The sequence below is a fragment of the Sphingobacterium allocomposti genome (assembly GCF_008124885.1).
Classification (GTDB): Bacteria; Bacteroidota; Bacteroidia; order Sphingobacteriales; family Sphingobacteriaceae; genus Sphingobacterium; species Sphingobacterium allocomposti.
Map to the genome: position 1 here is coordinate 57,672 of NZ_VNHX01000008.1, position 57,671 is coordinate 115,342.

Sequence of the window (57,671 nt, forward strand, 5' to 3'; positions counted from 1 at the left end):
TACGGAATCAAGGTATTCGCGGTTTATGGTTGGCTTACCTCCATCTTTCTTCAAAATGTCGATGATGCCCATGAGCGAGTTGATGGGAGCGCGTACCTCATGGCTGACGCTCGCCAGCACGCTGGTTTTTTCTTCAGCAACTCTTGCCGCATATTCTTTTTCGGCCTGCAGCTTCCGCTCGTATTTGGCTGCGTTGTACTGGTAGAACAGAATGAAAACGATCATCAGCAGCATAATACAAAGCGCTGCGATCAGTTGACGCTCCAACCGTCCGGCATTCTCCTTATGAACGGCTAAATCCTGCTCCTGAGCATTGCGTACGACCGATTGCTCGCGCTCCTTCAGATTGTCTATCCCGTTTTTTAGGTCGTTCAACAGCCGGTAATTAGCTTGGATAAGCTGGCGTTCTTTCTGGTGGAGAGAGAGAAATTTCCCGCGTAGATGGTGTAAATTACGCTGGAAAATTTTTTCATTCTGCGTGACGACGTGCTCAACGTTTCGGTATACCGCGTCCATCTGCTTTACATTCAGTTGCTCGGCGGTAGAGCGAGAGACGAGCGTATCGTTCTTCGCATTAAATATCCGCTTGAAAAGACCTTGCTTTTTCCGGATGATAGTATCTGCGCGGTTGTAATTGAGCGAGGTGTCGCTAAGGATTCTGCTTAACACGGAGTCGGCCCCCAGATAACGGGGGGCGGGGATGGTTGTATTCTTTCTTGTAACGAGAGCGGGGAGAGAATCCTGCGCTATAAAAAGACCAGATCATCAATGTTCTTTTTTAAGTGTGCAAATTCGTCTGCAAGAAGATCTTTCTCCCGAATTGCATCCGTGCCCTGGAGCAGAGGGTTGTTTTCGATGGGCAGCGCCGACAGAGAATCTATTACATGTTTAATGGTGTCTAACTTACTTTTATATTGCATGTAGGTGGGCTGGTCGAAGTCGATCGTATAGAGACGGAAAAGGTTATCCGCCTCACCGAATGTGGAGAACAGCCGGTACAGCGTGGCCGATTGATTCTGACTCGATGCATAAGCTGCATTCAACTGCCCCTTGACCTTCTGGTAAGTTACGTATTGATAAAAAAAGAGCGCACTCAGATAGCAGAAAAGCGCTATTGCAGCTCCAATCAAAACCTTTCGTAACAAAAACGTTTTCTTTCCTCTCTTTGACACAGTTAACAAATTTGAAACAAAAATACTTAATTACTATGTAATTGTTTTCCTGCTTCTTAACGAATGTCCATTTTGTCTGAACCTCTTCTCCCGAGGAGGTCGCTGTGCCTATCGTCCGGCCGGCTTGGTGTATCAGCGCTGAAGGCGGGTGGGTGGGATCGTATAGGTCGCCGAGCATTTTGCCGTTTCCTCCACTTTGCAGGAAATCAACCGCACAGGATAGTCTTTCAACTGATCTGGACCAATGTGCTCAACCAAGTAGCGTGCAATCTGTTCTGCCGTGGGGTTGAACGGGACAATCACTAAGCTATCGCCGGCAACTTCCTGCAACTGAAGAAGCAGCTCGTCGTTCTCCCAGATCAGGAATTTGTGATCAAAGTTGTCCTCCAGCCATTGACAAAGCGTTGTCTTTATAACGGAAAAATCCACAACGCGTCCAATTTCGTCCAGCTCATCTGCTGCTAAAGTGAAGTGTATCCGGTAATTGTGTCCGTGCAGAAAACGGCACTTTCCTTCATGCCCCACGACCCGGTGGCCGCAGGAAATATCATGGTAGCGTTCAGCAACAATCATGACACAAAGATAGGAATAGATTTTGAGTACGGCCGCCGAAAAAAATAGGAAAGCGCCGTCTACCTTTTCAAGAGGTAGACGGAACCTCTGCCGGCCTTTCGCGGCGGCCCATGCAGCCCGGGCCTGCTACCGCTTTAACAGACGTCCCGGAAATTCGCTGACATTTTCCAGCGCGAGCTGTTGCATGACCTGGTAGAGCTGCGCTTTGAACATGTTAATCGTATGCTCAGCCCCTTCGTCGCCTAAAGCGCCGACGCCATACATAAAGGGCCTTCCCATAAAATTAAAATCGGATCCCACAGCGTGCGCACGGCCCAGATCAACACCGGACCGGATGCCTCCGTCAAGCATGATTTTAACCTTCGCTTTGTAAGCAGGGTTGGCAGCTAGGTGTATGAGCGAGTTGATAGAGGATTCTCCTGCGTCTATTTGTCGACCGCCATGGTTCGAAACGATTACACCGTCCACGCCGATATCGATAGCCGCCTGCATGTCCTCGTCTGTCGTTATTCCCTTGAGGACCAAAGGGCCTTTCCAGATGTTGCGTATCGCCTTAACTTTTTCGACATTTACCTTTCCTGTGAACGTACGGTTCATAAACTGCCCGAGCTGTGTCAGATCCAGCCCTTTTTCCATGTAAGGTCTCAAGGTGGCAAACGAAGGGATGCCATGTTGTAGCGTTTTAATCCCCCATATGGGGCGCATAAGCGCCTGTACAATGTTGGAAACGTTCATCTTAGGAGGCATCGACAGCCCGCTCTTTATTTCCCGATATCGGAGACCGAATGAAGGAACGTCAACCAGCACCACCAGCACAGGACACTCTACGTCTTTAAGGCGGCGGAGTATGTCATCCCGTAAGAGGTCCTCTGTAGGATGATACAACTGAAACCAAGCCTTTCCATCCGACACTTCGGCAATACGCTCTATACTACTCGTGGATACGGTGCTGAGTGTATAAGGAATGTCGTGTTTCGCGGCGGCTTTAGCCAGTATCTCCGGAGCATTGGGCCACATGAGCCCCTGTAAACCGATCGGAGAAATACCAAAAGGAGCGCTATATCTACGTCCGAATAGCTCCACCGACATGTCGATGTCTCCCGCGACATGCAGATATTGCGGTTTCAGAAAAATATCGTCGAAGTCGCTTTCATTTTTTGCCAGATTGAATTCTTCGTTTGCTCCACCCTCTAAATAATCAAAAGCGAATTTAGGGATCCTCGATTTCGCTTTTGTCTTTAGATCGGCCACAGACGGATACTTCGGATTATATCGATATAAGATTTTATTACTCATGAGAATTACGGCTTAAAATACAGACGCCGAAGATACATACTATTGACGAAAATACCATCCTGTACAGGAGGGTGCGGCGGCAGGCAAAAATAATTTTGGCAGTTACAATAGTTATCCTTATCTTAGCGACGCTTATAGAGAAAGGCAGAGGGAATAGACCCGCTGAAGCCTTAGCAACCTGTCACTGGACAAGGTGCTACATTCTACTCCATAGCGAAGCGCGGAGAAAGATAAGCTGAGATCACTAGTCCTAGTGTCCTTCTCTCCAAGCAGCAGTTTTAAGGAAAGAAAATTTAACAAGTACACATTTATGTTATTAACAAACAATTTAGGTTACCCACGTGTGGGGGCTTTCCGCGAATTGAAAAAAGCTAATGAGGCATATTGGGCTAAAAAAATCAGCGCGGAAGAATTATTGCAGGCTGGGCTAAAAATCCGTGAAGGCAACTGGAAGACACAACAGGAAGCAGGCATCGACCTTATTCCTTCCAATGACTTCTCGTTTTACGACCAAGTCTTGGACTTATCGTTAACAGTGGGTGCTATTCCTGCTCGTTATAACTCATTGCTGGATAAAATCGACCGGCAGTATAACCTGGACCTATATTTTGCAATGGCCCGCGGTTTCCAGGAAGAGGGAGTTGACGTAACGGCCATGGAAATGACAAAATGGTTTGATACAAACTACCATTATATCGTTCCGGAGTTTACGAAAGACCAAACGTTTAAGCTGACATCCGAGAAATTTTTAACAGAATATAAGGAAGCAAAGGCACTGGGGATCGAAACTAAGCCGGTGTTCATTGGTCCGATCACATACTTGTTATTAGGGAAGGAAAAAGAAGCTGGATTTAACCGCATCGAGCTGATTGATAGCTTGTTGCCCGTTTACGAGGAAATCCTGGCTAAGCTGGCTGAAGCGGGAGCACAATACGTGCAGATCGATGAGCCCTTCCTGGCATTAGACATCGACGACTCGACGCGTGCGTTATATGGAAAGGTGTTTGAGAAATTGGCCGCTGCAGCCAAACATATCAAATTAATCGCTACGACATATTTCGAGGCCCTTCGCGATAACGAAGAGACGGCGCTCAATCTGCCTGTTCACGCACTTCATCTAGACCTCGTCCGTGGAGAAAACCAGTTAGACACTGTTTTAAGTAAAGTTCCGGCATCACTCACACTTTCCTTAGGCGTTGTAGAAGGCAGAAATATCTGGAAAAACGATTACGAAAAGTCGTTGGCCAAAATTAACCAGGCTGTGAATGCGTTAGGTGCAGACCGTGTTTGGGTGGCGCCGTCTTCGTCTTTACTACACGTTCCTTTTGATTTGGATAATGAGGATAACGAAGAATCCCTTCCGGCAGAAGTAAAAAACTGGTTGGCGTTTGCTAAACAGAAGCTGGCGGAAGTTAAAGACCTCGCCATCTTAGCGCATGGCGAAGTAGATGCAAAGACTGCCGAGCGGTTTGAAGCGAATAAAGCCGCTGCAGAAAGCCGTCGGACCTCCCCGTTAATCCACAGACCTGAAGTAAAAGAGCGTGTTAACAATATCACTGATGATGATGCGAAGCGTACTTCTCCTTTCGCGGCTCGTAAGGCGGCCCAGCAGGCGAAATTCAACTTGCCTCCTTTCGCGACAACCACAATAGGATCTTTCCCACAAACAAAGGATGTACGTAAATGGAGAGCCGACCTTAAAAAGGGACTCATCTCTCAAGAAGAATACGATAAAGAAATCGCAGAGGAAACAGAAAGAACAATTCGCTTACAAGAAGAGCTTGATATTGACGTCTTAGTACACGGCGAATTTGAGCGCAATGACATGGTGGAATATTTCGGCGAGCAATTAGCCGGTTACGCTTTCACGAAGAACGGCTGGGTACAATCGTATGGATCACGCTGTGTGAAGCCTCCTGTGATCTATGGAGACGTTTACCGTCCCGCTGATATGACAGTCCGTTGGTCCGCCTACGCCCAGTCGTTGACGAACCGTCCTGTAAAAGGTATGCTAACCGGTCCGGTAACCATATTGCAATGGTCTTTTGTGCGTAACGATCAGCCTCGCTCTACAACGACCTATCAGATTGCGCTGGCAATCTTAGACGAAGTTCAGGCGTTAGAAAAGGCAGGAATCAAAATTATCCAGATTGATGAACCCGCTATCCGCGAAGGTCTTCCGTTGCGTAAGGCTGACCAGCAAGACTACCTGAACTGGGCTGTACGTGCCTTCCGGGTGTCATCTTCTAATGTAGACGACGATACGCAGATCCATACGCATATGTGCTACTCCGAGTTTAATGACATTATCCAGGATATCGCCGCGATGGACGCCGATGTAATTACGATCGAGACTTCCCGTTCTCAGATGGAACTGTTAGACGCTTTTGCCGGCGACTTCAAGTATCCGAACGATATCGGCCCCGGGGTCTACGACATCCACTCACCCCGCGTTCCGAGCACCGAAGAGATGGTCGATCTATTGCGTAAAGCAAAAGCGGTTGTCCCAGCTGAACAGCTTTGGGTGAATCCTGACTGCGGATTGAAAACACGTGCATGGCCAGAAACCAAAGCGGCGCTGGAGTCGATGGTAGAGGCTGCGAAAATCCTGCGTGCAGAGACCAACTAAACGTTAAGATTAGTATTATAAAATAAGGTGAACGGCCCGGCAGTATTCTGCTGGGCTGTTTACATTTTTGCCGTTTCGTGGCGAGCGAACCAACGCCCCCGATTCCTACTAGGCTAGCAGGTGGCCCGTGCAAGCAACCCGTCTCCCCCGACGCTGCATAAAAATGAGCCGCAGCCTCAACATTTTTTATATTCTGTTGTTCTCTATAAAGGAAGAGCTGGTAAATACACGTGTTCGTAGCGACGGCGTTTGAGACGGAAATTTACAGACGGAATTAATAGGCATAAAGTGCTATGGTTTCTGAAAAATAAAACGATGTTGAGCTCACCCAATCAATGGAATATGCACTTATAAAAACGGTTATATTATGAAAAGATTCTCTCATGTTATGTTGTTTGTCTTCGCTGTGATGACATTAACAAGTTGTGAAGTTATTGGCGGCATATTTAAAGCGGGCGTATGGTCCGGCGTTATCCTTGTCGTCCTTGTCATTGCACTTATCATCTGGATCATCGCCCGCATGGCCGGGGGTAGAAGACGCTAACAGCAGGCGCGCCAATTTTTCGTCAGGTATGCACAAAGCTTCTTTAAAATCCTATTTTTAAGTCAAAAAACAGATGTATCGTATCACTTGTCTGGCTTTGATCATTTTGTGTCTTGGTTTTCATGGAGCAATGGGCCAGCAGGGGTATCCAAAGCCAAAAGCTAAAAGCCTGCTGTTCTACATCCAACATAACCGGGGACATAATACGTACCTTTATCAACTTAATGTTGCCAGCAAGGGCGGGCTTGATCAGGAAAAACCTATCAAGGTCTCTAGACAGCTGTTCGACAAAAACGGGGAAATACGCCCACTTACCGATATACAGCGGCGCTTTGCCTATGGTGTGAAAACACGGCGGCTCGATGACCAAAGTTTCTCCTTCGTCCTGGCAGCGTATCCGGAGCAGGAGTTTTTGCTTAAAATTATTTCCCCGGGACAAGGCGCCGTTTATACTGTTGTGAACGGGACAAAGATGAAGCTGGACAGGTTGTTTTTGGTGCAGAAAGACGGGACCTCCGGTCTAGGAACCAAGCTGGACTACATCCTGTTTCAGGGCGTGCGGGCCGATGGAAAACCCGTGACGGAAAAGTTCGTTCCCCAATAACAACTGTCCAGGGTAACAGCTTTTTGACAACTTCTCTTACTATTTAACATGTTTTTTACAAATCCACATTGATTCCGTAACTTTCCCTTAGTAGCTTTGTCCCGCATGCTACTTAAACTGGTTCATTATTTTGTCCTGCTGAGTTATATAAACATCATCGCCTACGAAGGCGGAGAGGGCAATGCCGTGCATAGCGACGACTCGCTACTGAACGGAGAATCGTTGTTGGAGTTTGTTTTAGACGATGTGCTCGACCTTCCTGTCGACGAGGATGCGAAAGATGTGGAGATCCGCTATGACGAGTACAGGGCGCTCTCTTATCAATATTTTGTTTTACCTGTATTTGTTCTGTTTCTAGGTACACTATTTAGTCTTAGACAGGTAGAAGAACGCATCAAACACCCGGTATACGATGGGAAGAAACGTCAGATCGTACCGGGCTACTACACCTTTCTCTATAGATTAAAACCCTTTTAATCTTTTTACTTCCTATCATCCCTATTTCCAGGGTAACCCTTGCTGACATAGCTCCTGTCGACAGAAGCTGTGTTTGATACGTTGTTTTTTATCAATTCATTTAAACAGTTTTATAGTACATGAAGATAGTTTCATTGGCGCTCCCTATTGTGGGGCTGACGCTAGTTGCAAATAGTTGCACCGTTAAAAGTACCGAAAGCAAAGCCGAGTTGGCCAAGCAAGTCCCTGTCGTGAACCTCACCATAATGGATACGACGATTTATAAAGAATATATCGCCGATATTCAGGCCAAAAGGAATGTCGAGCTGCGCTCTCGCCTAAGCGGCTTTTTAGAAAAAATTTATGTAGACGAGGGGTCCATGGTAAGGCAGGGGCAGGTGCTCTTTAAGATGAACGATGAGGAGTATAAAGCGGATTATGCGAAAGCTGAAGCTGCCCTGAATATTGCGATCGCCGAAGCAAAAAAGGTAGAACTGGAAAAAGAACGCACAAAAAAGCTAGTCGATAAAAATATCGTATCCAAAACCGAGCAGGAACTGATCGCGGTGCAGCATAACGCCGCTTTATCGAAGGTTGAGGAAGCGAGGGCCGTACTTAATCAAGCCAGAACCAAACTCTCGCAAACATTAATAAGAGCACCCTTTAATGGCCGTATCGACCGGATTGCCCTGAAAGCGGGGTCGTTACTCGAAGAGGGATCTTTGCTCACCACCATTTCTGATCTAAGCGAGCTCAACGTATACTTTGACATAACCGAATCGGAGTACCTGAACCTAGCCAGCGATTCGGGGTTCAATAGCGCCAATTTCAAAAGGGAGGTTAAACTATTTTTGGCTAACGGACAGGAGTATCCGTTTAAAGGTATTGCGCAGATCGTCGAGAGCGAATTTGAGCCGAACACCGGTTCGATTTCTTTACGGGCAAAGTTCCCCAACACGGGGGTGCTCCTAAAACATGGAGCGTCCGGTAAAATAGGTGTTCCCATTTCGACGGGGAGCACCCGGTTTGTCCATCAGAAATCGGTTTTTGAGATTCAGGACAAAACTTATGTGTATGTACTGAATGCTGACGGAACAGTCAAGATGCAGCCCTTCCGCGCCGGGCAGCGCGTCGGCCACTATTATATTGTGGAAGATGGGCTGAAAGATGACCAGCGCATCGTCTTTGAAGGCGTGCAAGGCCTTCGCGATGGAATGAAAGTGCAAGCCATAGACAGAAAGTAGTAAAGCGATTAACAAACCGAATTTAGCAGACAATTTCATGTTCGAAACATATATCAGACGACCGGTCTTATCCCTGGTAATATCTTTATTTATCACCTTACTCGGGGTGCTGGCACTATTTACTTTACCGATTACGCAGTTTCCGGATATTGTGCCGCCGTCGGTCGTCGTGACGGCGAATTACACCGGTGCCAATGCGGAAGTAAGCACGAACGCTGTTGCGATACCGCTGGAGAAAGCAATAAACGGGGTGGCGGGGATGACATCCATGAATACCGTCACAACAAATAACGGAACAACACTCATTCAGATAGCATTCAAGGTTGGCGTAGACCCCGATATCGCTGCGGTAAACGTTCAAAACCGTGTGACGACAGTATTGGATGAGCTTCCTGAAGAAGTTATCCGCGCGGGTGTGACAACGGAGAAGGAAGTGAACAGTATGTTGATGTATCTTAATATTTATACTTCAGACGAAACTGCCGACGAACGCTTCATCTATAACTTCACAGACATCAATATACTCAAGGAACTAAAACGTATCGAAGGGGTGGGGTTCGCCCAGATTATGGGCATGAGAGACTATGCCATGCGCGTGTGGCTGAAGCCCGACCGTCTAGCTGCCTACGAAATCTCTACAGATGAAATTATCGAGTCGCTCCGCCGTCAAAATATAGAGGCAGCACCGGGGCAAACAGGCATTAGCTCCGACAAAACAGTAAATATGCAACAGTATGTGTTGCGTTATCCCGGCAAGTTTACCGAGCCTGAAGAGTACGCCAATATTCCCATCCGCGCCAACGCCGACGGCTCCATCATTCGGGTACGCGATATCGCAGATGTCGAATTCGGTTCCTTGGACTATGAAATGGTGTCAAAGACCGACGGAAGACCGTCGGCCTCGATTATGCTGAAACAGCTGCCGGGATCTAATGCCCAGGATGTCATCCAACGTGTTAAGGACCGGATGGAAGAGTTAAAAAGTGAAACGTTTCCTCCCGGCATGACCTATACCATGGGGTACGACGTCTCCCGCTTTCTGGATGCGTCCATATCCAGTGTCGTGAAAACACTTATCGAAGCCTTCATTTTGGTATTTCTGGTTGTCTTTATCTTCTTGCAGGACTTCCGTGCAACGATTATTCCAATCCTCGCGGTCCCTGTCAGTTTGGTTGGAGCGCTATTCTTTATGCAGCTAATGGGTTTTTCCATAAACCTATTGACATTATTTGCACTGGTACTGGCCATCGGTATCGTGGTCGATAACGGTATTGTCGTTGTCGAGGCTGTCTTTGCGAAGATGGAGGAGGAACATCTACCCCCAATGGAAGCAACATTAGCAGCAATCAAAGAAGTAGGCGCCGCCGTAATCGCGATAACGCTCGTCATGTCGGCGGTGTTTGTGCCGGTGGCATTTTTATCCGGCCCCGTTGGTATATTTTATAGGCAGTTCTCCTTAACATTGGCATCCGCGATCGTTATTTCCGGAATTAATGCCTTGACGTTGACCCCCGCGCTATGTGCGCTTATCTTACGTTCGCCACACGATAAGAAAGAATCGAACAGTTGGCTCGCGACCTTCTTCCGGAAGTTCAATGCTTCCTACGACCGGACCGCAGGCAGATACAAGACGCTGTTGTCCAAAATTGCCGGAAGGCGTGTGATCACAATGGCGTTGTTGGCCGTGTTCTTTGTGAGCACGTGGGGAGTAAGCACCATATTACCTTCTGGATTTATCCCGACTGAAGATCAGGGTATGATTTACGTGAGTGTGACGACACCGCCGGGAGCTACGGTCGACCGCACAGAACGGGTGCTTGACGAGATAGACGAAATATCACGTAGCTTAGAGCCCGTGGAGACCGTGTCTACGCTCGCCGGCTACAGCATTCTGACCGAGGTTTCGGGAGCTTCCTATGGAATGGGAATGATCAACCTCAAGAGCTGGAGCGATCGGTCGCAGACAATCGACGATGTCATGGCCGAGCTCCGCGAAAAGACGGCCCACATTGCTGATGCCGAAATAGAGTTCTTCCCGCCGCCAACGGTACCGGGATTTGGTAATGCTTCGGGCTTCGAAATGCGTCTGCTCGACCGGAGCGGTAATGAAGATCTGGGGCAGACCGCCCAGGTGCTGCAGCAGTTTTTGTCCGATCTGACCGCCTCAGAAGCTATTGAAAGTGCTTCCTCCAGCTTTGATGTAAGCTTTCCACAATATATGCTGGAGATTGATTACGATATGGCAGCAAAGAAGGGGATATCGGTAGAAAATGCAATGAACACATTGCAAACGTTAATGGGAAGCTTTTATGCGACAAACTTTATCCGTTTTGGCCAAATGTATAAGGTGATGGTACAGGCCGATCCACATTATCGTCAACGTCCGGAAGACGTATTAAATCTGTTTGTGAAAACCAACAGCGGAGAGATGATTCCGTATTCTTCGTTTATATCCATGAAACGCATCTACGGACCCGAGCAGATCACACGGTATAACATGTTTACGTCCGCAATGATTAACGGACAGCCGGCCCCTGGATACAGTACCGGTCAGGCTATCGAAACGGTGCAGAAACTGGCCGAACAGCTGCCCAAAGGATACAGTATAGAATGGTCGGGAATGACGCGTGAGCAGGTGATCTCCGGAAACCAGGCTATTTATATTTTCGCTTTATGTCTGGTGTTTGTTTACTTATTGTTGGCAGCGCAGTATGAAAGCTTCTTGTTGCCTCTTCCAGTGATTTTGTGTCTGCCGGCGGGGGTATTTGGCTCCTTCCTTTTCCTGAAATTGTTTGGTCTGGAAAACAATATCTATGCCCAGGTGGCACTGGTCATGTTGATCGGACTACTCGGAAAAAATGCTATTCTCATAGTCGAGTATGCTGTGTTAAAGCAGAAGCAGGGGATGGGTATTATACAGGCCGCTATTGAAGGAGCTTATGCCCGTCTTCGACCGATTTTGATGACTTCCTTTGCTTTTGTGGCAGGATTGATTCCCCTTATGCTCGCTTCCGGCGCCGGCGCCATTGGCAATAGGACTATAGGTACGGCTTCGGTGGGCGGAATGGTTATCGGTACCATCCTGGGTGTCATCGTTATTCCGGGACTGTTCGTGCTGTTTTCCAAAAAGCGGAAGCAGAAAAGAGGAAAAGCAGCTTCTGTTGTTACCCTACTGATTGCCGTAACGCTCGCAACCTCTTGTAACCTTCCTAAGGATGTAAGCCGTGAAGCACATACGGCGATGCCGGAATCCTTTCCGAAAAGTAGCGTTGAAGGCGATACAGGGACCGTTGCCCGCGAGTCCTGGCGCAACGTGTTTATTGACCCACATCTGCGTACACTTATTGACTCGGCACTGCTTTATAACTATGACCTCCAGCAGGCAATAAAAAGGATCGAGATTGCGCAGGCAAGTTTTAGGCAGCGTAAGGCGGCCCTGCTGCCCAGCTTGGACCTTGCCGCTGAAGCGGGCCTGAGAAAATATGGGTTCTATACGGAGGCGGGAATCGGAAACTACGACTCCAACTTCTCCAATAACCTGAAGCCAGACGAAAAAATTCCTGAGCCGGCCGTTCCGGACTACTTCGTCGGTGTGCGCGCCTCCTGGGAGCTCGACCTTTGGGGAAAAATAAGAAACCAGAAAAATGCCGCGTTCAATAGTCTGCTGGCCGAAAATGAAGCTCGTAGATTGGTCGAAACCGAAATTGTCACCAATATCGCATCGGCGTACTTCGAATTGATGAGCCTCGACGCCAAAATCCGCGTGTTTGATAATAACATAGCGTTGAATGAACGGGCGCTGGAAATCACAGAGTTCCAGAAGGAAGCCGGCCGGTCGTCGCAACTCGGCGTGCAGCAGTTTAAAGCATTTTTAGCTAGCTCGAAGGCTGAACGGGAGAAAGTCAAGCAGGAAATTACGGTTTTAGAACATCATATCAATTACCTTACCGGGCGTTTCAATACAACGGTCGAGCGTTCAGAAAGCTCATGGGGTAAACAGCGGCTATTCCATAAACTGGAAGTCGGAACACCTTTCCAGATGTTGGCTTTGCGTCCGGATATCCGTGAAGCAGCATTCCTGCTGCAAAGCGCGGAGCACGACGTAAACGCTGCTAAAGCGGCGTTCTTGCCCACAGTGGTGCTGTCGCCATATGTTGGTTTGCAAACCTTTAGTTTTAATAAGCTCGTGGATTTTGATAAGTCGTTGGCGTACGGCGTGTTGGGGGGGCTTACAGCACCGGTTTTTAACAGGAGGCAGCTCCAGACACAGTATGAAACTTATCGGGCGACTTACGGACTGAGCTTTTTGGAATACGAAAAGCGGGTGCTAAACGCTTATAACGAAGTTTCCAACGCTGTAAAAACGCAAGAGCATATACAGAAACGCGAAGCACATATCCAAGAGCAGGTGGATGCACTCAAAGGTGCCGTGGACGCAGCGAACGAGCTGTTTGTGGCGGGCCGGGTCTCCTACCTGGATATTATAACAGCGCAAAAGGATGCTATCGCTGCCGAGCTGGACGAGGTGGAAATCAAAAAAGAAGAACTTCTTAACGAAATAGTGATTTACAAAGCGCTGGGAGGTGGATGGCAATAGCTCCCCTCTTAAAAAGTCTGCCCCCGTGGAAATAGACACTTCCGCGGGGGCAGATTAAAAATGCGAGCTTACAACCTCAGTTTAGCTAACCAATAACTTATAACCTTTGCCGTGTACGTTGACAATCTCGACATTTGGGTCTTCTTTGAGGTATTTACGTAATTTGCTCAAGAAGACGTCCATACTCCTGCCGGTAAAGTAGTTGTCGTCATGCCAGATTTTTACGAGAGCCTCTTCCCGGGTAAGGACATCGTTTTTGTTCAGACACAACAGGCGTAGTAGCTCGGCTTCTTTAGTCGACAGCTTCTGCTGTTGTCCCTTGTACGAAATAATCTGGCTCGTATAATCGAAAAAATAATCGCCAATTTCAAATTTGTCAGCAATCTCCTCCTCTTTGTCCTTCGATACGCGTTTTAACAACGCGTTGATCCGGAGGAGCAGTTCCTCCACCCGGAATGGTTTCGTAATATAATCATCACCGCCAAGTTCGAAAGCCTGGGTTTTATCTTCCATCATCCCCTTCGCCGTGGCATAAATAATAGGAACCTCTTTATCCATCTTCCGTATATCCTTGCCCAACGAGAACCCATCTTTCTTTGGCATCATGACGTCGAAGATACATAGATCAAACTTGTCCTTCCGGAAAGCTACTAACGCCTCGTCGCCGTCCTGACATAAGGTAACGTCAAATTTTCCTTTTAATTCCAAGTAGTCTTTTAGAAGCTCGCCCAGGTTGGGGTCATCTTCCGCTAATAATATTTTTTGCATATGAACAATCAATTTTTGTACTGATCAAGATCGGCTCCTCTCAATGGGAAAGTTAACTCAAAGATTGTGCCTTTGTCTTTTTCACTCTTTACCTGTATTTTTCCGTTAAGGCGCTTGACGATATCGTGGACGTAACTTAAACCCAGTCCAAAACCTTTAACGTTGTGTACGTTGCCCGTCGGGATACGATAAAATTGGTCGAAAATCTTTTCTTTCTGATCCTTGGTCATTCCCATCCCTTTGTCGGCTATCGTGATCACGATGTTGCTCTTGATATTGAATGTTTTAACCGTAATATCAGGGGCACCTTTGCTGTACTTTATCGCGTTATCCACTAAGTTAAAGAAAACGTTAGAGAGATGCAATTCGTCGCCAACCACAAGGTCCTGTGTAGCCGAGATGTCCGTGTGCAAAATGCTGTTCGCCTTTTGCAACTGCAGATTCATGCTGTCCAAAACGCCCAGTACCACCGCGTTGATATGAACGTCAACTTTTTCTATTTTGAGATTTTCTTTCTCCAGACGGGCGATATTTAAAACGCGCTCGATATGGTTGCCGAGCCTTACATTTTCATCGTATATAATGTTCGCTAACCGGTTGACACGCTTTTCGTCGGATGCGATTTCAGGATCCCGCAGAGACTCGCTGGCAATCATGATTGTTGCCACGGGCGTTTTAAACTCATGGGTCATGTTGTTCATAAAATCGGTCTTCATCTCCGAAATCTTCTTCTGTTTGAAAATAATGCTGAGCGTATAGGAAAAAGCACCGATAAGCAGTGCTAATAATGCCACCATCGGGAGGAGCATATAGCTCATGGTATTTTGGATGATGGACGACTTATTCGGGAAATATACGGAAAGTAGCCCCGGAGAACTGCCGAGGTCGTTCTCGAAAAGCTTGGTAGTATACTTGGCAAACTTCTTCTTGCTTGTTGGATCCGTGCTTTGCAGTGTTTCATAGATGACCAAGCTGCGGTCGTCGCGGATTTCCATGTTAAAGGGCACGTAAATTTCTCTCTTCGCCAGCTCGGCATCAAGTTCTGCCTTGATGAACTTCGTGTTCAGACGCTCCCTAAAAGGTTTTTTGGACAACTGTATGCTGGACTCTACGTCTTTTAGAATGTCCCGGCTTTTTCCACCGATTACAGCAAGCGTGTCAAATAAGCTCGTCGCAGTCTCCAGCTTCCGAAGATTGAGCTGGTCAAGCTGCCGCTCTAAAGTGTGCAGCTCTGACGCGATCTCCGCGTTCGTCCGGGGAATGAGCGTGGCTGTCTGAATGGCTTCAACAGCGCCGTTCCGGAAGTAGGGGATAACAAATCGGGTACTATCGTCCTTCGCCGGTACCATCGGAATTTTCCGCTTCGCAGTGAGCTGGATATCGGTGTCAAAATAGCCTTCTCCGACATACTTGTTAATGACGTTGAAGTCAATGAGCTCCTGGTAGCGCTTTCTCTTGACATATGTCTCGTAAAAAGCGTTATTGACATAAATAGCATTTGGGAATAAGGCCATGAGGTTCTCTTCCGACTCCCGGTATCGTTGTTGATACGCGAACTGCTGGGCCTGCAGTTTTTTTATGCGTTCCTGGATACGTAACTGCTCCGCCAAGACATTTTCCTTATGCTGACGGATAGCTTGGTCTGCCTTATATTTCTCCTGGTTTAAGCGCTCCTGCTCCTTTGCGAAATCAAATATCTCCCTTTTTTCAATCTTCGCTGCAACAGATGCCAAAGCCGCGGTCACCGCCTCGTCGAAAAGCTGCGATTTTTGCCGATACGATTCCCGCACAAAATAGTACTGCATAGCCATTACTCCTATCAGGACTATTGACATTAACCAGATAATCAGAGTAATACTGCGTTTCTTCATTCTTCGTTACAAAAATAGGGACGAATGCCGCTAACAGGGCGCCGTTTAACACAATTTAACAACGCTTCTTTTAAATAGCAAACTAAATCGTTACATTTATAAGGCGGATTATTTGTGCTATCCATATAATCATCGGGCGTCACCGTCCGTAAGGCGCGGTAAATGAAATATGTTTTAACTTAAAGATCTATGAAACGTATATCAGCTGTAATGTTCTGTTTGTCGGTAGCGCTGGCAAGTTATGCGCAGGAGGGCGGAAAGGATACAATCGAAGGGCGTGCTGGGGATAATTCGGTCCCGGCTGCCGTTCCGAACGAGCCTCTTCTGTCCAACCGTGTGGTACCCATCGATTCTGTATTTAGCCCACGTACGCCGGCCGTGCCTATTCCCACCGTAAAGCCTGATCCCGCGCTTTCCTATAAAATGCCGGTAAAGAAGTTGACCGGAGAAAACCTTGCGCCAATGCCGGGAACTGAGCCTCTAGATTTACTTGATAAAAAACGTATCACTCCGCCGGATTCCGCGCGGTCGGACTCCCTGAAGACACTAAAACAACTTATACATCCGGCGAGGTAAATAGCAATGCTGACAGGAAAAAAGGACGCACACCGACGCGTCGGCATCGGTGTGCGGGCGCTCCCTACATCTTTAGTCCTATTTCCCGCAGCCGTTCGTCTAAATATTGCCCGGCGGTATAATCGTCGTACATCTTGGGGTGCTCTTCTGATATACAGGAGTCCAGGCAGGCTAAACTCATGGACGACTTTGGATGAAGGAAAAAAGGAACGGAATATCGCGAGGTCTTCATGAGCTCTCTGGGCGGGTTGACAACCCGGTGGGTGGTCGATTTCAACTTGTTGTTTGTTAAACGCTGCAGCATGTCGCCTACGTTTACAACGATATCTTCGCCCTTCGCTCTGATGGGGAACCACGAACCATCTTTTGTGAGTACCTCCAGTCCATCGGCGCTGGCTCCGATTAATAGCGTGATCAGGTTAATATCTTCGTGGGCTCCAGCACGTACGGCATCATCGGGGATGGCATCAGGGTTCTCAATTGGAAAGTAATGTATGGCACGGAGAATCGAATTGCCATTCACAACGAACGGTTCGAAATAGTCTTCCTCCAGTTGTAGATAGGCGGCAATAGCTTTCAACAGGTCCCGCCCCGTATTCTCCAGCTTCTTATACACCTCGGCTGTGACCTCATTGAAGCGGGGAAGTTCCTCTACGATAATATTATCCGGAAAGTCAGCTTGGGAATAGTCTTCTCCGACGACCGTCTGGCCCCTTTGCCAAAACTCCTTAAGGTCAGGTGTGTTCGCATCCTTCGCCTTTTCTTTTCCTCTGGAGGTGTAGCCGCGTTGGCCCGCAAGATCTGGAAATTCGTACTTTCTTTTTACGGCCTCGGGGAGGTCGAAAAACGCCTTTACCACAGCGTAAAGCTCGTCAATCAGCTCTGGCGACAAACCGTGATTAGCAACGGTTACAAATCCGGTTTCATTAAAAGCTTTTCCGATGTCCTGGATGAACTGCGTACGCTGCGCGCTGTCGCCTTGTGTGTACTGCAGTAAATCTAGCCTAGGTATATTTACTATTGCCATATGTTGTAGAATTTAGTCGTAAAGTTAACGTATTAATCCTCGCTTATAGCGTTTCCCTGTGCATAAGAGAAGGAGTTTTTGTTTTAAATATAAGAAAATCAGGAGAGAAAAGTTTTCCACATTGCAATATTAAAAAGCGGAAATACGAAAAGCCGCCCCGTGGACCCCGAAACGTCATAACTGGACGTGCTGCCTACCCTACGAAAGACGTCTGGTTATAGGGTTTACACTGTGCTGACGAAAATACGCGGGAATAAATTGGTTTTGTCGATTCATTCTGTTAAATTTGTTATGCAAGCATAGCAAATGCGTATCAGATTATGAGCCAAGGAAATACCATAGATTACTTTTTAAAGACGAGTTGGCAGACGGTTGCCAATAAGTATAATCTTATTGCGTCGCAATACGGTTTTACGCAGGCAGCGGGGTATATATTAATTAATATACATAGGGAAGGAACCTCCGTGTCGCAGATCGCCAATTCAACGGGAGTAAAAACAACATCGCTGTCCCGCGTGTTGAACAATCTGGAGGCATTGGGCTTCATATACAGAGAGGTGAATGCTTCGGACAAACGCTCGGTAAAGGTCTATCTGACAGAGCTGGGCCGGGAAAAGCGGAAGATTGCAAAAGATGTCGTCCGACAGTTTAACGAGTTTTTAGAACAGCAGATTCCGGAGAGCGAACGCACTCAACTGATACAATCGTTGCAGAAGATCAATGAACTGGCGGCAAGCTATACGCCGCACATAGAAATGGATGTTTAGAATAGACTTATAAACTGAAAAATAGCTAGACATGAACAGAAATATAAAAAAAGTAGCTGTCCTGGGTTCCGGTGTGATGGGCTCACGGATTGCATGTCACTTCGCCAATATCGGTGTCGAAGTGTTGTTACTGGATATTGTCCCGCGGGAACTGTTGCCTGCCGAAGAGGCCAAGGGGCTGACGCTGCAAAGCGGCGTCGTCAGAAATAGGATTGTAAACAGCTCGCTCGAAACGGCGTTAAAAAGCAACCCTTCGCCGATATTTAGCAAAAGCTACGTCTCCCGGATTAAAACAGGCAACTTCGAGGACAACATGAAAGATATTGGAGCGTGTGATTGGATTATCGAGGTCGTGGTTGAACGGCTGGACATAAAAAAGGCCGTGTTCGACCAGGTGGAGGAACACCGTAAACCCGGATCATTGATAACCTCAAATACGTCGGGGATTCCGATTCATTTGATGGCTGCCGGACGCACAGACGATTTTAAAGCTCACTTTTGCGGAACGCACTTTTTCAATCCACCAAGGTATCTGGAGCTTCTCGAGATCATTCCTACGGCCGATACGCGCACGGATGTCGTCGATTTTCTGACGTATTTTGGAGATAAAATGCTTGGCAAAACCGTGGTGCTGTGTAAAGATACACCTGCGTTTATTGGGAATCGTATCGGCGTCTATTCCATGTTGGCTATCACCCATCTTGTGGAAGGAATGGAGCTGTCGATTGAAGAGGTCGACAAATATACCGGTCCGGCGATGGGACACCCGAAGTCAGCAACATTCAGGACTGCCGACGTCGTTGGTCTCGACACCCTGGTAAATGTCGCAAACGGATTAATGCAAAACGCGCCCGACGATGAAGCGAAGGATGTGTTCCAGTTGCCGGCCTACATAACGAAAATGGCCGAAAATAAATGGCTGGGTGAAAAGACAAAACAGGGGTTCTATAAAAAAGACAAAGACGACAAGGGCAATACAGTCATCCTTTCGTTGGATCTGAAAACATTGACCTACCGCGAGCAAAGTAAGGTCAAATCGTCCACGTTAGAGGTTACCAAGCAGGAAGAAGACATACGCAAGCGGATGAAGGCTTACGAGCAAGGTACGGATAAGGCCGCGGCGTTGTTCAGGGCCATGCATTATCCGCTCTTCGAATACGTCTCCCGACGGGTACCCGAAATAACCGACGACTTTTACCGTATAGACGATGCTATGCGGGCGGGTTTCGGCTGGGAACTGGGGCCCTTTGAAGTGTGGGACGCCTTAGGAGTGCGCGCAACATTGAAAAAAATAAAAGCGGAAGAAAAGCGGTTGCCGGGCCAGACCGGAGAAGTTGCTTCCTGGGTTCATGATATGCTGGATGCTGGCTGTGAATCTTTTTATCACATCATTGAGGGGGTTAAACACTATTACGATCTTGCAACGAAATCGTACAAACCTCTTCCAGGGGCTTCTGATCTGATCGTTCTCGATCATATCAGGGACACAAAAACTATCTGGAAGAATAGCGGCGTTACCATTTTAGACCTGGGAGACGGTATTATCAATTGTGAATTCCATACCAAGATGAACACCATCGGCGGTGATGTTATCCAGGGAATAAACAAAGCGATCGACCTGGCGGAAAAAGACTTCCGCGGTTTGGTCATCACCAACGATGGAAAGAACTTCTCCGCCGGAGCTAATATCGGGATGATATTTATGATGGCCGTAGAACAGGATTTTGACGAGTTAAACATGGCTGTGCGTATGTTCCAAAATACGGCTATGCGTATCCGGTATTCCGCCATCCCTGTTGTTGTTGCTCCATTCCAGCTCACGTTGGGCGGCGGCTGTGAGTTTGCGATGCATGCCGACTTCGTACAGTTGCACGCGGAGACCTACATGGGACTTGTGGAGTTCGGCGTAGGCGTTATTCCCGGGGGCGGTGGTTCGAAGGAATTTGCATTGCGCGCGTCGGACGAGTATAGACCTGACCAGATCGTGCAAAACACGTTACGCGAACGCTTCCTGACCATAGGGCAGGCGAAGGTGTCGACATCAGCTGTTGAGGCCGCAGAATTGGGCTATCTTCAAAAAGGGAAATACGCAATAACCATGAACCGAAAGCGTCTGTTGGCAGATGCGAAAGCGAAAGCAGTAGAACTGGCCGACGCAGGATATATACAGCCTGCGCCACGGAACGACATCAAAGTGCTGGGGAATCAAGGGCTGGGAATCGTATACGTCGGAGCTTCTTCTATGCGTGCAGGAAACTATATTTCCGACCATGACAAGAAGATTTCGGAAAAACTAGGATGGGTGATGTGCGGAGGAAATCTGTCTGCACCAACGGAGGTTTCAGAACAATACCTGCTCGACCTCGAACGCAAAGCGTTTTTGGAACTCTGCAGCGAGCGGAAAACGCTGGAGCGCATACAGCACATGCTAACTAAAGGAAAGCCCTTGAGAAATTAGTTGCTAGCCATGAGTAGTGCGTAATGAGTATGGAGTACAAAAGCTTTGGAAATGCATAGGTTTCAAGAACTGAAAGTTTGGCAAAAGGCCATGGATCTGGCGGTCGATGTCTATACTAGTACGGAGAATTTACCATCGACAGAGAAGTTTGGACTGTTAGTGCAGGTGAGAAGGTGCAGTGTTTCTATATGTTCGAATATAGCTGAGGGGGCTGGAAGAAACTCTGTCGGAGAATTTATTCAGTTTCTTGGCGTTGCCAATGGTTGCCTATGAACTTCAAACTCAAATCGAGCTGCTTAGTAGACTCGGGTATATAGAGGAAAGTACGAAAGCGGACTTAATTGAACTGGTTAGTGAAATACAGAAAATGTTGTTTAATCTTATAAAGTCTTTAAAGGATAATACGAGGTGAATTGTCTTTATACGGGATACTCACTTCTCAATACTAAATAAAAATGGAAGCATACATCATAGCAGGATACCGCACGGCGGTCGGGAAAGCACCAAGGGGCGTCTTCCGGTTTATGCGGGCCGACGATCTGGCCGCGGAAGTAATTAAGCATATGGTAGCTACGGTTCCCAATCTGGACGTTGAGCAGATCGACGACGTGATTGTCGGAAACGCCATGCCGGAAGCCGAGCAAGGCTTAAATATGGGACGTTTGATATCGTTGATGGGATTAAGTACCGATAAGGTACCGGGGGTTACCGTAAATCGCTATTGCGCGTCCGGTCTCGAAACCATTGCAACGGCAGTCGCTAAAATCAAGGCGGGTATGGCCGACTGCATCATCGCAGGGGGCGTCGAGGTCATGTCGGGCATGCCGTTTGGAGGGTGGAAAATTGTTCCTAATCCGGTAGTTGCAAAAGAGCACCCCGACTGGTATTGGGGAATGGGACTTACTGCCGAAGCGGTAGCCAAAGAGTTTAATGTTTCCCGCGAAGATCAGGATGCTTTTGCGCTGCGTTCGCATCAGAAAGCTATCGAAGCAATAAAAAATGGTCACCTTAAGGAAGGGGTTGTTCCTATAAAGGTCACGGAAAACTACGTCAAAGACAACAAAATTACTACGCGGGAATATGTTGTTGACACCGACGAAGGACCACGGGCCGACTCCACCGCGGAAGCGCTGGCAAAACTTAAGCCTGTATTCGCTGCTGACGGCTGCGTAACGGCGGGAAACTCGTCGCAAACGTCCGACGGAGCTGCGTTCGTGCTTGTGGTATCTGAACGACGGCTGAAGGAGCTTCAGGTCGATCCGATAGCTAGAATGGTCGGTTATGCCGTAGCGGGAGTGCCGCCCCGCATAATGGGAATAGGTCCGCTTGTTGCCATTCCAAAAGCATTGCAGATGGCCAACCTGACAAAAGAAGACATCAACCTGATCGAACTAAATGAGGCCTTTGCCTCCCAGTCGCTCGCGGTTATACGTGAACTGGGGTTAGACGAGTCCCGCATTAACATCAACGGAGGCGCAATCGCTTTGGGACACCCGCTAGGGTGTACAGGGGCAAAGCTGACTGTACAGATCTTGCACGATCTGAAACGTAGAAACGAGAAGTACGGCATGGTGACCATGTGCGTAGGAACAGGACAAGGGGGCGCGGGGATATTTGAGATGTGCACGTAACGACAATGGAAAACCAAGCACAAATAATCATTGCACAAAGCTGGGGCTAACTAAATACGCAATACGAATATGAAAACAGAAACGATAAAAGGCGGCGAGTTTGTAATCCGGGAGACGCCTTATGAGGCAATTTTTATCCCTGAAGAGTTTGATGAAGAGGCTAAAATGATCCGTCAGACATGTATAGACTTTCTCGAGTCAGAAGTATTAAATAAGCTGGATAGAATCGATGCGCAGGAGGAAGGGCTAATGGAAAGCCTGCTCGACAAGGCCGGCGAGCTTGGGATGCTGGGGGTGTCTATTCCCGAACAATACGGCGGGTTCGGTAAAAACTTTAACACGTCGATGCTGGTTGCAGATGCCGTTGGCGGAGGCTATTCTTTTGCGGTTGCTTTGTCGGCACATACCGGTATTGGTACCCTGCCTATACTATACTATGGAAATGACAGGCAAAAGACTAAGTATATTCCCAAGCTGGCTTCCGGGGAGTGGAAAGCATCGTACTGCCTAACGGAGCCCAATGCCGGTTCTGACGCTAACTCAGGACGAACGTCGGCAACGCTCAATGCGGAAGGAACACATTACCTGCTTAATGGACAAAAAATGTGGATCACCAATGCCGGGTTTGCGGATATCTTCATTGTCTTTGCAAAAATAGAAGACGACAAGAATCTTTCCGCATTTATTGTCGAGAAGGAATTCGGCGGGATTACAATGAACCCCGAAGAACATAAGCTCGGCATAAAAGGATCTTCCACACGGCAGGTTTTCTTCAACGACTGTCCGGTTTCGGTGGAGAATATGCTTTCCGAACGCGGAAATGGCTTTAAGATAGCCGTCAATATCCTGAACATAGGTCGGATCAAGCTCGGTGCGGCCACTATTGGCTCCTCGCGATCGGTCATTACACAGGCTGTCCGCTACGCCAACGAGCGTGTACAATTCAACCTCCCTATATCGAAGTTTGGCGCCATCCGTCATAAGCTTGCCGAGATGGCTACACGCCTGTACGCCGCAGAGTCAGCCACCTACCGCGCAGGACAGAATATCGACGATGCTTACGAAGCCTTGATCGCTTCCGGAATGGACGAGGCCAAGGCCAAGCTGAAGTCCGTCGAGCAATTCGCCGTAGAGTGCGCAATCATTAAAGTTTGGTGTTCAGAAATGCTCGACTATGTTGTCGACGAAGGGGTGCAGATTTACGGAGGCATGGGGTATTCTGCCGAAGCACCAATGGAGCGCGCCTATCGCGATTCGCGCATCAACCGCATATTCGAGGGTACCAACGAAGTCAACAGGCTGTTGATAGTCGATATGCTATTAAAAAGGGCAATGAAGGGAGAACTGGATTTAATGGGACCCGCTACAGCTGTGGCTAACGAACTTATGGCTATTCCCGACTTCGATGAGCAGCAGGATACGCCGTTTGCAGCCGAGAAAAAGATTATCGCTAACCTGAAAAAAGCAGGACTGCTCATAGCAGGAGCGGCTGTGCAGAAGTTTATGATGTCGCTTGCTAAAGAGGAAGAAGTCTTAATGAATATCGCTGATATTATTGGTTACGTGTACATCGCAGAATCCGTGCTACTACGAGCAGAGAAGATCTGGCATACGCAAGGGGAATCAGCCGCTCAGCTGCCGATAGATATGGCTAGAGTTTACCTATATAGTGCCATAGACAAAGTTCACGTGGCCGGAAAAGAGGCGCTGTACGCGTTTGGTGAGGGGGACGAACTGAAGATGATGCTGGTCGGTTTACGACGTTTCACCAAAGCCGAGCCGTTTAACATGAAGGATGCGAGACAACGGATAGCCAAAAAACTAATTGAAGAAAACAGGTATTGCTTTTGAGCCGGTTATCGAATGATCGGTCTATAAATCCGCTGTAGCCATACAGCGGATTTTTTTTGTTAAAATAAGTTTTATAAAAAAAATCTACTAAAACAGTAGTCTTTTTTATAAATGTTTCTATATTTGCATTGTCTGTTTCAATTGGCGTTGGCAACGACAGTATAAAAACATTAAACAACACATGAAAACTATCAACCAATCTCCGCTTTCTTCCCGCTTCACGACACGTGATCTTGTGACGTTTCACTGCCTGTCATCTCGAATGCGAATGTGCTACTAACTTTCCCTTTATATAAAAGCAAAAGGGGAAGTTGACGCTTCCCCTTTTCTTCCGTTCGATAATAAAAGCAAGTTCAATTGGCGTTGGCACTTGTCAGTATTCACTATCAAACATTCAAAACTATGAAATATTGTAGAGTATTCCGATACTCGCTTTCTATTTTTTTAACGGCGGTGCTCTTTACGTCGGCCTGGGCACAGGAAGCAAAACCAATTATTAACGCTTCGCTCGTCGGTACGGTTGTCGATGCGACAACAAAAAGCCCTATAGAAGGGGCGACTGTGCAATTGGAAGCGGTGACCCATAGTGTGAAAACCGACCGAAACGGCAGGTTTTCCTTTGTTACCGGGCAGAAATTGCCCTTCCGGCTTATCATCACATCAGTAGGCTACGAAACCCAAAACCTTGTTGTCGAAAAATCGCCTGCGGTTGTCGAATTGAGACGATCCACAGAAGACCTGGACGAAGTGGTGGTCGTCGGATATACGACGATAGCCCGGAAGAACCTCATCGGTGCAGTAGACCGTGTATCCCAGCAGGATGTTCGGGATATTCCAACAGGCAGCTTCGACGCGCAGCTTCAAGGCAAAGTGGCCGGTATGCAGGTCGCAGCGAGTACGGGAGTGCCGGGCGAGGCGTTACACGTGCGCCTCCGCGGGGCTACCTCTATCAACGCAGACAACAATCCGCTGTACGTAATCGACGGCGTCTTCCTAAATTCCGAAAGCCTCCAAACTATTAACACAGGAGGAAAGGCAACGTCGCCCATTGCCGACCTGAATCCATCCGATATTGAGTTCGTCGAAGTGTTGAAAGATGCTGAAGCTACAGCATTATATGGGTCGCGGGGAGCGAATGGCGTGATTTTAATTACCACCAGACGTGGGAAAAATGCCCAGTCGGCAAAGATCGATGTTAATCTCTATTCCGGCAGAGGCAAGGCCTCTAAACTATGGGAACTAACAACGGGGCCTGAGCACGCGGAGCTAGTTAATGAATATTTCAGAAATATCGGTCAGACGCAGCCGTTCCGGCCCGTCGCTGAAGGAGGAAGGGGGACGCCTTCTGAACAACAGACCTATGATCGCCTATCAGAAGCATTTCGTACAGCCGGTGTATATAATGCGGATCTGTCTGTGTACGGAGGCAGCGATAACACCGCCTACTATTTAAGCGCTGGGCATAACAAGCAGGAATCGATACTCCGGCCCATTTCCTTCGACCGGGCGAGTTTCCGGTTTAATTTAGACCAAAAAATAAACAACCGTCTAAAAGTGGGCTCAAGCAATGCTATTTCACGGACGGGCCGGAATCAAGGCAGGGCGGGCGACGGCCCTCAGGGAGGAATACTGCAGGCTGCACTGCATACACCAACTTATCTGTCGCCGTACAATGAAGCGGGTGTCCCCGTCGGCCGGGCCGGATTTGATAACCTAACCTTGCTGCTGGATAACTATGATGTGGGATCCACCAGCCTTCGTTACATCGGCAACGTCTACGGCGAATATCAGATCACACCAGCCTTACGGTTCCGTTCGACATTTAGCGTGGATCACAATAATTATAACGAGCATGAATACTGGAACAACCTGCTAATTGCAGGCAGTCCGAACGGACTGGCAACCTCCGCAATTTCCCAGTCCACCACGTGGATTAATGAACAGACGTTGACATACCGAAAAAGATTGGGACCACGGCACGCCATTGGAGTATTGCTGGGCAACACCCTGCAAGGAAGCTACTTTTCGTTAACTTCGGCAGAAGGGAGGGGGTTCGCCACAAACGACTTTACCCTGATCAGCGCGGCAGCGACAACCACCAGCAACCAAGATTGGGATCAGTATAAACTGGCTTCATTTTTCGGACGAGTGGATTATGCGTTCGATGATAAATATTTGCTGGACTTTTCGCTTCGGGCAGACGGATCTTCAAAGTTCAATGAAGGATACCAATGGGGCCATTTCCCAGCTATCGGTCTTGCGTGGCGTTTAAGCAAAGAAAGCTTCCTCGAGGATGTTGCTCTACTGAACGACCTAAAACTGAAAACAAGCTACGGCTTGACCGGTAACCAGAACGGCATAAATTCTTTCGCCTCCAGACAGCTGTGGTCCGGTGTGGGATCGTCATACCGTGGAATTGCCGGAATTGTGCCGGCACAACTGGCAAACCGCGAGCTGAGCTGGGAGACGACCTCCCAGTTTAACGTGGGGCTGGATGCGGCCCTTTTACGTAACAGGCTGACGACATCATTCAACTATTATTATAAATATACCAAAGACGGATTATTGACGGAGATACTACCTGGAACCACTGGATTCAGCAGTTTTACCGATAACGCGGTAGAGATCAGTAATAGAGGGCTTGAGCTGAGCATTAGCTCCGTAAATATCAATAATGACGCTTTCTCCTGGAACACGTCTTTCAACATTTCCCGTAATATCAACAAGATCGAAAAGCTGGCGACACCGCAAAGTTACGGAAGCAGAAACCTTATCCAGTTTAAAGAGGGGCATCCGATGTATTCTTTCTGGGTATATAACCAGCTGTATGTAGATCCGCAGACCGGTGATGCCGTATATGAAGACATAGATGGCAATGGCCGTATAACGACCGACGACAGGAAAATTATGGGAAGCATATGGCCGGACTATTTCGGAGGCTTAAGCAACGACTTTTCGTATAAAAACTTCGATTTAAGCGCATTCCTCACGTTTTCTGTCGGCAACAAGATATATAATCACAATCGCTTTTTCGGAGAAGGAGGGGGAGCACGGGACGCCGCGCGCATCATTTTTAGATCGAATCTGGACCGATGGCAACAGCCCGGCGACATCACGGACGTACCGCGTGCAGATGGTGTCAATAACAATAATTATAAAGACGGTGGAGGTAGATGGCTGGAAGATGGTTCTTATTTGAGGCTCCGGACGCTAAGCTTAGGCTATAGTTTTCCGGCAACGCATCTAGGGCGGTGGTCTTTAGCCAAACTTCGAATATACGCGCAGGCAACGAATTTATTTACGCTTACGAGATATACAGGACTTGATCCGGAGTCCGCGGCGAGCAGCGCCGCAAATCAGCAGGGGATCGACCTCGGGACGCCGCCGCAACCGAGAAGTTTTCAGCTAGGTGTCAATCTAACATTATAAGAAAACCATGAAAAAATATCTGTTTTTATCCTACATCATTCTGTTTGCAAGCTGTTCTTCGTTCTTGGAAGTAGAGCCTAAAACATCCATATCCGGAGAAGGTGTAATCCATGACGAAACTTCGGCAAACGCCGCTATCAATGGGGTATATGATGCACTCCGAAGCTATTATAGCGTGGATTATCAATCCATCGCCTATCTCTCGGGTGATAATGTCCAATGGACAGGATCACAATCGCAGGTCCAAGAGTTTATCAACAATAGGGTAAACCCGGAGAACGCGACAATAGCATCTACATGGAACGGAATCTATAGAACGATAAATAGGACCAATAATGTCATCGCGGCGCTAGTCGGCTACGGCGGAGATGGAATTGCCCCTGCCGTTAGAGACAACGTTTTAGGACAGGCATATGCGATCCGCGGATTAGCCTATTTTGATTTGGTACGTGTGTGGGGCGGTGTTCCCCTGATCACGGAACCAACGACGCAGGTTGGAGATAATATGGGCGTAGCACGGAGTACAGCCGAAGAAGTATATAGGCAGGTGATCAACGATCTGAACCGGGCCGAAGAGCTCCTGCCTGCAACAACCGATCGTTTCGTTTTTACCAAAAAGACGGTATGGGCATTGAAGGCAAGGTATCACTTATATCGGAAGAGCTGGGACGAAGCAAGGACATACGCTCAGTTGTTGATTGACGACCGCGCCAATTATGAGTTGTTGGCACCTTATTATTCCTTTTTTAAGAATAATGTGACGGGAACAAGAGAGTCCGTGTTCGAACTGTTTTATAGCGCCAATGAACCAAACCCTCATCGGGCACAATGGCAGCCTCAAACCAACGGCGGTACCAGACAATGGGCCCCAAGCGATGAACTGGTCGCTTTGTTGACAAACCCGGAGACAGCAGGGGCACGCAGTCAGCTAATCGCCCGAGATAACCAAAATCGCTGGTACGGCGATTTATATTACAGAAGTACAGGTGCCGATCCGACCTATGTCATTCGGTTGGCCGAGCTTTACCTTATCCGCGCGGAGGCTTATGCCGAACTTGGAACGTACAATTTAGCCGTCGACGATCTTAACAAAGTCCGCGAGCGTGCGTTGCTGGCTAATAAGCCCTACCACGCAGGCAAAGCCGACATTTTGCTGTGGATCGAGAACGAACGCCGTTTGGAATTTGCCTTCGAAGCGCACCGCTGGTTTGATCTCGTAAGGACTGGCCGCGCCCAGCAGGTGTTGGGAATAACAGAAGCGTTCCGGCTTTTACTACCGATTCCGTATAGCCAGATATTGGCGGACCCCGCCCTTAAACAAAATCCGGATTATTCATCATAGCATTTAAATCAGATGACTCCATATCTTCAGGACCATATTTGGAAGAAGTATCTGCTCCGGGCGAGCATACTTTTTATCTTGTTGCTTAGCCTGCCATTGCAACCAGACTTCTATCACGCGTTGTTTACAATCAGTTGGCAATATTTTATAGCTGATATTTTCCATTTAGTAACCTTTCTGCCTCATTATTTTGGAGTGCAGAGTACTATATATGATTGGCTGCTGCTCCTTGTCTTGGCCTTGGTGGGGGCCGCGATCTGGCTAAAAAAGGAAAAGACGCAACGGCGCGATCGCGAACAGACCTACTATTACTATCTGCGGATATTCGTACGCTTTAAACTCGCTGCTATATTGTTTGTGGCCGGCCTTACCAAGCTATTTCCGGTGTTCGTGCCGGAGCTGTCCCTGAGCCACCTAAATACAGCATACGGTTATTTTGCGGACTGGAAACACTTACTTCTAAGCTTATCCGCTGCGCCGGCGTATTTGGTATTTCTAGGTGTCGTCGAACTTGCTGCCGCAGTACTGCTGCTCTTTCGAAAAACAGCATTTCTGGCGGTTATTTTTGTCATTCCATTTTACGGAAACGCGTTTTTGGCTGATCTAGCTTATCAAGGCCCGACCTATTTTGTGTCCGTATACATCGTTCTATTGACCCTCCCGATCTTTATGTATGATGTACAGCGCTTGGGATCATTGATTGTCAGTTTAAAAGAGACGCCGCCAGCAAGCTGGAAATTCGATTGGCAGACGAAAAGATGGGGCCGGTGGCGGTTGCCGGCGAAAGTCGCTTTTGCATTTGTTTTTATCGTGTTGGTAGGAGCCAGATCGTATTCCGTTTATCGGTATCCGAACCAGTCGTTACATTATCCGACCCAGACGGGAATCCCAGGTGCCGCCGGAAAATACATCGTGGATACATTTGTGCTGAACGGCGACACGCTGACATTTTCTCCGACAGATAGTATAAGGTGGAAAGACGTCGTGTTCGAAAAGTGGAATACGATGAGCGTGCGCAAAGTAAATACCGTTTTTAAGGATGTACCGCCCACCGCCTTTTTTCAGAGGGAAGACGACCGCAGAGAATTCGAATATACCCAGGTCGGCGACCGCCTGTACTATCGCTATAGCATTTCGGCCGATAGCATCATACTCCGAAACCCTAATAGAAATTACGGTGACGACACCTATCTGTTTAAAATACGGCGCCCCGACAGCATCCATATAAACCTGACAGGTGTTAACGCACAAGGAGACACTCTGCACGTGGGGCTGAGTAAAGTCGACAAAAAATATCTGTTGCAGGAGGTTAAAAAGGTCGGGCGTCGCGGATTGGGGTACAAGTTATAATCACTAAATCACATGAAAATGTCAGTTAACAATATATTGCAAGACAAACGTCGGTGGACTACCTTTCAGCTTATCGCCTTCCGCATCAGCTTTGTGTTCTTTATCATCATTTCGATACCGAATAACCCGCTATGGTATAAACATGTCTTTGCCATAGATTGGTTGAACCTCGACTACCGGGACCTTTATGATATTTGCCGGTTTGGCTCGGGCGTAAATTGGTTTGGACGGACCACATTTGGCCATCATCTGCAAGGGTACAGTATCTGGGTGAATACCCTATTTTTTTCTGTTGCAGCAGGAGTTCTCTGGACAGCATTTCTAAAACTACGCAAAAGAGAACGGTACGAATATGATAAACTGTTTTATTGGCTCAATGTGATCGTGCGGTATAGAGCCGGGCTGGGAATTATCGGGTTCGGCTTTACGAAACTCTTTCCGGTGCAGATGCCCTATCCTTCTTTAGGGATTCTCGATACCGACTATGGCGATCTAACAGCCCAGAAGATCTTTTGGCTTTCGTTTGGAATCGTACCCTGGTATCAGGTATTTGCCGGAATTCTCGAGGTGGGAGCAGGAACTCTGTTGTTTTTTAGAAAGACAGTGCCTATAGGCGCTGCCCTGCTTGTTGGCGCTTTGGGAGCAATTGTCGTGGTGAATTTTGCATACGATGGCGGGGTACACGTCTACAGCTCCTACTTTGTTCTGTTGAGTCTGTTTTTATTGATCCCGTACTACAGGCCGTTCTACGATCTGTTTGTCAGAGAAATACCGGCGAAGGTGTCGTTGTATCTGCCTGAGTTCAACCCTGCATTTCACTACTTCAGCGTTGGTCTCAAAGCAGCCGCTTTGTTCATCTTTGTCGGGGTATTCTCGTACTTACAATACATCGATTTCAGATACGACCCCTACAAACAGCCCTCTTCTGCGGGGGTTCAGGAGCTACGGGGGCAGTATAATGTGACGGAATTTAAATTAAATGGAGAGACAAGACCCTTTAATCCGTATGATACCATCCGCTGGCAATCCGCGACTTTTGAAAAATGGTCTACATTGACCTTCCGTATCAATAAACCGCTGCGGTTAGACCTGTCGAACGGCGGAGGCGATCCTAAACGCGATGTCAACCGTACGTTCGAGCTTTCTGGTGTTGCTGGAGGGCAACGGGCCTTCCACTATTATGCAGATACGGACAATCAGATGCTTTATCTGGAAGATAAATATAAGCTGTTTCCTGATCCGCGGAATGTCACCGCGGGCGAAGGCGGCGACCGTGGCGTGCGGAACTATTTGGCAGATAGGAGGCTGAACGACGAATCGCCCGCGATATCGCTCGAAGAATGGATGCCTGATTCCGTCAGACATAAGTTCGCCGATGAGGTGAACGACGTACATCCCAAAGCGAGGACGACCCGCCGGATCAGGGAGTTCGCCAAAGCAGATGAGTTGGCAAAAAAGGAAACAAGAAAGCGTTTCGTGGTCAACTATGCGGTATACGATAATGGCAATAAAGTCATATTGAGAGGCGTAGACGAAAATCGCGATTCGCTTTATGTGGTATTGGACAGGGTTGTCAAAGACTATAAGCTCGCTCCAGGTAAATTGGTCGCCGGACAATATGATTAGAACCCGAATAGCATATCTCCTGATAGGATGTGCGACGGCATCGCTAACCCGGTGCAGTCCCGTCGATCGCGTGCCCGCGACCGTTCACGTACAGCAAGAGCACACCGATTGGTCAACAGGCCTTATAGCCTACGAGGCTACCTGGCCGGATAAGTTCGGTATAGGAAGGCCGGCAGATAAAAAATTTATTGATAGGTGGGATATCGACGTCCGGCCAGATGGAAAAGGACTGCCAAAAGGGCGGGGGCTGGCGAAAAACGGAGCTGCAGTATACCGAAAAAAATGTGCAAGCTGTCACGGTGCCAACGGGTACGAAGGGCCTGAGGATAAGCTTGTCACCGATCCGACGGGAGGGAATACCATCGGTAATTATTGGCCTTACGCGACGACAATTTTTGACTATGTCCGCCGGGCGATGCCGTTCGATGCGCCGGGCTCATTGACAGATCAGGAGGTCTATGATATCACCGCCTATCTGCTGTATCTGAATGGTATCATAGAAGAAGGACATGTGATAACAGAAGAAAGCCTGCCGCGCGTAGAAATGCCGGCAAAAAAAAGATATGTTTTAGACGACCGACGTGGAGGTCCTGAGATAAGATAAATACAATGTCAGTAGAACGTGATTACTTCTTGCAAATACGCGGGCTTGTCCGCTGGTTAACAGCAACTGTTGCCATTTTTCTAGCGCTGGTTGCCGGACTCGTTTGGTACCAGCACACATCCCGAGGGGTTAAGGAACCATCCTTTGACTCAAAAATCGTTGTCGATCCGGGAAAGGTGCAGGGTGCGCCGTCGTCCGAAGTGGGTTACCGGTCTAAATACGATAACCCCAAGCGCATCGCAACCTATGCAACGGCCTCGCGGACTCCGCTGGAGGAGCTGCAGGGCACAATTACGCCGTCCGACCTCCATTTTGAACGGCACCACGCGGGGATACCTGATATTGATCCTGAACAGCACGAGCTGCTTATCCACGGTCTGGTGGATAGGCCTATACGCCTTAAGCTTTCAGATCTTAAAAAATACCCTTCTGTATCACGGATCTGCTTTATTGAATGTTCAGGCAATTTTCGGTACGGAAAGCGGGAGATGACGCCGGGAGAGGTCTGCGGTCTAACCAGCCAAAGCGAATGGACAGGTGTTCTGCTGTCTACGGTACTGCGGGACCTTGGAGTTAGGCCCGAGGCCAAATGGTTGCTCGCCGAAGGGGCAGACGGAGCGTTGATGGCCCGCAGCGTTCCTTTGCAGGAAGCCCTGACAGAAGCCATTATTGCTTACGGTCAAAACGGTGAAGCTATCCGGCCCCAGCAGGGGTATCCCATGCGGCTGGTTATTCCGGGGTTTGAAGGCAACACACAAATCAAATGGCTGCGACGGATTGAGCTGACGGACCAGCCGGTGATGACCAGAGAAGAGACATCCAAGTATACAGAGAAAGTAAAAAACGGAAAAATCAGGATGTTCAGCCTTGTTATGGACGCCCGGTCCATCATAACTTATCCTGCCTATCCAAAGCGGATCGAAAAAGGATGGCAGGAGCTACGGGGGATAGCATGGAGTGGCAGAGGCAAGGTGACGAAGGTATTGGTGAGTGTAGATAACGGAAAATCGTGGCAGGAGGCGCATCTCCAAGGGCCCGTGCTGGAAAAGGCACACACCGCTTTTAAATTGATGTGGCATTGGGACGGAAAGCCTACTCGTGTGTTGAGTAGAGCGATCGATGAGACCGGATATGAGCAGCCCACGTATAAGCAGCTTGTGAAGGCAAGAGAAGCAAGAGGAGGCTATCATTTTAATCCAATTGTAGGATGGGATATAGAAAAAACGGGAGAGGCCTACCTGGCCGACGTCGAGGATATTTAAACGACTATCCCGACGGAAGAACAAAAGGGAACGCCTGCCGTTTTTTAGGTTAGTTTAAAGTGAGTATCTTAGTAAAAGACCATGGGAAAATTTGATGTTATTGTAATAGGTTCGGGTCCAAACGGACTTGCTGCCGCAGTCACCCTGCAGCAGCAAGGACTTTCCACACTGATCGTGGAAGGATCCCCGACGATAGGTGGCGGCATGCGGACAAAAGAGCTGACGCTACCGGGTTTCAGACATGACGTCTGTTCGGCAATACATCCTATGGCCATGGCCTCGCCTTTTATGCGTTCGTTGCCGTTAAAAGACTATGGGCTCGAATTTATCGAGGCCGACTATGCTGCGGCTCACCCTTTAGATAATGGCGATGTGGCACTACTACACCGTAGTCTGGAAAGGACGGCGCATGACTTGGGAATAGATGGCTCAACTTACAAAAGGCTGATTTCGCCGGTAGTGAGCCGTTGGGGGAGCCTCGCCGTCGATACAATGGGGCCATTGCGCTTCCCCCGTCATCCGCTGGACTTGGTACGCTTCGGACTGGATGCACTGAAACCTGCCACATGGACCGCTGCTACCTTTAAAACCCAAAAAGCGAAAGCCCTGTGGGCGGGCGTGGCGGCGCACGGAATACAACCGTTGTCCAACTGGGCAACATCGGCCATCGGATTGGTGTTAACAGCCGTCGGCCATCGTTACGGATGGCCCATACCACGGGGAGGTTCACAGGCTATAGCCGACGCGCTTGCGGCGTACTACCTTTCACTGGGCGGACAGGTACAAACCGGCCAGTGGGTAAAAGATGTGCGGGAGCTGCCCGATCACAAGATTGTAATTCTCGATCTAACGCCCAAGCAGATGCTAAACATAAATGGCCTGGCGTTCGATGACCGTTACAGGAAGCAGCTACACAAGTACCGCTACGGTATGGGCGTCTTCAAAATTGACTGGGCACTGTCGGAGCCGACACCTTTCAAAGATGGACAAAGCCAACGCGCAGCTACAGTACACCTCGGCAACACAGCTGAGGAGATCGTCAGAAATGAGGCCGCTTCCCATGCGGGGCGGGCGGTGGAGAAACCGTTTGTGCTATTTACCCAGCCAAGCCAATTTGATAAAAGCCGTGCCCCCCAGGGCAAGCATACAGCCTGGGCTTATTGTCATGTCCCGCATGGATCGGAAACGGATTTCACGGCAGCTATCGAAGGACAGATAGAGCGCTTCGCTCCCGGATTTAAGGAGACCATTCTAGCGCGCCATACTTTTAACCCGAAGCAACTAGAGACATACAATCCCAATTACATAGGCGGCGACATCAATGGAGGAATCATGGATATTGCACAGCTTTACACCAGGCCTACGCTCTCCCTGACCCCTTACCGTACCTCGAATAGGTCCGTTTATCTCTGTTCTTCATCTACGCCTCCAGGAGGGGGCGTACACGGCATGTGCGGATATCAGGCTGCGAGAATCGTCCTGAAAGACCATTTTAATATCGAGGTGAAGTTATGAGAAAAATAGTATTGGCGGGCGGATCGGGCCATCTCGGGACACTATTGGCAGAAGCATTTCTGGATCTGGGGTGGGACGTCACTGTTCTCTCCCGGCAAAGGGATAAGAGGGACGGCCCGGTAGACTACATTTTTTGGAACGGAGAACACCTTGGACCATGGACCAACGTCTTGGAAGGCGCAGACACGGTCATCAACCTAAGTGGCAAGAATATACAATGCCGGTTTACGCCCAGAAACAAAGCGCTTCTCGACCACTCCCGTATTTTACCGACCAACGCCTTGGGAAGAGCAATTGCGCAATGTTATAAACCGCCTAGACTTTGGATAAACTTTTCCGGTCTGTCCATTTTCTCCGGACTGAACGAGATGCAGGACGAAACAAGCATTGCCGTTGGATCCGGTTATCTCGCACAGCTGACCCGCCGGTGGGAGGCTGCCGCTTCGGCTTTCGAGCTTTCAGATACGGTGCGGGTGATACTGCGTGTCAGCCCTGTATTAACTAGGCAGCAGGGAATGTTCGCGGAGCTACTCCGACTGACAAGGTGGAGGCTCGGGGGGAAGGTTGCAGAAGGAAAGCAGCTCGTTAGTTGGATTCACGAGCACGATTTTGTGCAACTGGTGCAATGGGTCATAGAACAGAGCAACCCACGTCGCATTTATCACGCATGCAGCCCCAATCCCATCACGCAAGCCGCCTTGATGAAGACGATCAGGGAAAGTACCGGCATTTCTTTTGGATTACCGCTTCCCCGTCCGTTGGTACATATCGGCGCGCTTGTTAAGGGTATCGATCCAAGCGTACTGCTAGACAGTGTTCCTGCAACTACCCGCTACACCGTGGAAGATGGGTTTGCTTTCACGTACGGAAAGCCCCGGGACGCGATCGTCAACCTGGTAACCGGTGCTTAGCAAATTTTCGGAAAGGTCAATAGCACTTCTATAATTATACTTATATTGTCGTCATCATTATTTATCTATTACAAAACAGTTCAACATGACATCTTCTAAATCAGGTTTAGCGATCAACGAAGACTGGGTCGTTGTGATACTCGGACTTGCTATTATTTTTTTTGCTCTATTTGGTGTTATCGTGCCTAAACCGTCTTTTTCGTGGGACAGCACATCGGCTCTGTACGAGAACGTATTGGCCGCCGATAACCTTACAAAGCTAAGTATTCAGTTTCTTCTCGTTTATAGCGTAGCGATTGTAGGAGGCCTGCTGTTAGGACGGCCGCTAAAACCCCTGCTCGTGGTTTTTCCATCCGTCTTTGTCATCACCGTGTTAGCGTTGGTACTTGCGGGAAACGAAGCTGTCAAGGAGTATAACCTGGAGGCCGTTATCTTTAGCTTGGGGTTCGGCCTGTTAATCGGTAACTGTTTTAGGCTGCCTGTGTGGTTTAGAGAAGCACTATCCACGGAACTTTATGTAAAAATCGGATTGGTGCTGCTAGGTACGTCGGTCATCTTCGGCGATATACTCAAAGCAGGGGCCCTTGGTCTGATACAGGCTTCGGTGGTCGTTCTTTCTGTTTGGTATTTTGCCTTTTGGCTGTGTAAAAAGATGAAGATCGATCAGGAAATGTCTATGATGCTTTCAAGCGCCGTGTCGATATGCGGAGTCTCGGCTGCCATCGCTACTTCTGGCGCTATCAAAGGCGATCCTAAGAAGCTTTCTTATATCATCTCATTGGTGCTCATTACAGCCATCCCAATGATGATCTTTATGCCTTATCTGGCGCATTGGATGGGGCTTTCGCAGGAAGTAACGGGTGCTTGGCTCGGAGGCAGTATAGATACTACCGGCGCCGTGGTCGCCTCTGGGTCGCTTGTCGGAGAAGAGGCCTTGAAAATCAGTACTATCGTCAAGTTTTCCCAGAACGTGTTGTTGGGAATTGCCGCTTTTGCCATTAGCATCTACTGGACTTATTCCAATTCCAAGAGCGCAGAAAACGCAGAAAAGCCAACGCTGAACGTAATCTGGGAGCGGTTCCCGAAGTTTGTTCTCGGTTTTGTGTTTGCGTCGGTGCTGTTCTCTTTCTTCGTTCCACCGGCGACAGTCGAAGCGGTGAAAGACAGCCTGAAGAGCTTGCAAGGACTTTGGTTTGCGCTTGCCTTCACCTCCATTGGTCTGGAAACTAACTTTAAAGACCTCTTTGTGCATAATAACAGAAAGCCATTATACGCTTTTTTAATCGCGCAGTTCTTTAATATTATTGTCACGTTATTGATCGCCTTGATGTTATTTAAATAAGACAGGGCCGTTAACAAGTCTAAGGTTCTGGCGCAGTGAAGGGATTCTTGTCATTGCCTATGGCGTGCCGTTGAACGACAGGGCATCCGTCCGATTTGCGGCGAAGTACGGTAAAGCGACATCGCTGACAACGTGTTAAAGATATAGGGTCACCCCAACGATTTATGACTGTTCGCCATAAAACTTATGGATTTTAGCCGTATATTTCATCTTATAAAAGAGACGTCATCCGATGAACGAAAAGGAGTTGCTAACATACTATCGACGCACGGGCGATATTGCTGCACTGGGCAGACTCTATGCACCGTATATGCCACTGCTATACGGGGTATGTTTCAAGTACCTTCAGGATCAGGACGCCAGTCAGGACGCCGTCATGCAGATCTTTGAGCAGCTGATTGATAAGCTGAAGGTTCATGAGGTGGACAGCTTCAAGAGTTGGTTGTATGTGTTCGCCCGTAATTTTTGTCTTATGGAATTACGGAACGCAAAGCGAAAGACATTTGTAGACATAGAAGAACACCTGTTCGAGACTGAAGGAAAGATGGAGGCAGCTGAAGAGAAGCGCTGGAAGGAAAGCGATTTCGAAAAGATGGAGGCTTGTTTGGCTAGCTTACAGGATCAGCAGGCGAAAAGCATAAGACTCTTCTATCTGGAACAAAAATGTTATAAAGAAATTGCAGAAGAGATGAATGTCGATCTTAACAAGGTGAAGAGCTATATACAAAATGGCAAGCGCAATCTTAAAATTTGTATGGAAAAGCGGAACAATGGAAAATAACTATCAGCTATCACGGATACATAATTATATAAACGGTTTAATGAGCCGGGAAGAAATGCACGCCTTGGAACGGGAGGCCCTGGACGATCCTTTTTTACAAGATGCTATCGACGGGTATAGGTTGCAGCATGGTGTAGACGCCAAGTCATTAAGTCTGCTACAACAGCGCCTCGAACGAAGGGTCGAGGAGCACGCGCAGCAAAAGCATAGGCACTATTTTGGCTGGCAGCGTTTAGCAATTGGGCTTACGGCAGCTGTCCTGTTTATTGCCATATGTACATTGCTGCTTATCCGCTATCTGCCAAATACAGGCAAGCAGAATGTGACCGAGGTGGAGCTTATGGACGAAGCCTTAACTGCTATAAAAGTCCAATCGATCGCGGGGGGCGATGCGCAACCGATGGAGGGGTGGAACAGTTTCTCGCAGTATTTGAAAAAGCACTACTCAGGGCGCAATACAGAAAGGCACTTGGAAGTGTCGTTTAAGGTCGACAAAAACGGTGCAGTATACGCTGTCCGTGTGGTCGGTGGACAAAGCCCGGAGATGAACCAAGAAATTGCCCGCTTGTTGCAACGCGGCCCTAAATGGACGGGAAGCGAAGGACGCATCCGTATCACGTTTCCGGAATAGGGAAAGATACGCTTGTTCGTGTAGAAATGGGTAGACGTTAGGCTGCGGTGGACAATGCAGGTTTTAGAAGTAGGTGGAAGCTACAACGCCGCAAGTTAAAAGTAAACGGCCTCTGGACAAAGTCGCAAAGGCCGTTTTTAGTGGAAACCTAGAAAGGCAAATCATCATCGTCAGCTCCAGAAGACGAGATGTCAACAGGAGGCATGTCCGCATATCCGGGTGCCGAAGCAGAAGGAGCAGTATTTGCCAGCTTCGTCACGCGCCATGCCACCAATGAATTGAAGTAGGTGGTTACGCCATCCTTGTTTGTCCAAGGGCGTCCGCGAAGATTGAAAGAAACCTCAATCTCATCGCCTACAGCTAAATTATCAAATATGTTGACACGATCCTGTGTCGCTTCAAAACGAATATACTCTACAAATTGCGGGTTTTCAGCATACGCAACGATAAGATCTCTTTTCTTAAAAGATTCCGTTACCTGTTGCGTAGCTCCTATCTCATGAACTTTTCCTCTTATTTCCATATCAAACTTATTAAACTGTAAAATTAAGCATTTTTTGCTAAGCAGAATAAGTAACTTTGCAAAAATATGATGGAAGTTTTCAACAGCCCCGGTAAAGTTATCATTACCTGCAATCGGCGTTTGTCGCCATATTTGGCTCAAGAGGTCAGTGCGTTAGGCTTTGATATCGTACGTTCCTTTAACACAGGCGTCGAAGTGAAAGCCACTGTAAACGAGTGTATACGGTTGAACTTAAACCTACGCGTAGCCAGCCAGGTTTTATACGAGATTAAATCGTTCCGTGCATTTGACGCGGAAGAGCTATATAAGAATTTAGTCGTTATTCCCTGGGAAGAGCTGCTGCCTTTTGATGGCTATTTTTCGGTCACTTCCCATGTACATAACGAGACAATAACCACGCCGCTTTTCGCTAACGTGAAGGTCAAGGATGCTATCGTCGATAGGATTAAGGACAAAAAAGGATTACGCCCGAATAGTGGCCCCGAACTAAGCAAAGCGGTTATCCACCTGCATTGGATGGACGACCGCGCCGAGATTTTTCTGGACACATCCGGAGAAACATTGGCAAAGCATGGATACCGGAAGCACCCGGGGAAGGCGCCCATGTTGGAAGCACTGGCAGCTTCAACTATTATGGCAACGAATTGGGATGGCAAGTCTCCATTTATAAACCCCATGTGCGGATCGGGCACGCTCGCTATCGAAGCAGCGCTCTTTGCCCAAAAGCGGATGCCGGGATTGCAAAGGATGAACTATTCCTTTATGCACGTCCTGGGCTATAACGAGGACGCCTTTTTCGAAGAACGCCGTCTTCTCAAAGAAAAAACCGATAAGACTAACCTTCCGTTCATTGTCGCGTCCGACATTTCTGACGAAGCAATTGAGATCGCCCGACAGAATGCAAGGACCGCCGGTGTCGAACACCTTATTCAGTTTGAAGTTTGCGACTTTGCTAAAACAACCGTACCTGCCGAACAGGGCGTGATCATGTTTAATCCTGAGTATGGTGAACGTCTCGGCATACACAGCAGATTGGAGGCGACTTACAAACGCATAGGCGACTTCCTCAAGCAGGAGTGCAAAGGGTACAGAGGCTACATCTTTACCGGAAATCCCGATTTGGCCAAGAAGATCGGCCTACGGGCATCGCGCAGGTTCGAGTTCTTCAACGGCAAACTAGACTGTCGTTTATTGCAGTATGAACTTTACGAAGGGACCAGAGAAAAATAAGGCATGCAGGATATCATCGAAAAAACCGTTGTCTTCGTGCAGGACCGGCTGAAAAATGCGGAGGCAGGACATGACTGGTGGCATATACAGCGCGTATGGAACAATACGAAGCTCATTCTGGAAACGGAACAGGCTGATCGACTGGTCTGCGAATTGACGGCCCTATTACACGATATTGCAGACAGCAAATTTCATGACGGCGACGAAAGCATCGGCCCCCGCATAGCGGGCGAGTTTCTGGAAGGTGTCGGCGTTGAGCCAGCAACTGTTGAACACGTACAGAAAATTATCCTCAACATGTCGTTCAAAGCGTCATTGGGCGAGGTGCATTTCCATTCTAAGGAGCTTGAAGTGGTTCAGGATGCCGACCGCTTAGATGCTATCGGAGCCATAGGAATAGCGCGGGCTTTTAACTACGGAGGTTTTAAAAACAGGGAAATATATAACCCGGATATCCCGGTAGAAACTAACCTGTCTAAGGAAATGTATAAAAACACACAGGCGCCAACCATCAATCATTTTTATGAAAAGCTCCTCTTGCTACGGGATAAAATGAATACAGATACCGGAAAAAAAATTGCAGCCGACCGCCACAGATTCATGGAAGTTTTTCTGCAACAATTTTATGGCGAATGGAACGGCGAGCGATGATTTAATATTTTGTTAACCTGAATTCGGTATATTCGTCATGTAAATCAACCAAAGATGCATAACAAACGAATATACGTCCTTATCGTTTCTTTTCTCTTTATAACCTCGGCATCCTTTGCGCAATCGCTGGATTCTATAGCCGTAGCTTCCAAGCAATGGAACACGAAGGAAATCGCTAAAGGGCTGCTTTGGAAGCAAGCGCATTTCGACACCTTGTTTGACAGCGAGCAAGAGATCAACTTTTTAGAGATAGACCTTAAAAAATATAGAAAGCGACTTCGGCTCGCTGCAGAACCCCGGCAACTGAAAAAGACCTCCGAAATGGCGCTCGCGCACCAAGCTCTTGTTGCCGTTAACGGCGGCTTCTTCGATACGAAAAATGGCGGTGCCGTCGATTTTATTCAGGTAGATGGGAAAGTAGTAAATACTTCCAAACGGAAGATCGACAGGACCAATGCACTTTTTTTATTTTCGCGGAAAAAGATAGCCATAGCGTTATCCACGGATACCACCTATGAGCGGGAGCGCTACCCAAACGTCATGCTTGCTGGTCCGTTATTATTGCAGGACCACCGTCCTTACCCACTTACGAAAAACGCTTTTAACGAAAACCGGCACCCTCGCACAGCCATCGGAGTGACAGCGGACAAAAAGCTTCTCGTGCTGGTCGTCGACGGACGCCATCGCATGGCGCATGGCATGAGCTTATATGAACTTACGGACGTCTTAAGGTGGTTGGGAGCCAAAGACGCCATGAATTTAGATGGAGGCGGCAGTAGCTCACTCTACGTCAGGGGGGCGACAGCTACGGGCATCGTCAATCACCCCTCGGACAACAAGCAGTTCGACCATGAAGGGGAACGCGCTGTCGCAAATATTATTTACATTAAGTAGAGACAGAGACGGAACAGACACGTTTCCCAGTGCGTCGGCGCAGCTCATCCTGCCATAAAACGTAGCCCGTGCAAGCTTCATGGCTGTTAAAGAACGGGCCGGGTGTAACGAGTTCATCTATACAAATGAGATTTAACGCTTATAGATAATTATTCCAATGAAAAAAACGCTAGTAGTATTGACGCTTTTATCGGCCATTCACTTTGCCTCATTTGCGCAAACGCAGATCATTGCTCACCGCGGAGCATGGAAAAACACGAAAGTCCCACAAAATTCTTTGGCCTCACTCAACAAAGCCGTTGAGCAGAAGGCTTGGGGAAGCGAGTTTGACGTTCACCTAACCAAAGACGATGTGCTTGTCGTCAACCATGATCAAGACTTTTATGGGATGGACATTGCCACGTCGACCTATCAGGAATTGCTGTCAAAAAAACACCCGAACGGAGAATCCATCCCGACAGCGGAAGCGTACCTGCGGGAGGGACTGAAGCAGAAAGGAACGAAACTGATTTATGAACTGAAAACAAATAAGCTTGGAACAGAGCGTACACTCAAGTCGGCCGAGATGACCATTGCGTTGGTAAAGAAGCTTAAAGCAGAAAAACAGGTAGAATATATAGCCTTCAGTTATGATGCCTGTTTAAAACTGAGAGAACTTGATAAAAAAGCCAAAGTGCATTATTTAACCGGCGACAAGGCTCCCGAAGAACTTAAGCGCGCCAATTTGAGTGGTCTGGACTATCACTTATCGGTCTATAAAAAGAACCCTTCGTGGATTAATGAAGCCAAAAAATTGAAGTTGGAAACAAATGTCTGGACCGTGAACAACGAGGAAGATATGCGTTATTTTATAGAACAAAATATCGACTATATCACGACGGATGAGCCAGAGCTATTAAATACGATTTTGAAAAAGTAACGGTCTGACCGTGATGATAACGATTCACCGATAACTTCTTTGTCACAAGAGGGGTTTAGAATCAGAAACTTATATATATGAAGAGCGTAATTTTATTCATACTGTTTGCGATTTCTGCCTGTTGCCTTTATGCGCAGGATATGACCGTTGCGTCTTTTAATATCCGTCTAAAGACGACCTCGGATACGGGCAACCTATGGGACGACAGGAAACATGCGTTGACCAGCTTGATCAAGTTCCATGAGTTCGACATCTTTGGGATTCAGGAAGGCTTTTTCGAGCAGGTGCAGGATATGAAAGAGCAACTGCCTGGCTTTGCTTATATCGGTGTGGGGCGTGATGATGGCGCACAAAAAGGGGAACATTCTGCTATATTTTATAACACCTCCCGTTTCAGACTGCTAAAAGAGGGTACATTTTGGCTTTCTCCTACGGACACCGAGCGCCCGAATAAGGGCTGGGATGCCGCATTGCCACGAATCTGCACGTGGGGCGTATTTGAGGACAGGGAGAGCAAAAAGCGCTTTATCTTTATGAACACGCATTTTGACCATGTCGGTGTGGAGGCCCGACGCGAAAGTGCAAAGCTTATTCTGGCTAAAGCAAAGGAACTGGCAAAAGATCTTCCTCTTATTCTTACCGGAGATTTTAATATTGATGAACAGAATGAAGCGTATTTCACGCTGGCCAAAAGTGGCGTTGTCAAAGATGCTTACGGGCTTGCTAAGATTGTTTACGAGCCGAATTCTTCATTTAACGGTTGGGGAAACGGCTTAAAACCAAAGGGTCGTATAGATCATATCTTCATTACGAAGCCATTTACCGTACACAAATATGGCATCTTGACGGATACCTATCTTGGGAAGTTCCCGTCGGATCATTTTCCTGTTGTCAGCGTCTTACACTGGTAAATCATCCGGATGAAGGACACGCTAAAATATATTTTTAGTAGGTTTGTTCCGGTAAACAAGGATATACAAGCATGAGAAAAAGTTTAATGGCGGTCTGTACCGTGGGAGCCTTTTTTGCGGCAACCGCAGGTGCAGAGGCGCAGATCGGGTCAAAGCTAAAAGGACTGCTGGGACAGGTAGCAACGAACACAGCTGACACTTCGAAGGTAAACAGTACGGCGGCTGCCCCAACAGGCAGCCAGGGAGAAATCACTACGGCAGAAGCGAACAACGCCATCAAGCAGGCGTTGGGAAACGGACTGCAGGCGAGTATTGCACTATTGTCCGCGAAAGATGGTTTCCTCGGTGATGCGGCCGTGAAGATCCTGATGCCGCAAGAGGCGCAAAAGGTAGAAAAAGCATTGCGTGCCGTTGGCATGGGGTCACTATGCGACCAGTTTATCCTCAGTATGAACCGTGCCGCTGAAACCGCCGTAAGCGAGGCTGGACAGGTTTTCGTGAACTCGCTTTCCAGGATGTCTATAAACGACGCCTATAACATCTTATTGAGCGGACAGTCCGACGCCGCAACTTCTTATTTTAAGACCAACACCACATCCGAATTGATACAGCGGTTTAGTCCGGTGATAGAATCGGCTATGGGGAAGAATAATGTCGCCGATTATTGGACACAACTAACGTCGGCATATAACAAGCTTCCATTGTCCAGCAAAGTCGAAACAAACCTCACAGCCTACGTGACCCAGAAAGCCATAGACGGGCTATTTGTGAAAGTGGCTGATCAGGAGCTGAAGATCAGAAGCAACCTTGGCGGTACACGTTCGACAGATCTGCTGTCCAAGGTGTTTGGCTGGGCAGACAAGCAGAAGTAGAGAAAACTTGTTACCTTTGGGAAATCATATAGCTATTGAATGAGTAACTTTGATATAAATACAATAAGCGATTTTCAGGTGGCAGAACGCTTCATGCGTTATGTGCAGATAGATACAACGTCCGATCCTAACGCAACCTCGTTTCCTTCGACGGAAAAGCAAAAGGATCTAAGCAGGCTTCTGGTAGCCGAACTACAGCAGATTGGGCTCGCAGACGCCCATCTGGATGAGTACGGTTATGTATATGCAACGATTCCTTCAAACTCCGATAAGCAGGTGCCGGTCATCTGCTTCTGTTCCCATGTAGATACATCTCCGGATTGCTCTGGTGCGGGGGTCAAGCCCATAGTACACGTCAACTACCAAGGTCAGGATCTTGTCCTTCCGGACGATCCTTCGGTCGTTATCCGCTTGGAAGAACATCCCGATCTGCGGAACCAGATCGGACATGATATCATTACTGCCAGTGGCACAACGTTGCTGGGCGCTGACGACAAAGCCGGTGTCGCCGAGATAATGGATGCTGCGCGCCTGTTGATTGCGCATCCCGACATTAAACATGGCGAAATTAAAATCCTTTTCACGCCAGATGAAGAAGTGGGGCGTGGCGTGAACCACGTTGATCTAGCTAAATTGGGAGCCGACTTTGCGTATACGCTGGATGGCGAAAAGGCGGGTACCATCGAGGACGAAACCTTTTCTGCAGATGGCGTTCGGATTGTTATCAATGGCATATCAGTGCATCCGGGCTTTGCCAAAGGAAAGATGCAGAGTGCCCTGAAAGTGGCTGCGGAAATAATCTCAGAACTACCTAAGGACCGCCTGTCGCCCGAAACGACAAGCGGTAAAGAAGGTTTTGTACATCCCAATCATATACAGGGCGGCGTCGACCGCGCAGAGATAGATTTCATCATCCGCGATCATAAAACAACCAACTTGGCCAGACACGAAGCCGAACTGCGTCAGCTCGTGGAAGACGTGGTGGCCCGATTCCCCGGCGTGACGTACGACTTTGCAGTGAGTGAGCAGTATCGTAATATGAAAGAGGTTCTGGACCAACATCCGAAGGTGATGGATATCGGACTCGAGGCTATCCGGCGCGTGGGGCTAACGCCCGAACGGCGAAGTATAAGAGGAGGAACAGATGGCTCGCGTCTCTCGTTCATGGGCCTACCTTGCCCCAACGTGTTCGCGGGCGGGCATGCGTTTCATGGAAAGATGGAGTGGGTCAGCAGACAGGATATGGAGAAGGCCGTGCTGACTATCCTTCATATCGCCACTCTCTGGGAGGAGCAAGCGTAGCCCCATACACCGACACGGAGCTCCAGACTTTAGACACTATAAGAAACATTTAAAAGAAAGAACATGTCAAATGAAGTTTTAAAGGCCATCCAGTATCGACGGACGGTTAATCAGAATAGTTTTACCGATCAGGATATCTCCAAAGAGGATATCGTAACAATTTTGGAAGCTGCCAACGCAGCCCCTACCCATAAACGTACACAGCCATGGCGCTTTGTGGTGTTTCAAAAGGAAGGCCTTAACAGGCTCGGGGCGGAGCTGGCAAGGATTTATAAAACCACTACCCCTGCAGAGAAGTATACGGAGGTAGCTGAACAAAATATGGCCAAAAAAGCGACCATGTCAAAAGTGGCTATTGCTATCATCGTTAACTATACGGGCGACGTTCCAGAATGGGAAGAGCTTGCTGCAACGGCCTGTGCGGTTCAAAATATGTGGTTGGCCGCCCACTCGCTGGGAATTGGAGGGTATTGGGCCACCCCTGGTCTCATCAACCATTTAGGTCCATTTTTAGACCTTGCGGGAAACCAGAAGTGTGTGGGCCTGTTTTACCTTGGACACCATGAAAGCGAAGCGCGGGAGCCTGTACGCTCACCTATCGAAGAGAAAGTCCGTTGGGAAGATTAGCGTAATAACAGGTGGATAACGAGATGTGCAGATCAACAGTTCGTGAATATTGGCAGAAAATTTGCGGCAAAAAATAAAAAAGAAAATATGAACAATCTGATCCCCGTGGCTATATTCTGTCTAGGAATGGCCGCATGTACACAGCCAAAGACGACAGATAAGACTGTCGGAGACACTACGGTAGCTTTCCATGGAACGGATATAATCGACACGATCCACACTTCGCAAAGTGCGCTGGACTGGGCTGGTACCTACGAAGGCACTATCCCCTGCGCAGACTGTCCTGGAATTAAGACGGTGATTGTCCTTAACGACGACGAAACATTTCAGATAACAAGCGAGTATCTCGACCGTGACCTGAAGGTAGAAGATAGCGGAAAATTCATGTGGCACGACAATGGTTCCGTGGTTCATCTGAAAGGAAAAGAAACGGATATAAAATTAAAGGTGGGAGAAAATCAGCTTTTCCATTTGGATCAAGAAGGCAACGTCATTACGGGACAGCTGGCAGAAAATTACATTTATAAAAAGCGCATGTAATTTCGTTCCCCACGACCCGTGATCAGCGGTACGTCCGCTGATCACGGATCTTCCCATCTACCACCGGCGGTTTAAATGTATCCACCTCCCGAAATAGCCGGCGGTCGTTGTCAGCTCGCGGTTTCACAAATTTTAGCATTTCGCAGCACACAAATAATTATTTCCCTATAAAAAAAATAAGTAAATTGCAGAATGGGATTTGCGACAAAGAAACCGAAACGTTGGGAACTTCAGCAACTGACATGGACGTTCATTTCCATCGTGATGTTCGTGCCCCTACCTGTGCACCTGTTCCCTTTTGTCATGCTTTCTCAGGCGAAGAAAAGTAAGATACGGTCCTGGTATATCACGGGGCTTGTTTTGTTGCTGGCGGAACTTGCGCTTTTTGGCTCTTTTATTTATTTTTTTGGAACGATTTCCCAGGGGATGCTCCTGACATTGGGCGGATACGTTACTTCGTATGTTGTCGGAAACGGGCTGTTGCTTAACCGGGCGAAGACCCATCTTCAGCGACTTGAGCTGGCAGAGATCCGCCCGCTGACGTGGATAACAACAGCTTCCTCGGCTAACAGGGTTAAAGAGCTGCCGCAAGCCTCGCTCGATACGCCGCAGCTGTTTATTGAGGGACTGCTTCATTGGAGGAAAGTCATTGACAACAGGTCCATTCACCAAAATATAGACCGTATTATCCACCTCTTTCAGCTACTGGAAAAGAACGACAAGATAGAAGCCGAAAAGTTTCTGGTACGTCATTCCACGGTCGTAAATGTGCTCATGAAGTACGATGAGATCGAGAATTCCCGATTGAACAACGCCGTCACTGCTGCTTCCAAAAAGAAGCTGGAAGAGGTTATCGCGAAGGCGGCCGTAGCAATCGAGCAGGAAGTTACCAACCAATTTAAAGCGGGTATACTAGATGTATCTGCAGAATCGGATGTATATATTCAAACGCTCAAAAATAGGAACCTTTTAAACGAATAAATATGGCAGATCTGACCTTAACGACATACGACGATAATCCGGAAAACAAAAAGAACGAAGTATCAGTCGAGTTTACAGACGAAGAGAAAGCACTGATCAAGCAGTATAAAGACAAAATAAACCTCACATCAACCACCGACGTCATCCAGTACGGCGTGGGTAGTCAGACAAAGGTAAGCAACTTCTCCAACGAGATCTTGAAGCAGGTGCGCACCAAAGATATGGGCGGAGCCGAAGAGATCCTGCTGAACCTACGTTCTAATATTAAATCGTTCGACGAAAATCTTAATAAGAAGCCGCTGATCCCCTTTTTCGATAATATGAAGAAAAAGCTGCAGCGTATGCGTACCGAATATCAATCGGTAGAAAAGAATATACACCAGATAGAATTAAGATTGGAAGGACATTACAAAAGCTTAGGGAAGGACGTCCATATTTTCGATAAATTATTTGTCGAGAATCAAAACTATTTTAAAGAACTTTCCCTGTACATTGCGGCCGGAGAAGAAAAGCTGAAGGAGGCACATGCCGTGACATTGCCGCAGCTAAAAGCCGAGGCCGAAAACTCCGGCGATCCGCATAAGGTGCAGGAATATAAAGACATGGAACAGCATGTCGTCCGTTTTGAGCGGAAAGTGCACGATTTGAAACTGACCCGGATGGTGGTGTTGCAGACCGCGCCCCAGATACGGCTGATTCAAAATAACAGCTCTTCTTTGATGGAGAAGATTCAGTCTTCCTTAGTCAATACGATACCTCTTTGGAAGAACCAGATGGTCCTTACATTGGGAATTGCCCATGCACAAAAGGCGCTGGAAGCCCAGAAAGCCGTGACCGACGCAACCAACGAGCTGCTTCGTAAAAACTCCGAAATGCTCAAAGAATCGACAATAAGTGTGGCAAAAGAAACAGAGCGGGGAATCGTCGACATCGAAACGATTAAAAAGGCGAACCAGGATATTGTCTCTACGATAGAGCAGGTGTTGCAGATTCAGCGGGAGGGCAGGGAAAAGCGGAAGGTTGTGGAGCAGGAACTGTTGCAGGCGGAAAACGAATTAAAGACGCATATATTAAAGTCATCGGGCGACGAAACGCGTCTCATCAATTAAAAACATAGCGACTAAATCATTGACATCATTCCATATAGCAGGCATAATCTTTTGCCTGCTTTTATAGTATATAGTGACGGCGGATGTATGTCGGGCTATCGCTATTGGCCGCCGGGAAAGTAGCTTGGCCTAGTCTTCCCACCGGCGTTTCGGCGTGCAGCGAATGTCCTGCACTTTTCGAAGCACTATCGGACGCTGATCGAAGCGGCTCTCTAAAATCAGCGAGTCGGCGCTATGGTGGGCTACCCGGTAACGAGGGAGGTAGGTTCCGGTTCTATAGCACCCCGCGGTTTTGTATTTTCCGTTCTCCTTTGTATAGATACCTTCGCCGATTAAGCTATCACCACGCATCACGTACACAGCCTTCGCATACTCGCTCCAGCTGCCTTCTTTGTAACAAGAGTCGGGAATGCGCTGTATTTTCGCGTGTACATGCATAGTGGCATACACGGAATCGCACGTAAATTTAAACTGATGCAAGGTATAGTCCATCATCTGCGATTGGTAAGGAATGCTGTCCTGTACCCATACACCTTGTAAAAAGTCTGCCCCTTCGGATTGCATCTCCGAGTGGCGGACACAGCTGCTCCATATAAAGAGCGTGCCTATTAACAAAAATAGGCATGCTCCAAGAGATTTTTTTAGTAACGGATGCTGAACCACTTAACTATTTTAAGCTTCCAACCATGTCCTCGGGTTTTACCCACTCGTCAAACTGCTCTGCAGTAACGTATCCCAACGCGATGGCAGTTTCCTTTAATGTCGCGTTGTTTTTATGGGCTGTCTGTGCGATCTCAGCCGCCTTGTAGTAACCGATTTTGGTATTCAGTGCCGTCACCAACATCAATGAGTTATCGACAAGCTCTTTAATGCGGTCGTGGTTAGGCTCTATGCCCACAGCACAGTGTTCCTCGAACGACACACAGGCGTCGCCCAGGAGGCGGGCAGACTGCAGAAAGTTCGCCGCCATAAGAGGTTTAAATACGTTCAGCTCGTAATGGCCCTGCGTACCTCCAATCGTGATGGCCACATCGTTGCCCATCACCTGTGCAGCAACCATGGTCAAGGCTTCACACTGGGTAGGATTTACTTTCCCCGGCATGATGGAAGAACCTGGCTCATTCTCCGGAATAAGGATTTCGCCAATGCCTGAACGAGGCCCGGAAGCTAGCATCCGGATGTCGTTGGCGATCTTGTTTAAAGAAACGGCGAGTTGCTTAAGTGCTCCATGTGCTTCGACGATGGCATCGTGCGCTGCTAATGCCTCGAATTTGTTAGGCGCGGTGACAAAGGGCAACCCCGTAAATTCAGCAATATATTTCGCGACTAGTACGTCGTATCCAGCAGGGGTATTCAAGCCCGTGCCGACAGCAGTACCACCAAGGGCCAGTTCGGCTAAGTGGGCCAACGTGTTTTTAACCGCTTTCAGTCCATAATTAAGCTGGGCAACGTAGCCGGACAATTCCTGTCCTAAGGTTATTGGCGTCGCATCCATCAGGTGCGTACGGCCGATCTTAACCACATTCATAAACTCCTCAGACTTACGCTGCAACGTGTCGCGAAGTTTCTCGACCCCAGGGATCGTAACCTCTACAACAGCTTTATAAGCGGCAATGTGCATGCCTGTAGGAAACGTATCATTAGACGATTGCGATTTGTTTACGTCGTCATTCGCTTTTAAAATAGGATCTCCCTCACCAATCTTGCCCCCGGCCAATACCTGAGCCCTATTCGCAATTACTTCGTTGACGTTCATGTTCGACTGTGTGCCCGACCCCGTTTGCCAGATTACCAGTGGAAACTGGTCATCAAGCTGACCGGCAAGAATTTCATCGCATACCGCTGCAATGGCATCCCGCTTTTCTATAGGCAGCACACCCAGCTCGTGGTTGGCGTACGCAGCCGCTTTCTTCAAATAGGCAAAACCTTCAATGATTTCCTTCGGCATGGAGGCCGCAGGACCGATCTTAAAATTGTTACGTGAACGTTCGGTCTGTGCTCCCCAGTATTTGTCTGCAGGAACCTGTACCTCGCCCATCGTGTCTTTTTCTATTCTGAATGACATTGTATAAAGGTGAAAGTTAAAAGTGAAAATTAAAAAATCAAAAGCCAAACAGCTGTTTAACTTGTTGCATCACAAAGTTAACGAAACTTATAGGAAAACGAAATAGTATACCTTTTTTAAACAGCGGTACAAACCACATGTGGGATTGGCGGGTAAGTGTCTTGTTGATCGGGCGAAGATAGAATTTCCTCCCATACGCTTTGCGTTCAAGAAAGGGGCAAATGGATATACGTTTATGTCAAACGCGAGATAGACGTTACAGCGTTGTTTTGATACAGCCCCGCTACATCTATTATAGTTATCCTTTGCTTTACTCAGTATATTGAGTAAATTTACGTAGTATATTGAGTAAATTCTTAATTATGTTTGAAAGATCTTATTTACAGCGACTTATATCTAGAGTAAATGAGCCGAGAAAGTTTATCCAAGTCTTAATGGGCCCAAGACAGGTCGGTAAAACGACGTTGGTACGTCAACTTACAGAAAAACTAGATATACCCTACTTGTTTGTTTCGGCGGATGCGGTGCCGGCTTCCGACAGTAGCTGGCTTTCCGCACAATGGGCTGCTGCCCATGTGCAAATGAAACAAAAAGAGGCTAAAGCGTTTCTGTTGGTTGTTGACGAAATCCAAAAAATAGACAATTGGAGTGAAACCGTTAAACTTCTTTGGGACACCGATACAAGGACAGGAACAAACCTGAAGGTAATTTTGCTTGGATCATCACGGTTGCTGCTCCAACAAGGGCTGACAGAATCGCTGGCAGGAAGATTTGAAAGCACTTATATGGGACATTGGTCATACGCTGAAATGCAACAAGCCTTTGGTTGGACAGCAGAAGAGTATGTGTGGTTTGGGGGATACCCTGGTGCGGCAACACTAATTGCTGACGAAGAACGTTGGAAACAATACGTTGTAGGATCATTGATAGAAGCAAGTATTTCAAAAGATATACTCATGTTAACCCGAATAGATAAACCGGCACTTATGAGAAGACTTTTTGAACTCGGATGCAGTTATTCGGGACAAATATTATCTTTTACCAAAATTATGGGACAACTGTTGGACGCGGGGAATACGACTACTTTGGCACATTATCTGAATCTTTTAAATACGGCGGGTCTGTTAAATGGACTAGAGAAATTTGACAATAAGCTTCTGCGTAAAAGATCATCAAGCCCGAAATTTCAAGTGCATAATACGGCGCTTATCAGTGCACAGCGGGCGGAATCATTCAAGGAGATACAACTACGGCCAGATCTATGGGTAAGAATGGTGGAGTCAGCTATTGGTGCACATCTGATTAACAATTCATACAGCTCCGGTTGCGGAGTTTATTATTGGAGAGAAGGCAACCATGAAGTAGATTTTGTGCTAGAATATCGAGGTAAGGTGATTGGTATAGAAGTGAAAAGCGGACAGATACAGCATGCATCAGGCTTAAAAGTTTTTCAAAAAACACATCAACCAGATCATGTACTTATAGTCGGAGACGACAGTCTACCTTGGCAGGATTTTCTGCAAATGGAAGTTACAGCGTTGTTTTGACGCCGCTACATCCCCAAGCGCCGATTGATTCGCTCCTGAATATGGTGGTACAGCTGTTTCGGCTTTAACGTGCGCCAAGGAAAGGCATTCAGATCACCTCCAAAATGTATGTAGTAATCTATGCCCTGCGCTTTAAACTCCTGCGTGACATGCTCTCTGAAGTTAAGAGCTACGATCCAGCCATCGCCGATATCTTCATACCACTCTTCATAATACGAGTCGTCTGAGCCGTGATAGTTGAGTATATTCTCTCCGATAAGCAGGAACTTCTCAACGCCCTCAGCAACCATCATGTCAATGACTTCCCGTTTGAGGAGCATGATGTCATTATAAATAGCATCATTCCATTCGCCGATAAATTCGATGATTGCGAAGCCCTTTTCGTAGTCGACATACAAAATCTTCAGATAGAGGGTCTGCGAGCCGAAATCGTCCCATTGCGGGTGAAGCAGAAAGTTATAGATCTGTTTGTCAAATTCAAATTCGCTATATACCGCTCCATAAAAGGGTGATCGCTCGTCTTCCGCAGCGATATAGTCATCACGCCAGTTGTAATATGGTTCAATCTCGTGCACAGCAATGTTATCTTACATCAAACTTACCCAAAGTTGCCCTGATTCGCAAACAGGTTGTTTGAAAAATCGTTCTGCACCCAAGAAATCTGAAATATTACGAAAATATTATGAACAACCGGCCGCTAAGATTGTGTTTCTTTTGATTCATTGTTAACTTGCCTCAATAAATTGAGAAAACTATATTAATTTTGTAACCGAAGACTATCCATGCAAAAAGGCACTAAACGAAATATATTTGTTGCGGCAACCTATGCGGCCGTGTTGCTTTTGGGCATCATCTTGGGACAAAATTATGCAGACGAACAGGGCAACAAGCCGGGAAATAGTTTGGTGCCAATCGGTCTGTCCAATAACAGTTGGAAGATACAGCAGCTAATAGACCTGATTGCCAACGCTTATGTAGACAGCGTAAACATCGACTCTGTCCAAAACGGAGCAATCAATCATATTATCTCGCACCTGGATCCCTATTCTAGCTACCTTGTGCCTAACGAATCCCGCCGCCAGACCGAGATCCTCGAAGGAACGTTTGAAGGGATTGGGATGGAATACTTCAACCTGAACGATACACTGATGATTGTTTCGCTCATCAACGGTGGACCGGCAGACAAAGCCGGATTTAGAGTGGGCGATAAGCTTCTAAAAATCGGAAACAGGCCCGTTGCCGGAGTAAACATCTCCCGCGAGAGCGTGGAGAAACTTATACGAGGCCGTCGCGGAACAGTCGTAAACATCCATGTAAAACGTGACGATCAGGAACTGCCCGCTCCAATTAAAGTGGTAAGGGATCAGGTCACGGTGAGCTCCATGGACGTTGTGTACATGATCCGTCCCGGGATCGGTTATATTAAAGTGCGGAGATTCGGTATCAACACGGGTGACGAGTTCCGGCAGGCCGTTATCGAGCTTAAAAAGCAGGGGGCCAAAAAATTGATTTTGGATTTACGGGATAACGGGGGAGGTTATTTCCATATGGCGATCAAGATGGCCAGCGAGTTTTTCCAGGACCGGCGGCTGATCGTTTATACAGAAGGTGCTCACGAGGAACGGCGCGAGTATTTTTCCGAGGAAGGGGGCAGTTTCGCAACCGGAGATCTTGCCGTGCTGATCAACGAGAATACCGCGTCAGCCAGCGAAATAGTTGCCGGTGCCGTCCAGGACTGGGATAGGGGGGTGATCATTGGAAGACGTTCCTATGGGAAAGGGATCGTACAGGAGCAGTTCGACTTTTCCGACGGATCTACCGTAAATCTGAGCATCGCCCGTTATTTCACACCTCTTGGTCGCAGCATACAAAAGAAGTATACGCCTAATTGGTCGAATATGGTCGACTTCAACAGCATGTATAAAGGTCTTTGGGCCTTGGACACCCTGTATGCGCACGGAAAAACATTTCAGACACAGGCGGGTAAGAAAGTGTATAGTGGTGGTGGTATCCTACCCGATATACACGTGGCACAGGACTCCAACGCGCTTAACTTATTGTACCAGGATCTAATTCAGTATAGTTTTTTAGAGCAATTTGTTTATTCCCGCTTTCCGAAGCTGCTGCCGGCCTATTCCATCGAGAATTTTCTGCAGGGCTATCACTTGCCGGACAACGAGTATCAGGCGTTCGTTTCCTTCGTCCGTTCCGAAGGGTTTATTTTGTCTGACAGGAAAAAGAACGACTTGCGAGACGTAATTGAAAACGACATAGAAGCGCTGGTCGGGAGATATTATTTCGGACGGGAAGCCTATTTTAAAGTAAAAAACCGGAACGATGCATTCGTAAAAAGGGCATTGGAATTCTTCGAATCATCGACGGCCACAGGTGGTAGCGACTAGTCGGTCAGGGACAGATCGGCCCATATCGGGTAGTGGTCAGACAATTTCTCCTTTACGACGTTATATTGGTTCACATCGAACTTCCGGCTGCACAATATATAGTCGATCTGGAACAAAGGCAGCATCTCGTAGTGCGTCACGCCCCAACCCCGGCCTTTTTCCTTAAATGTATTTTTTAGTCCCTTTCCTACCAGGTTGACGCTGTACGACATCGGGGTATCATTAAAGTCGCCCATCACGATGACGGGGTATGGAGTAGCGTCGATATGCGCCCGTAAAGCTTCGGCCTGCCGGCCCCGGCGTTCAAAGGCGTATTTCAGCTTGCGGCCTACACGGCGCGTAGCGCGCTCATCATTAGGCGTTGTAGAGGGGTTTTGAATAAATTCTTTATCCTCGCTTTGTAGACCGAACGATCGCAGGTGCACATTATATACACGTAAGGTGTCGGTACCTTTCACAATGTCGGCAAAAATAACGCGGTTGATGCCGTACTCATTTTTGGTGATGACGCCTGAGTTGACGATTGGAAACTTAGAGAAAATAATCTGTCCATATCCCTCGTGTTCGCTTTTCATAGCCGGCTCGAAATAGTGGGCCTTGAACCCTACGGCTTCGATCACCCTGTCTGTCATCTGCTTCGTTCCTTTGATTTTGGAAAAGTACTCCTGAAAGCAAAGAATATCCGGGTCGGTCTTTTTCAGCAGGTTCAATACGGCTGGCTTGACATCCTGATCGCCGCCCTTCTTTACGGACTGGAAGAGGTGTGCGTTGAAAGTCATCACGCGTATACCGCTGTCCATTCTGCTCACCGAATGTTCCTCGTTGCGCAGTCCTATATGTTGCGTCAGTAGGCTCCAACCTGCAAGAATGGGGATCAGCGTGAACAACGCATACTTGGGTCGCCGCAACAGCCAGTACGCTAAAAATCCGAGGTTGATCAATAAAATAGGAAGGTAGCCTAAACCGAAAAATGCGAGCGGCCAAATCGCTTTCGGGTTGATAAAAGAAGCTGCATAGCTTAGCAGTAGAAACACGATAGCAACGATGTTGCCGAGAAAGATTGTTTTACTGAAGAAACCTAAATTTTTCCTAAAGAGACTTCTTTTTGCCATGATCACCGGTCGCTCTTACTTGCCTTAAACAACACTTCTTTTTCCTGTGAAGTTAAGCTTTCGTAGCCGCCTACGGAAATTTTATCTAATATTTCGTCGATTTCCTCCTGATTAGGTAGATCCGATTGGTGCTTATACGTATAGCTGGAGGTATTGACTTTGGTTTTGTGAACGACCTTGAGCTTGGTCCGCTGCTTTACTTTCCAAAATAGGCTCATGTCCTGACCCTTCCGTAATGCCTGAATAAAAAGTATGCCCCAGCATACACAAGCTAAAAAAGTCAGACCGCCCGCCTTATTGACAAGGGCCGTAAATGCGACCTCCAATGCGACATAAACAATAGCAATGGTCTTTAGTGTCACGTTCCCAAAAAGGAAAAGCCTAACTTCCGATCGGGGCACCAACGTCGCGACAGAGGCAACAACCGCTCCCAATGCAAAAGACGTCGTATGCATCGACACCTGAACGCTGTTTTGTAAGGCAGGAATAAAGCCTAGCCCTACGTACAATACACCCCCAATCAAGAGAGACGACGTAAATAAGAACATAAACTGCCGCCTGTTCAGATAGGTTAGGAAAGTAGTGCCCATCCAATAAAGCCATAAACAGTCAAACAAAAGCTCGAACAAACCGATATACAAAAATGGATACGTGACGAGCGACCAAGGCTGCATCAGAAACCTGTCAAACGACAAAGGTAGGCTCAGTTGATCAACAGCCAGGTCGTATAAGGAAGTCGAAGTGACACCAACCTCTTTAAGCAGATCAAAAAGGTGGATAAGTACGAAGAGTAAAACTTGTACAGATATGATAAAAGGAATAGGCGAACGGCTTTGATACGTATCGCGCCAAAAAGCTTTTAACACACTTTCTTTCATCGGAGTATTCGTTCTTCTAATGGAGCTCAGCGGCGGCCGAGGCCACTAAAGCTGCCTGTTGTTATTAAATCCCCTTTCGGATCCCCCATATTTTTATTAATACGTAGCCAAACAACGCTCCTCCCACATGGGCAAGGTGCGCAATGGAGCCACCTGCGCTCGAGAACCCTAAATATATCTCAATTAAAATTAATATCGGAATAAAAACTTTCGCTTTTATCGGTACCGGTATAAAAAATAAATACAACGGC

At 47.7% G+C, this 57,671-nt stretch carries 51 protein-coding genes and 1 riboswitch (2 of these 52 cut by a window edge); of the genes, 37 read left to right on the forward strand and 14 right to left on the reverse strand.

The window, feature by feature from the left end:
• The 4 genes from BC792_RS07720 to BC792_RS07730 form a co-directional block, all read right to left on the reverse strand.
• A protein-coding gene (locus BC792_RS07720; protein ID WP_246154908.1) for an ATP-binding response regulator crosses the window boundary here: on the reverse strand, positions 1–669 show its 5' portion. Its footprint begins 1,011 nt before the window's first position; the window shows 669 of its 1,680 coding nt (coding positions 1–669); the start codon lies at positions 667–669; its stop codon lies beyond the left edge, outside the window.
• A gap of 77 nt (positions 670–746) precedes the next feature.
• Entirely contained in the window at positions 747–1,172 is a 426-nt protein-coding gene (locus tag BC792_RS18590; RefSeq protein ID WP_246154909.1) for a hypothetical protein, read from the reverse strand.
• Positions 1,173–1,304: 132 nt separating this feature from the next.
• Entirely contained in the window at positions 1,305–1,745 is a 441-nt protein-coding gene (locus BC792_RS07725) for a 6-pyruvoyl trahydropterin synthase family protein (protein WP_148908419.1), read from the reverse strand.
• A 126-nt stretch (positions 1,746–1,871) separates the two neighbouring features.
• Positions 1,872–3,041, reverse strand: coding sequence for an alpha-hydroxy acid oxidase (locus BC792_RS07730; protein ID WP_148908420.1), 1,170 nt, complete (start codon positions 3,039–3,041; stop codon positions 1,872–1,874).
• Between the two features lie 129 nt (positions 3,042–3,170).
• Positions 3,171–3,278: riboswitch (SAM riboswitch) on the forward strand.
• Positions 3,279–3,351: 73 nt separating this feature from the next.
• Between BC792_RS07730 and metE the strand changes: the two genes are divergently transcribed.
• From metE to BC792_RS07755, 6 genes are all read left to right on the forward strand, one after another.
• Positions 3,352–5,670, forward strand: a complete 2,319-nt coding sequence (gene metE, locus BC792_RS07735) for a 5-methyltetrahydropteroyltriglutamate--homocysteine S-methyltransferase (RefSeq protein WP_148908421.1) — start codon at positions 3,352–3,354, stop codon at positions 5,668–5,670.
• Positions 5,671–6,037: 367 nt separating this feature from the next.
• Positions 6,038–6,214, forward strand: a complete 177-nt coding sequence (locus tag BC792_RS18325) for a hypothetical protein (protein ID WP_170249988.1) — start codon at positions 6,038–6,040, stop codon at positions 6,212–6,214.
• A gap of 73 nt (positions 6,215–6,287) precedes the next feature.
• Positions 6,288–6,818, forward strand: coding sequence for a DUF4833 domain-containing protein (locus BC792_RS07740; RefSeq protein ID WP_148908422.1), 531 nt, complete (start codon positions 6,288–6,290; stop codon positions 6,816–6,818).
• Between the two features lie 105 nt (positions 6,819–6,923).
• Positions 6,924–7,295 (forward strand): hypothetical protein, encoded by a 372-nt coding sequence (locus BC792_RS07745; protein WP_148908423.1) that lies wholly within the window; start codon positions 6,924–6,926, stop codon positions 7,293–7,295.
• A gap of 119 nt (positions 7,296–7,414) precedes the next feature.
• Complete coding sequence (locus BC792_RS07750) at positions 7,415–8,518, forward strand: efflux RND transporter periplasmic adaptor subunit (RefSeq protein ID WP_148908424.1); 1,104 nt, start codon at positions 7,415–7,417, stop codon at positions 8,516–8,518.
• 37 nt (positions 8,519–8,555) lie between these two features.
• Positions 8,556–13,115 carry an efflux RND transporter permease subunit gene (locus BC792_RS07755; protein ID WP_148908425.1) on the forward strand — a complete coding sequence of 1,520 codons (4,560 nt, stop codon included), beginning with the start codon at positions 8,556–8,558 and terminating at the stop codon, positions 13,113–13,115.
• Positions 13,116–13,196: 81 nt separating this feature from the next.
• Here the strand turns inward: BC792_RS07755 and BC792_RS07760 are convergent, their stop codons facing one another.
• Positions 13,197–13,883: a response regulator transcription factor gene (locus BC792_RS07760; RefSeq protein WP_211357495.1), complete on the reverse strand. Its 687-nt coding sequence runs from the start codon at positions 13,881–13,883 to the stop codon at positions 13,197–13,199.
• An 8-nt stretch (positions 13,884–13,891) separates the two neighbouring features.
• Positions 13,892–15,688, reverse strand: a complete 1,797-nt coding sequence (locus BC792_RS07765) for a sensor histidine kinase (RefSeq protein ID WP_246154911.1) — start codon at positions 15,686–15,688, stop codon at positions 13,892–13,894.
• Between the two features lie 255 nt (positions 15,689–15,943).
• Here BC792_RS07765 and BC792_RS07770 point away from each other — a divergent pair, with 255 nt between their 5' ends.
• Complete coding sequence (locus tag BC792_RS07770; protein WP_148908427.1) at positions 15,944–16,330, forward strand: hypothetical protein; 387 nt, start codon at positions 15,944–15,946, stop codon at positions 16,328–16,330.
• A gap of 64 nt (positions 16,331–16,394) precedes the next feature.
• Here the strand turns inward: BC792_RS07770 and BC792_RS07775 are convergent, their stop codons facing one another.
• On the reverse strand, positions 16,395–17,357 hold the full coding sequence (locus tag BC792_RS07775; protein ID WP_148908428.1) for an isopenicillin N synthase family dioxygenase: 963 nt from the start codon (positions 17,355–17,357) through the stop codon (positions 16,395–16,397).
• A gap of 320 nt (positions 17,358–17,677) precedes the next feature.
• Here BC792_RS07775 and BC792_RS07780 point away from each other — a divergent pair, with 320 nt between their 5' ends.
• The 17 genes from BC792_RS07780 (at position 17,678) to BC792_RS07855 (ending at position 38,857) form a co-directional block, all read left to right on the forward strand.
• Positions 17,678–18,124 carry a MarR family winged helix-turn-helix transcriptional regulator gene (locus BC792_RS07780; RefSeq protein WP_148908429.1) on the forward strand — a complete coding sequence of 149 codons (447 nt, stop codon included), beginning with the start codon at positions 17,678–17,680 and terminating at the stop codon, positions 18,122–18,124.
• A gap of 31 nt (positions 18,125–18,155) precedes the next feature.
• Entirely contained in the window at positions 18,156–20,582 is a 2,427-nt protein-coding gene (locus BC792_RS07785; protein ID WP_148908430.1) for a 3-hydroxyacyl-CoA dehydrogenase/enoyl-CoA hydratase family protein, read from the forward strand.
• Between the two features lie 51 nt (positions 20,583–20,633).
• Entirely contained in the window at positions 20,634–20,855 is a 222-nt protein-coding gene (locus tag BC792_RS18695; RefSeq protein WP_262713436.1) for a four helix bundle protein, read from the forward strand.
• On the forward strand, positions 20,842–20,994 hold the full coding sequence (locus BC792_RS18700; RefSeq protein ID WP_262713437.1) for a four helix bundle protein: 153 nt from the start codon (positions 20,842–20,844) through the stop codon (positions 20,992–20,994). Before BC792_RS18695 ends, BC792_RS18700 begins: the two co-directional genes overlap by 14 nt.
• A gap of 43 nt (positions 20,995–21,037) precedes the next feature.
• Positions 21,038–22,213 carry an acetyl-CoA C-acyltransferase gene (locus BC792_RS07795; protein ID WP_148908431.1) on the forward strand — a complete coding sequence of 392 codons (1,176 nt, stop codon included), beginning with the start codon at positions 21,038–21,040 and terminating at the stop codon, positions 22,211–22,213.
• Positions 22,214–22,282: 69 nt separating this feature from the next.
• Positions 22,283–24,064 carry an acyl-CoA dehydrogenase family protein gene (locus BC792_RS07800; RefSeq protein WP_148908432.1) on the forward strand — a complete coding sequence of 594 codons (1,782 nt, stop codon included), beginning with the start codon at positions 22,283–22,285 and terminating at the stop codon, positions 24,062–24,064.
• Between the two features lie 402 nt (positions 24,065–24,466).
• A complete protein-coding gene (locus BC792_RS07805; RefSeq protein ID WP_148908433.1) occupies positions 24,467–27,493 on the forward strand; it encodes a SusC/RagA family TonB-linked outer membrane protein in 3,027 nt (1,008 codons plus the stop codon).
• A gap of 7 nt (positions 27,494–27,500) precedes the next feature.
• Positions 27,501–28,835, forward strand: a complete 1,335-nt coding sequence (locus tag BC792_RS07810; RefSeq protein WP_148908434.1) for a RagB/SusD family nutrient uptake outer membrane protein — start codon at positions 27,501–27,503, stop codon at positions 28,833–28,835.
• A 12-nt stretch (positions 28,836–28,847) separates the two neighbouring features.
• Complete coding sequence (locus BC792_RS07815; RefSeq protein ID WP_148908435.1) at positions 28,848–30,185, forward strand: DoxX family protein; 1,338 nt, start codon at positions 28,848–28,850, stop codon at positions 30,183–30,185.
• A 12-nt stretch (positions 30,186–30,197) separates the two neighbouring features.
• Positions 30,198–31,811 (forward strand): hypothetical protein, encoded by a 1,614-nt coding sequence (locus BC792_RS07820; RefSeq protein WP_211357496.1) that lies wholly within the window; start codon positions 30,198–30,200, stop codon positions 31,809–31,811.
• On the forward strand, positions 31,804–32,415 hold the full coding sequence (locus tag BC792_RS07825) for a c-type cytochrome (RefSeq protein WP_148908436.1): 612 nt from the start codon (positions 31,804–31,806) through the stop codon (positions 32,413–32,415). The genes BC792_RS07820 and BC792_RS07825 overlap by 8 nt, the downstream gene beginning before the upstream one ends.
• Before the next feature lie 5 nt (positions 32,416–32,420).
• Positions 32,421–33,677 (forward strand): sulfite dehydrogenase, encoded by a 1,257-nt coding sequence (soxC, locus tag BC792_RS07830; protein WP_148908437.1) that lies wholly within the window; start codon positions 32,421–32,423, stop codon positions 33,675–33,677.
• An 81-nt stretch (positions 33,678–33,758) separates the two neighbouring features.
• Positions 33,759–35,192, forward strand: a complete 1,434-nt coding sequence (locus BC792_RS07835) for a phytoene desaturase family protein (RefSeq protein ID WP_148908438.1) — start codon at positions 33,759–33,761, stop codon at positions 35,190–35,192.
• Complete coding sequence (locus BC792_RS07840) at positions 35,189–36,103, forward strand: epimerase (protein ID WP_148908439.1); 915 nt, start codon at positions 35,189–35,191, stop codon at positions 36,101–36,103. The genes BC792_RS07835 and BC792_RS07840 overlap by 4 nt, the downstream gene beginning before the upstream one ends.
• Positions 36,104–36,188: 85 nt before the next feature.
• Entirely contained in the window at positions 36,189–37,445 is a 1,257-nt protein-coding gene (locus tag BC792_RS07845; RefSeq protein WP_148908440.1) for a YeiH family protein, read from the forward strand.
• A gap of 232 nt (positions 37,446–37,677) precedes the next feature.
• The gene (locus BC792_RS07850) at positions 37,678–38,226 is read left to right on the forward strand and encodes an RNA polymerase sigma factor (protein ID WP_148908441.1); all 549 of its coding nucleotides are present in this window, start codon (positions 37,678–37,680) and stop codon (positions 38,224–38,226) included.
• Positions 38,216–38,857, forward strand: coding sequence for a hypothetical protein (locus BC792_RS07855; protein WP_148908442.1), 642 nt, complete (start codon positions 38,216–38,218; stop codon positions 38,855–38,857). The genes BC792_RS07850 and BC792_RS07855 overlap by 11 nt, the downstream gene beginning before the upstream one ends.
• 148 nt (positions 38,858–39,005) lie before the next feature.
• Here the strand turns inward: BC792_RS07855 and BC792_RS07860 are convergent, their stop codons facing one another.
• A complete protein-coding gene (locus tag BC792_RS07860; protein WP_148908443.1) occupies positions 39,006–39,380 on the reverse strand; it encodes a DUF3127 domain-containing protein in 375 nt (124 codons plus the stop codon).
• Between the two features lie 69 nt (positions 39,381–39,449).
• Between BC792_RS07860 and BC792_RS07865 the strand changes: the two genes are divergently transcribed.
• The 11 genes from BC792_RS07865 to BC792_RS07915 all read left to right on the forward strand — a co-directional run bounded on the left by BC792_RS07865 (position 39,450) and on the right by BC792_RS07915 (position 49,416).
• Positions 39,450–40,610, forward strand: coding sequence for a THUMP domain-containing class I SAM-dependent RNA methyltransferase (locus BC792_RS07865; RefSeq protein ID WP_148908494.1), 1,161 nt, complete (start codon positions 39,450–39,452; stop codon positions 40,608–40,610).
• A 3-nt stretch (positions 40,611–40,613) separates the two neighbouring features.
• Entirely contained in the window at positions 40,614–41,261 is a 648-nt protein-coding gene (locus BC792_RS07870) for an HD domain-containing protein (protein ID WP_148908444.1), read from the forward strand.
• Between the two features lie 54 nt (positions 41,262–41,315).
• Entirely contained in the window at positions 41,316–42,155 is an 840-nt protein-coding gene (locus BC792_RS07875) for a phosphodiester glycosidase family protein (RefSeq protein ID WP_148908445.1), read from the forward strand.
• Positions 42,156–42,312: 157 nt separating this feature from the next.
• On the forward strand, positions 42,313–43,074 hold the full coding sequence (locus BC792_RS07880; RefSeq protein WP_148908446.1) for a glycerophosphodiester phosphodiesterase family protein: 762 nt from the start codon (positions 42,313–42,315) through the stop codon (positions 43,072–43,074).
• A gap of 77 nt (positions 43,075–43,151) precedes the next feature.
• Positions 43,152–43,985 (forward strand): endonuclease/exonuclease/phosphatase family protein, encoded by an 834-nt coding sequence (locus BC792_RS07885; RefSeq protein ID WP_148908447.1) that lies wholly within the window; start codon positions 43,152–43,154, stop codon positions 43,983–43,985.
• A gap of 71 nt (positions 43,986–44,056) precedes the next feature.
• Positions 44,057–44,857, forward strand: a complete 801-nt coding sequence (locus BC792_RS07890; RefSeq protein ID WP_246154912.1) for a DUF4197 domain-containing protein — start codon at positions 44,057–44,059, stop codon at positions 44,855–44,857.
• A gap of 39 nt (positions 44,858–44,896) precedes the next feature.
• The gene (gene pepT / locus BC792_RS07895) at positions 44,897–46,159 is read left to right on the forward strand and encodes a peptidase T (protein WP_148908448.1); all 1,263 of its coding nucleotides are present in this window, start codon (positions 44,897–44,899) and stop codon (positions 46,157–46,159) included.
• A gap of 63 nt (positions 46,160–46,222) precedes the next feature.
• Positions 46,223–46,786: a nitroreductase family protein gene (locus BC792_RS07900; protein WP_148908449.1), complete on the forward strand. Its 564-nt coding sequence runs from the start codon at positions 46,223–46,225 to the stop codon at positions 46,784–46,786.
• A gap of 87 nt (positions 46,787–46,873) precedes the next feature.
• Complete coding sequence (locus BC792_RS07905) at positions 46,874–47,326, forward strand: copper resistance protein NlpE (protein ID WP_148908450.1); 453 nt, start codon at positions 46,874–46,876, stop codon at positions 47,324–47,326.
• Positions 47,327–47,518: 192 nt separating this feature from the next.
• Entirely contained in the window at positions 47,519–48,307 is a 789-nt protein-coding gene (locus BC792_RS07910) for a hypothetical protein (RefSeq protein ID WP_148908451.1), read from the forward strand.
• 2 nt (positions 48,308–48,309) lie between these two features.
• Positions 48,310–49,416 (forward strand): toxic anion resistance protein, encoded by a 1,107-nt coding sequence (locus BC792_RS07915; protein WP_148908452.1) that lies wholly within the window; start codon positions 48,310–48,312, stop codon positions 49,414–49,416.
• A 129-nt stretch (positions 49,417–49,545) separates the two neighbouring features.
• Here BC792_RS07915 and BC792_RS07920 read toward each other — a convergent pair whose 3' ends face one another.
• Positions 49,546–49,980 (reverse strand): fumarate hydratase, encoded by a 435-nt coding sequence (locus BC792_RS07920; RefSeq protein WP_246154913.1) that lies wholly within the window; start codon positions 49,978–49,980, stop codon positions 49,546–49,548.
• A 103-nt stretch (positions 49,981–50,083) separates the two neighbouring features.
• Positions 50,084–51,481, reverse strand: coding sequence for a class II fumarate hydratase (fumC, locus tag BC792_RS07925; RefSeq protein ID WP_148908454.1), 1,398 nt, complete (start codon positions 51,479–51,481; stop codon positions 50,084–50,086).
• Positions 51,482–51,843: 362 nt separating this feature from the next.
• Here fumC and BC792_RS07930 point away from each other — a divergent pair, with 362 nt between their 5' ends.
• Positions 51,844–53,028 (forward strand): ATP-binding protein, encoded by a 1,185-nt coding sequence (locus BC792_RS07930; protein ID WP_148908455.1) that lies wholly within the window; start codon positions 51,844–51,846, stop codon positions 53,026–53,028.
• Between the two features lie 5 nt (positions 53,029–53,033).
• Here the strand turns inward: BC792_RS07930 and BC792_RS07935 are convergent, their stop codons facing one another.
• On the reverse strand, positions 53,034–53,603 hold the full coding sequence (locus tag BC792_RS07935; protein ID WP_148908456.1) for a hypothetical protein: 570 nt from the start codon (positions 53,601–53,603) through the stop codon (positions 53,034–53,036).
• Between the two features lie 207 nt (positions 53,604–53,810).
• On the opposite strand from BC792_RS07935, the gene BC792_RS07940 reads away from it, so the two are divergent.
• Positions 53,811–55,430, forward strand: a complete 1,620-nt coding sequence (locus tag BC792_RS07940; protein ID WP_148908457.1) for a S41 family peptidase — start codon at positions 53,811–53,813, stop codon at positions 55,428–55,430.
• Here BC792_RS07940 and BC792_RS07945 read toward each other — a convergent pair.
• From BC792_RS07945 to BC792_RS07955, 3 genes are all read right to left on the reverse strand, one after another.
• Entirely contained in the window at positions 55,427–56,542 is a 1,116-nt protein-coding gene (locus BC792_RS07945) for an endonuclease/exonuclease/phosphatase family protein (protein ID WP_148908458.1), read from the reverse strand. The two genes, BC792_RS07940 and BC792_RS07945, sit on opposite strands and share 4 nt — an antisense overlap.
• Positions 56,543–56,544: 2 nt before the next feature.
• Entirely contained in the window at positions 56,545–57,420 is an 876-nt protein-coding gene (locus BC792_RS07950) for a rhomboid family intramembrane serine protease (RefSeq protein ID WP_148908459.1), read from the reverse strand.
• 64 nt (positions 57,421–57,484) lie between these two features.
• Positions 57,485–57,671, reverse strand: partial view of a rhomboid family intramembrane serine protease gene (locus tag BC792_RS07955; RefSeq protein ID WP_148908460.1) — the 3' portion only. Its footprint extends 524 nt past the window's final position; only the last 187 of its 711 coding nucleotides appear in the window; the start codon falls outside the window, past its right edge; it ends in the stop codon at positions 57,485–57,487.

Excerpts from the sequence above, each read along its gene's own strand:
- BC792_RS07725 (WP_148908419.1), bottom strand. The coding sequence starts at position 1,745 with ATGATTGTTGCTGAACGCTACCATGATATTTCCTGCGGCCACCGGGTC.
- BC792_RS07730 (WP_148908420.1), bottom strand. The coding sequence starts at position 3,041 with ATGAGTAATAAAATCTTATATCGATATAATCCGAAGTATCCGTCTGTG.
- metE (WP_148908421.1), top strand. The coding sequence starts at position 3,352 with ATGTTATTAACAAACAATTTAGGTTACCCACGTGTGGGGGCTTTCCGC.
- BC792_RS18325 (WP_170249988.1), top strand. The coding sequence starts at position 6,038 with ATGAAAAGATTCTCTCATGTTATGTTGTTTGTCTTCGCTGTGATGACA.
- BC792_RS07740 (WP_148908422.1), top strand. The coding sequence starts at position 6,288 with ATGTATCGTATCACTTGTCTGGCTTTGATCATTTTGTGTCTTGGTTTT.
- BC792_RS07745 (WP_148908423.1), top strand. The coding sequence starts at position 6,924 with ATGCTACTTAAACTGGTTCATTATTTTGTCCTGCTGAGTTATATAAAC.
- BC792_RS07750 (WP_148908424.1), top strand. The coding sequence starts at position 7,415 with ATGAAGATAGTTTCATTGGCGCTCCCTATTGTGGGGCTGACGCTAGTT.
- BC792_RS07755 (WP_148908425.1), top strand. The coding sequence starts at position 8,556 with ATGTTCGAAACATATATCAGACGACCGGTCTTATCCCTGGTAATATCT.
- BC792_RS07760 (WP_211357495.1), bottom strand. The coding sequence starts at position 13,883 with ATGCAAAAAATATTATTAGCGGAAGATGACCCCAACCTGGGCGAGCTT.
- BC792_RS07765 (WP_246154911.1), bottom strand. The coding sequence starts at position 15,688 with ATGCAGTACTATTTTGTGCGGGAATCGTATCGGCAAAAATCGCAGCTT.
- BC792_RS07770 (WP_148908427.1), top strand. The coding sequence starts at position 15,944 with ATGAAACGTATATCAGCTGTAATGTTCTGTTTGTCGGTAGCGCTGGCA.
- BC792_RS07775 (WP_148908428.1), bottom strand. The coding sequence starts at position 17,357 with ATGGCAATAGTAAATATACCTAGGCTAGATTTACTGCAGTACACACAA.
- BC792_RS07780 (WP_148908429.1), top strand. The coding sequence starts at position 17,678 with ATGAGCCAAGGAAATACCATAGATTACTTTTTAAAGACGAGTTGGCAG.
- BC792_RS07785 (WP_148908430.1), top strand. The coding sequence starts at position 18,156 with ATGAACAGAAATATAAAAAAAGTAGCTGTCCTGGGTTCCGGTGTGATG.
- BC792_RS18695 (WP_262713436.1), top strand. The coding sequence starts at position 20,634 with ATGCATAGGTTTCAAGAACTGAAAGTTTGGCAAAAGGCCATGGATCTG.
- BC792_RS18700 (WP_262713437.1), top strand. The coding sequence starts at position 20,842 with ATGGTTGCCTATGAACTTCAAACTCAAATCGAGCTGCTTAGTAGACTC.
- BC792_RS07795 (WP_148908431.1), top strand. The coding sequence starts at position 21,038 with ATGGAAGCATACATCATAGCAGGATACCGCACGGCGGTCGGGAAAGCA.
- BC792_RS07800 (WP_148908432.1), top strand. The coding sequence starts at position 22,283 with ATGAAAACAGAAACGATAAAAGGCGGCGAGTTTGTAATCCGGGAGACG.
- BC792_RS07805 (WP_148908433.1), top strand. The coding sequence starts at position 24,467 with ATGAAATATTGTAGAGTATTCCGATACTCGCTTTCTATTTTTTTAACG.
- BC792_RS07810 (WP_148908434.1), top strand. The coding sequence starts at position 27,501 with ATGAAAAAATATCTGTTTTTATCCTACATCATTCTGTTTGCAAGCTGT.
- BC792_RS07815 (WP_148908435.1), top strand. The coding sequence starts at position 28,848 with ATGACTCCATATCTTCAGGACCATATTTGGAAGAAGTATCTGCTCCGG.
- BC792_RS07820 (WP_211357496.1), top strand. The coding sequence starts at position 30,198 with ATGAAAATGTCAGTTAACAATATATTGCAAGACAAACGTCGGTGGACT.
- BC792_RS07825 (WP_148908436.1), top strand. The coding sequence starts at position 31,804 with ATGATTAGAACCCGAATAGCATATCTCCTGATAGGATGTGCGACGGCA.
- soxC (WP_148908437.1), top strand. The coding sequence starts at position 32,421 with ATGTCAGTAGAACGTGATTACTTCTTGCAAATACGCGGGCTTGTCCGC.
- BC792_RS07835 (WP_148908438.1), top strand. The coding sequence starts at position 33,759 with ATGGGAAAATTTGATGTTATTGTAATAGGTTCGGGTCCAAACGGACTT.
- BC792_RS07840 (WP_148908439.1), top strand. The coding sequence starts at position 35,189 with ATGAGAAAAATAGTATTGGCGGGCGGATCGGGCCATCTCGGGACACTA.
- BC792_RS07845 (WP_148908440.1), top strand. The coding sequence starts at position 36,189 with ATGACATCTTCTAAATCAGGTTTAGCGATCAACGAAGACTGGGTCGTT.
- BC792_RS07850 (WP_148908441.1), top strand. The coding sequence starts at position 37,678 with ATGAACGAAAAGGAGTTGCTAACATACTATCGACGCACGGGCGATATT.
- BC792_RS07855 (WP_148908442.1), top strand. The coding sequence starts at position 38,216 with ATGGAAAATAACTATCAGCTATCACGGATACATAATTATATAAACGGT.
- BC792_RS07860 (WP_148908443.1), bottom strand. The coding sequence starts at position 39,380 with ATGGAAATAAGAGGAAAAGTTCATGAGATAGGAGCTACGCAACAGGTA.
- BC792_RS07865 (WP_148908494.1), top strand. The coding sequence starts at position 39,450 with ATGGAAGTTTTCAACAGCCCCGGTAAAGTTATCATTACCTGCAATCGG.
- BC792_RS07870 (WP_148908444.1), top strand. The coding sequence starts at position 40,614 with ATGCAGGATATCATCGAAAAAACCGTTGTCTTCGTGCAGGACCGGCTG.
- BC792_RS07875 (WP_148908445.1), top strand. The coding sequence starts at position 41,316 with ATGCATAACAAACGAATATACGTCCTTATCGTTTCTTTTCTCTTTATA.
- BC792_RS07880 (WP_148908446.1), top strand. The coding sequence starts at position 42,313 with ATGAAAAAAACGCTAGTAGTATTGACGCTTTTATCGGCCATTCACTTT.
- BC792_RS07885 (WP_148908447.1), top strand. The coding sequence starts at position 43,152 with ATGAAGAGCGTAATTTTATTCATACTGTTTGCGATTTCTGCCTGTTGC.
- BC792_RS07890 (WP_246154912.1), top strand. The coding sequence starts at position 44,057 with ATGAGAAAAAGTTTAATGGCGGTCTGTACCGTGGGAGCCTTTTTTGCG.
- pepT (WP_148908448.1), top strand. The coding sequence starts at position 44,897 with ATGAGTAACTTTGATATAAATACAATAAGCGATTTTCAGGTGGCAGAA.
- BC792_RS07900 (WP_148908449.1), top strand. The coding sequence starts at position 46,223 with ATGTCAAATGAAGTTTTAAAGGCCATCCAGTATCGACGGACGGTTAAT.
- BC792_RS07905 (WP_148908450.1), top strand. The coding sequence starts at position 46,874 with ATGAACAATCTGATCCCCGTGGCTATATTCTGTCTAGGAATGGCCGCA.
- BC792_RS07910 (WP_148908451.1), top strand. The coding sequence starts at position 47,519 with ATGGGATTTGCGACAAAGAAACCGAAACGTTGGGAACTTCAGCAACTG.
- BC792_RS07915 (WP_148908452.1), top strand. The coding sequence starts at position 48,310 with ATGGCAGATCTGACCTTAACGACATACGACGATAATCCGGAAAACAAA.
- BC792_RS07920 (WP_246154913.1), bottom strand. The coding sequence starts at position 49,980 with ATGCAATCCGAAGGGGCAGACTTTTTACAAGGTGTATGGGTACAGGAC.
- fumC (WP_148908454.1), bottom strand. The coding sequence starts at position 51,481 with ATGTCATTCAGAATAGAAAAAGACACGATGGGCGAGGTACAGGTTCCT.
- BC792_RS07930 (WP_148908455.1), top strand. The coding sequence starts at position 51,844 with ATGTTTGAAAGATCTTATTTACAGCGACTTATATCTAGAGTAAATGAG.
- BC792_RS07940 (WP_148908457.1), top strand. The coding sequence starts at position 53,811 with ATGCAAAAAGGCACTAAACGAAATATATTTGTTGCGGCAACCTATGCG.
- BC792_RS07945 (WP_148908458.1), bottom strand. The coding sequence starts at position 56,542 with ATGGCAAAAAGAAGTCTCTTTAGGAAAAATTTAGGTTTCTTCAGTAAA.
- BC792_RS07950 (WP_148908459.1), bottom strand. The coding sequence starts at position 57,420 with ATGAAAGAAAGTGTGTTAAAAGCTTTTTGGCGCGATACGTATCAAAGC.